Here is a 53,688-nt window from a genome sequence, read left to right on the forward strand (position 1 = left end):
AAATATGAATAATACTCCAATCCTTTTTAAAAATGAATAGTTTTTGGACTTACTTCTGAAAGTGCCTAATTAGAGTATCATTATAAATTGTAGTTTGTTTTTTTTAAATATAATTTACCTAATTACTAGAACCTATATGATTTAAACTACTTTCTATTATTAAAACAAACATACCTAGAGTAACTCCTGCAAGACTTACAATGGTTAAAATAGTCGACGTCGTTTTATCCTTAAGTTGAATTTTTTCTATATTATCTTTTTCAATTGTTGTTATAATCATTTCTCTATTAATTATCGAACTTCCATAAACTTTGTTATCAGCAACTTGAATCCTATCAAACTTTAGAGATTGATTATCAATAGTCTTAACTCGAACTTTAGAATTAGATTTGGACGCTTCATCAAGTGTTACAGATGGTGTTTTATAAACAGTGCAGCTTTGCAATAACATTAATGTTACAAAAAAAAATGTGACTAGTTTTAAATTCCTGTCTATAGCTTTCATGATAAATTTTCTATGTACAACTAAATGTATTTGTTTTACCAACAACTTGAAATGAGAATTATCAGTTTAAATAAATTATATCCTGATATTTATTCTATGTGAGCAATGAAATACAGCAAAATAATACAATGACTTTATTAAAGACTATTATGTTAAAACTGCTGATGAAAATCTTACAATTCAAGAATTATTTAATAAAAGACAAACTTAAGAAGAACTAAGCTAAAAAAAACAATACTAAATTAGGTCCTAATCAAGTAACTCATATTATACAAACACACGTTACCCCTTCACATCCAAAGCATCCCTCAAGGCATTCCCTATCATCATAAACGCCATAACCAAACTCATAATACAAAGTCCAGGAATCATAGCTAAATAGGGTTTCCCGAGAATAATATAATTATAGTGATCTTTAATCATAGCACCCCAACTTGCCATAGGCGGCTGCGCTCCAATACCTAAAAAGCTAAGTCCGCTTTCAATTAAAATGGCTGCTGCAAAATTAGCAGCAGAAATCACAATAACAGGCGCCATAATGTTTGGTAAAATATGTTTGGTTATAATTCTATAATCATTAAAACCTAAAGCTCTGGCAGCAGTTACATATTGCATTTCTTTGGCACTTATTATTTGACCACGCACTACCCTAGCCACTTCTACCCACATGGTTAACCCTACCGCAATAAACACTTGCCAAAACCCTTTACCTAAGGCTAAGGTTATTGCAATAACCAATAATAAGGTAGGTATGGACCACGTAACATTAATAACCCACATAATAACAGCATCTACTTTTCCACCAAAATAACCAGCAAGACTCCCCATGAAAACACCAATAATAAGCGAAATAAAAACTGCTACAAAACCAATAAAAAAGGAAATTCTTGCCCCCACCAAAACGCGGCTCAATAAATCACGACCGTATTTATCAGTTCCAAATAAAAAGGTTTTTTCCTTTATAAATTGAGCCACTGAATGGTTAGGGAACTTATTAATAAGGATTGTTTTCTCTGAGCCTTCTAACCCATCAGAAGCATATTCTTTATAAATTAAAACACCTTCCTTAATACTGTAATCTGAAATAGGAGTTTCGGTATCTGTATTTTTTCTTCCGAAGAAAATCTTATCAAAACCACTTTGATCTGCTTCTATTTGCGATGGAATAGTGAGCATCGTTACTTTAAACCCTGGTTTTTTAGAATGAATTGCCAAATGCATTTGATTGGCATACTGCGAATTATCTGGCGCAAACACATAAGCAAACACAGAAACCACCCCAACAAAAACAATAAAATAGAAACTAAAAACGCCCCAGAAGTTCTTTTTAAACTTTTGGAGCGCTAGTTGTTTAAGTGAGTTTGATTTATGACTCATTCTTTAAATGCGCTTAATTCTTAACCTTTACAGTAGAAGCCACTTTTTTAATAGGATACGATGTTTTTAAATCTTCTAACACATTCAGTGCTTCCTCAATATAAACATCTTTACTTAAGCTTTCATGCCAACGCTGACGTTTTTCTTTTAAGTCTGTAGTATCTTGTTCAAAAAGGTTCTTTTCATAACTATGCGAATCAAATGTTAAATTGGTTTTATACTTTGAAATCGCATCAAACTTTTTAGACTCTTGCTCGTTAGCCTCAATTTGAGCTCTATAGGCTTTATAGTTTAGAGAGTAAACCGTTTCGTCAATCTTACTCTTAACCCATTTTGCATTGTCTTCAATAAGTTTTAACTGCTCATTGTTAACCATACGATCTTCACTATTTTTTATAGTGGTATTATAATCAAAGTCATTTTCCCATGGCGTATAGGTTGCTGCAGAGATTTCATCCCAAGGCAACGGGTTGTCTTTATCCTTTTCACCAACATCAATAAAACTGAAACGACCTGGAACTTTCACATCACTTTTAACACCTTCTAACTGAACAGAGCCACCGTTAATTCTATAATACTTTTGAACCGTTAATGCCAAAGCACCTAAATCGCCACTGGTGTTATTTCTTAGCATATTATTCAAATTAATCACATTTTGAACGGTACCCTTTCCATAGGTTTGTTTGCTACCAATAATAATAGCACGTTTATAATCTTGCATGGCTGCTGCCATAATTTCGGAAGCAGATGCCGAAATTTCATTCACCAGAATTACCAAAGGGCCATCCCAAGAAATAGATTTATCTCTATCTTTTAAAACCTCTTTAGCTTCGCCCGTAGAACGCACTTGCACCACAGGGCCATCTTGTATAAATAAGCCCGCCATATCTACTACGGCCGGCAATGAGCCACCACCATTATTACGTAAATCTAGCACCAAACCTTCCATGCCTTCTGCCTTTAAATACTCAATTTCTTTCTTTACATCTTTTGCGGCGTTCACATTTTTATAATCTTTAAAATCTACATAAAACGCTGGCAAATTAATGACTCCAAACTTTTTATCGTCTTTTTCAACTATGGATGATTTTGCATAGGTTTCATTCAACTCTACAATATCTCTAGTAATAACAATATCTTTAAGCGTACCATCCACTTTTTTAACGGTAAGTGTCACTTTTGTGCCTTTTGGACCTTTAATATACTTTATAGCATCATTAATACGCATACCAACAATGTTTACAGGAAACTCTTCATCTTCCTGCTTCACCTTTAAAATAATATCCTCAACCTCAAGCTCTTTACTTCTCCAAGCTGGGCCACCAGAAATCAATTCAACTATTTTAATATAGTCCATACGCTTTTGCAATCTAGCACCAATACCTTCCAATTTGCCAGACATACGCTGATCGAAATCTTCTTTATTTCTAGGTGCCAAATAATAGGTATGCGGATCAAACTCTTCAACAATCGTATTCACATAAATAGCAAACCAATCTTCGCGTCGCTGATCATCAATATAATCCTCAAAAAATATATTTATAGATTTTAACGTAGCTTCTCTAGCTTCTTTTTCGATTTGTGCTTCGGTCTTCATGACATAAGACGCGTCATTCTCTTTAGCTAATTTCTCTTGTTTATATATATCATCATAATTAGAAAGTGTAGAAAACTTGAGCTGTTGTCTCCAGCGTTCTTTCATCTGTTTTCTATTTTTCACGAACGCACTATTCTCGTAATTTGTATCAAAAGCTTCATCTAAGCTATAATCGAAAGGTTGTGAGAGTACTTCTTTATAAATGGCTTTAGCTTCTTCAATACGCTTCAACATGCGCTCATTAACCACATTAAAAAATGTAATATCAGTAGCTTTAAGTTGATCGTCAATGGTTAGTTTGTACTTCTCAAAATCATTATAATCAGATTCGTAAAAATACCTTTTAACAGGATCTATAATTTCCAAATAATCTTTAAATAATTCCTCCGAAAAGGCATCATCCATAGCAATAGGATCAAAATGACCTTGTTCTAAAACAAAGGTTATAATTTGAATTAATAATTTATCTTTATCTGGATTACTGAATTTTTTTGAGGTAAAACTACAAGATGCAAAAGCAAGAAGTAGCAATAACGACAGTACTTTATAATTCCTTTTCATAATATTCTTCATCTATTTAAATTTAGCAGCTATTGAAAGCACAACATAATTTCTACTAAAATAAAGAAAAAACCATGCCAATAAAGGCAATCGTTACTAATTTTTTGTTAAACCGAAGAAATTAGGTGTTTCCTGACGAAATTATGTATTTTAGCGGTGTTATATAACGTTATAAATGACAAAAAAACCACTTATACTAGTTACAAATGATGATGGCATAAATGCGCCTGGCATTAGAACTTTAATTAGTGTTATGAATACACTTGGAGATGTGGTTGTGGTAGCGCCAGATAGCCCACAAAGCGGTATGGGGCATGCCATTACATTAAACTCTACTTTATATGCTGAACAGGTTTTTGTAGATAATGGCCCTCAAAAAGAATATAGTTGCTCTGGCACACCTGCCGATTGCGTAAAACTGGCTATTAGAGAAATTCTAGATAGAAAACCAGACCTTTGTGTGTCTGGGATTAATCACGGTTCAAATGCATCCATAAATGTTATTTATTCCGGAACTATGAGTGCTGCTATTGAAGCAGGCATTGAAGGTATTCCTGCTATTGGATTTTCATTATTAGACTATACTTGGAATGCTAATTTTGAAGCCTCGAAACCTTATGTTAAAGCGGTAACCGAAAATGTTTTAAAACATGGATTGCCTAATGGCATTGTTCTAAATGTAAATATTCCAAATATTTTAGAAGAGCACATAAAAGGCATCAAAATATGCAGACAAGCTAAAGCGAATTGGGTTGAGGAATTTGACAAACGCCAAACACCACAAGGAAAAGATTATTACTGGCTTACCGGAAAATTTATTAATCTAGATAATGGTGAAGACACTGATGAATGGGCACTTGAAAACAATTATGTTTCCGTAGTTCCTGCTCAGTTTGATTTAACCGCGCACCACTTTATAAAAGACTTAAATACCTGGAATTTAAATGATACTGAAACAAATTCAGCATAAATGAAAAAAGATATTTTTATAGGGATATTAGTAGGTTTAATTGCTAATGCCATCGGTTTATATTTTGCAGCTACCTTATTAGGACAAGGTGATGACTTCTTAACAGTAGTTAAAGCTGCCGCAGATGAAGGCTTTTTAGGAAAACTAATAAGTTTAGGGGCTATTTTAAATTTAGTCGCCTTTTTTGTTTTTATAAAAAAGAAACAAGATTACCGTGCCAGAGGAGTGCTATTAATAACGGTTTTTATTGCTGTTTTCACTTTTGTATTTAAGTTGTTTTGAGAACATGTCGCGCAAAGGGAAGAAAATACATTGACGGATGACTGATGACTGATGTTGGCTGTGAGTTTTGAATAATCAGTCATGAGTGGTGTCCCCTTGAGGGGACTTTAGGGGTGTTTTTAATAACTAAAAAAACGGTCAACTCTATATAGGAATATACAGACTAAACAAATTAAACCATTATAAATATTAAATAAGACATAAGTTATTTGTTATTCAGTCCAAACATACAAATATTAAATAACCTATTAACTTCTGTAACCAGAGATTAAGACCCATGAAATATTACATTATTGCTGGAGAAGCATCAGGCGATTTACATGGCTCAAACCTAATGAAAGCATTGCAAAATGAAGATGTAAATGTAGATATTAGATTTTGGGGTGGCGACCTCATGCAAGCTGTTGGCGGCAAACTAGTAAAGCACTATAAAGAGCGTTCTTTTATGGGTTTTATAGAAGTGATTATGAATCTTCCGAAAATTTTTAAAGACTTTTCTATTTGCAAAGAAGATATTAAAAATTTCAAGCCTGATGTTATTGTTTTTATTGATAATTCGGGATTTAATTTACGCATAGCCAAGTGGGCAAAACAAGAAGGTTTTAGAACTCATTATTATATTTCGCCACAAGTTTGGGCCTCTAGAGCCAGCAGAGTGAAAGCCATAAAACGCGATATTGATGCCATGTATGTCATTTTGCCTTTTGTAGAACCGTTTTACAAAAAACACGGTTATCATGTTACATTTGTTGGACACCCTTTAATTGACGCCATTGCAAATAGAGCACAAGTTGGAGAATTTGAATTTAGAAAAAACCACCAATTAGGAGACAAACCCATAATAGCATTATTACCGGGAAGCAGAAAACAGGAAATAACCAAAATGCTTTCTGTAATGCTAAGTTTGATTAATGATTATCCTAAATACCAATTTGTAATTGCAGGCGCCCCTAGTCAGGATTATAGTTTTTATGAAACTTTTATTAAAGCTCATGATGTCAAGTTTATTTCAAACAAAACTTATGATTTATTGAGTATTTCAACGGCTGCTCTAGTAACATCTGGAACAGCTACTTTAGAAACCGCATTATTTAAAGTCCCCCAAGTGGTTTGTTATAAAGGAAGCGCTATTTCATACCAAATTGCAAAACGCATCATCACTTTAAAATTTATTTCGTTAGTAAATTTAGTGATGGACAGAGAAGTAGTTACGGAGCTTATTCAAGAGGATTTCAATAAAAAGAGACTCAAACAAGAACTGGATCATATCCTAAACCCTGAAGCACGCAAAAACCTGTTTTTAGATTATTATGAATTGGAAAAAACTTTGGGTGGAAAAGGGGCTAGCAAAAAAACAGCAAGATTAATTTACGAATCTATTAAAACTTAATTTTAGATGAAGAAAATAGTCCTAATCGTTATTTTAATCCTAAGCTTTAGCAGTTGTAAATCTTCAAAACGGTCAAAAAGCAAAAAAACATCTTCTACTAAAATCATCACTAAAAAAATCGAAACTTCTGAAAGTGGCTCAAAAGTAGAAGCATTTCCTAAATCCAAAACAACACGTATTATAGATTATGCACAACAGTTTGAAGGGGTTCGCTACAAATGGGCAGGGACTTCAAAATCGGGAATGGATTGTTCTGGCTTGGTCTATGAATCTTTTAAAGTACATGATATCTTATTACCCAGAATTTCGAGAGACATGGCTAAAAAAGGTCATAAAATTTCATTAAAAAAAGTACTTAAAGGTGATTTACTATTTTTCAAAACTGGAAACCGAAGAAACTCAATTAATCACGTAGGTTTAGTAGTTGACATTAGAGGTAATGATATAAAATTTATACACGCCACAACAAGTAAAGGCGTTATTATATCTGGGCTAAACGAAACCTACTGGCTTAAAAATTTTCACGAAGCCCGAAGAATTTTATAAGATATTCTTATCTTACACTTTCATGCAATTACTCAATTTTACGATAATTAAATTAACCGTTTGCCTCATTTTAGGCATCCTCATTGGTTATTTAATGGATATATCGTTTAGGGCTTCTTTACTCTTATCCGCTTCTCTACTAACTATTCTTCTTATATTTTATTTAGTTGCAAAAAAACAGTTTATAAAAACTATTTGGTTTGGTGTTTTTGCTTGTGGTTTAATGATTTCGATTGGGATACTTACTACAAATGTTCATAATCAAAAAAACGTCTCTAACCATTATACACATCAGCTTTCAACAAAAAATGATGCTTTAAAAACCATCACTTTTCGAATTAGAGAAGTCTTAAAGCCCAGTAATTATTATGACAAATATGTGATTGACCTTCTACAAGTTGATGACAAAAAAGTAACAGGAAAATCGCTTTTGAATATCCCAAAAGATTCGCTTAAGTCTGTATTAAAAGTTGATGATATTCTTATTAGCAAGACTGAATTTAAAGATTTGGCGCATCCTTTGAATCCGCATCAATTTAATTACAAAAATTATTTAGATAAAAAATATATTTACCATCAACTCTATGCCACAAATAAATCGCTTTTTGATGTTGAATCTGACACTCAAACACTACTTGGCTTAGCTGATAACATCCGCCAACACATTAATAAAAAGTTAAAACCTTACCATTTTAATCCAAATGAACTCTCTATAATCAATGCCCTTTTATTGGGGCAACGGCAAGACATTAGCGAAGAAGTTTACAACAGTTATACCAATGCTGGTGTCATCCATATTTTAGCCGTTTCCGGATTGCATGTGGGGATTATTTTATTAATCTTAAGTTTTGTTTTAAAACCTTTAGAACGTTTTAAACATGGCAAACTCATTAAAACAATATTGCTAGTAAGCATTTTATGGAGCTTTGCATTAATAGCTGGATTATCGGCGTCGGTAACGCGTGCGGTAACTATGTTTAGTATTGTTGCCATTGCTGTAAATCTTAAAAGACCCACCAATATTTACAACACATTTGCAATAAGTATGTTTGTTATTTTGCTTTTTAAACCCTTGTTCTTGTTCGATGTTGGTTTTCAATTGAGTTATTTGGCGGTATTCTCGATTGTTACTATCGACCCATATTTGTATAAATTATGGAAACCTAAGAATAAAATTATTGATATTTATTGGCACACGTTTACAGTAACTGTTTCTGCTCAAATAGGCATTATTCCGTTGAGTTTATTTTATTTTCATCAATTTCCGAGTCTATTTTTTATCTCAAATTTGGTGATTATTCCTTTTTTAGGTATTATTTTGAGCTTCGGAATACTTGTTATTATTCTAGCGGTTTTAAATATGCTTCCTCAATTAGCGGCGAATATCTACGGAAGTATTATAAGCTTAATGAATGATTTTGTAAGCTGGATTTCTACTCAAGAATCATTTCTATTTAAAGATATTCCATTTAGTCTTTTATATGTTTTAGTTTCATACTTCCTTATCATTTCGTTTGTTAGGCTATTAATCAAAAAGAATTATTCAACGTTAAGAGCTTTCCTTGTTTTTATATTAGTTGCTCAAGCCAGTACGATTTACACGAAGTACAATACCCCACAAAATGAATTTATTGTATTTCATAAAAGCAGATATAGCCTTTTAGGAAACGTACAAAACAATAAAATTTTAGTATCGCATGATTTTGACAGCTTAACAAAATTAAAAAATAATACTATTAAGGATTATTCCGTTGGAAGTCTTATTGAAACCATTAAAGAAGATTCGATTTACCCTATTTACCAACTTAATAACAAAACGCTTTTGATAGTTGACAGTTTAGGCATTTATAATATTAAATCGCTTAAACCTGACTACGTATTACTCCGGCAATCACCAAAAATGAATTTGAATCGACTCATAGATTCTATTAACCCTCAGCAGATTATTGCCGACGGAAGTAATTATAAATCGTATGTAGCACGATGGGAAGCTATTTGTAAAAAAAGAAAGCTCCCTTTTCACCAAACAAGTAAAAAGGGAGCTTTTATTATAGATTATTAAATTCTACTTTCCTTTAATAATATTGTTTGCAACAGCAAGCCATTTTTGAGCGCCACCACGCACAAAACCAGTTTTACCAAGACTTTTTAAGTTCTTTCTACCTTCTGCGTTTTTTTCTGGATTAACAATGTATACCGTTGGATAGCCTCTTACTTGAAACATGCCTTGTAACTGTCTGTTTTGGGCTTTTATAGTTTCATCTTGTGGTGTTCTTCTTGGGAAATCTAGTTCTACTAAAACCACATTGTCGTTCGCCCATTTTTCAAAATCTGGAGTTTTAAAAACTTCATTTTGCAATTTAATACACCAACCACACCAATCTGATCCTGTAAAAAACAAGAAGAGTTTTTTGTTTTCATTAGTAGCAATATCAAATGCTTTTTCCATGTCCGTATGCCAAGTCAATTTTTCTTGGGCAACACCGCTGGCCGATATCAAAATGACCAAACACATTGTTAATAATATTTTTTTCATGACTATTTAAGTTGCAAAAGTTGTTCCGAACTTACAAAAAATGTCCTAAACCGAACACCATTTGAATATTTTTTAACCATTTTTTCGATTAACGGACACCATGCATGAGTTTTTTTAGTATTGGGTTTAATGCAAATATCAACAATCCAGCTACTAATGGTACTATTGTAAAAATCAAGAAAAAAGTAGATAAACTATATTCCTTTGTAATATTTTCAATTTGTCCACCTAAAACAGCTGCTAATTTGTTCCCAATAGCAATGGCTAAATACCACATCCCAAACATTAATGCTATCATTCTTGCAGGAACCAACTTGCTTACATAAGACAAACCTACAGGTGATAAACAAAGCTCTCCTAAAGTATGGAAAAGATAAGCTAAAATTAACCATGCCATACTTACTTTAACTCCTGCTTCTACTCCATAAGAACCAAATGCTAACAACCCAAAACCCATTGCCATGATAATTAAGCCCAAAGCATATTTATTAGCTGCAGTTGGATTATACTTACTTTCAAACCATTTAGAAAAAAAAGATGCAAAAACAATAATGAAAAAGGAATTTAAAATACTAAACCAAGAAACTGTAATTTCAGAAACATCAGCAGAAAACTCTCTATTTAACATCCACCCTACTAAACTCCACATTGCTAAAAAACAAATAACCAATACAAAATTAGAATATGGAATCTTAATAAAAGTTTTTTTCCATAGGATATATAAAACATAAGTAATAATTAATAAAGGAATTACTGTTAGTAAGGCATTAACGATATTAAACGTTATTGCTGCATTACCTATTAAAACCCTGTCTACACTATCTCTAGCAAAAAGAACTAATGAGGATGCGCCTTGCTCAAAAGACAACCAAAAGAAAACTGTAAAAAAGGCAAAAATAATAAAAGCAAACATTCGATCTCTAACAACTGCAGTATATCTGAGTATTCTTCCTATTACAAGAACTAAAAACAAAGCTAAGGCTAATAAAACAGCAATATATTGACCTTCTAAATGTTCTGTTTCAAACCATGAAAACATATCTATTCCAGCTATTTTAGACATAGGGTCGTTTATTGCATATCCTAAACCTATTATTGAACTTATAGCTATTAAAATTTTATCTAAAGTTGTAAAAGGGTTTGATTTTTCAATACCACTATCCTCTTCACTTTCAATTGCGCGCTCTTCATTTATATTTTGAGGCAATTCAACTTCATAAACTTTTGAAGGCTTCTTCCCTATTTTTCCGAATAAATTTCCAGATAGCGCAAATTGCAACGTACCTAACAGCATAAATATCCCTGCTAATCCAAACCCATAAGACCATCCTATTTTTTCAGCTAAATAGCCGCACAGCATCATCCCGAAAAAAGCCCCTGCATTTACACCCATATAGAAAATGGTATAAGCACCATCTTTTTTCTCTGGCTTTTCCTTATACATTTCTGATATAATTGATGTAATATTTGGCTTGAAAAACCCAGTACCTATTACCAACAATCCTAATCCCAAATACAAAGAAAGCTCTGTCTCTAAAGCCATTGAGGCATGCCCTAATGCCATTATCAAGGATCCAATAACGACAGCCCAACGATAACCTGTTATTTTATCTGCAATAACACCTCCTATTATCGGAGTTATATAAAGTAACATGGCATAGGTTCCAAATAATGCCCCTGCATTTTCGGCAGACCATCCCCACCCAGGGTTAGCACCAATAACAGCGAACGTTAAAAAATTAACTAATAATACGCGCATTCCATAAAATGAAAAACGCTCCCACATTTCTGTAAAAAACAACACAAATAATCCTGCTGGATGCCCTAGAACCTTATCTTTAAAAAGATTTTCAATATCGGTATTCATAAAAAGAACATTTAATGGTTAGTATAGAAAAACCCTCAAATTGAGGGTTTTGAATATTTTTAATTATCTGCTAATTCGAAGCCTTCTGCTTCATCATGAATTACATGCTCATCATCTTCAGCGCCATGTGTTAAATGTTCTAATTTTTTTCTTATGGCTAACACTAAAAACCCTAATACAACACAAAAAACTGCAATACCAGTAAAAATGGTATATTCTCCAAGGCTTTCAGACCATTCTCCTAAAAGTCCTGCTAGTTTACTACCAAACCCGGTCATTGCAAAATAAATACCCATCATTAAAGAGGCGTATTTAACTGGAGCTAATTTTGTAGTATACGATAATGCCACGGGCGACAGACAAAGTTCACCAACAGTGTGAAAAAGATAAGCTAATACCAACCAATACATAGCAGAAGAACCTGTAGATTCAAATTGTGCTGTAGCGGCTGTCATAAAAAAGAAACCTAGCCCCATAATTATTAGGCCTAAAGTCATTTTATATAGAGAGGTAGAAATTTTGTTGTGTAATTTTCTTTTGGCCCAATATCCTGCAACCGCAGTTCCTAATACAACAATAAAAAGGGCATTTAAAGATTGAAACCATGTTGCAGGCACCTCCCAACCCATTAGCATTCTATTCGTTTTTTCAGAAGTATAAATATTCATTAAGCCTCCCGCTTGCTCAAATGCGCCCCAAAAAACAATTACTAATAAAAATGAAAGGAGCAAGACGACCACTCTATCTTTTTCAATTTTTGTAAGCGGTTTTTTCATGGCTTCTTTTTCTTCAGCATTTTTAGATTCTCCAAGAAAATTTCCAACATGTTTCAAATGTTTTTGGCCAACAACATATTGTATTAAACCAGCTGCCATGCCAATACCTGCTAAACCAAAACCATAATGCCATCCATGAACTTCACCAACATATCCCACAATTAAACTTGACAAAAATGCGCCTATATTAATGCCAATGTAAAAAATAGTGAATCCTTTATCTCTTCTTATATCACCTTGTTTATATAATCCTCCAACCATGGTAGAAATATTTGGCTTAAGCATACCCACACCGCAAACTATTAAAACTAATCCTGTATAAAAAGCCCACATAGCTTCTATTGCCAATACACTATGTCCTAAAACTAATAAAACCCCACCAACTAGTACTGCCTTTTTTTGACCTAATAGCTTATCTGCAATAATCCCTCCTGGAATCGACATTACATAAACCATCATAGTATACCATCCATATAAAGCCAAAGCATCTCCATTAGACCATCCTAACCCAGAATTAGCATCGGTTGTTAGCCCAACTAAATATAAAACCAAAATAGCACGCATTCCATAATAGGAAAAACGTTCCCACATTTCGGTAAAAAAGAGGACAAACAATCCTATAGGGTGTCCAAATAATTCTTTTTGTTTAATTGAAGTTGAATTTGACATAAATATTATTATTAGTTAGTTATCGTTTAATCTTTACTTCTTTAAGTTTAGCTCCTTCTTCCTTTTCTGTTTTATCGCCAAGCGTTTCGTTAATAAAGTTTGTCATTTTTTTATACAAATGAAGTCTCGTATTTCCTCCATAAATACCATGATTTTTATCTGGATAAACCGCCCAATCAAACTGCTTATCAGCTTGGATTAAAGCTTCTGCTAAACGCATCGTATTTTGTAAATGTACGTTATCATCAGCAGAGCCATGCACTAAAAGAAAATCGCCTTTTAATTTATCCACATGATTTATTGGTGAATTTTCATCATAACCTCTTGCGTTTTCCTGTGGAACACCTAAGTAACGTTCGGTGTAAATGGTATCATAAAAACGCCAATTGGTAACGGGAGCCACTGCAATAGCCATTTTGAATACATCATTGCCTTTAAACAAACAATTACTACTCATAAAACCACCGTAACTCCAACCCCAAATCCCTATTCTACTGGCATCAATATAGGGTAATTGTCCTAACTTTTTTGCCGCTGAAATTTGGTCTTCCACTTCATATTTACCCAAGTTATTTTGAGTTATTTTTTTAAAGGCAGCACCTTTAAACCCTGTACCGCGACCATCAATACAAACCACGATATAACCTTGTTGCGCTAAATACTGATGCCAATAATCGTTAACATTATTCCATTGATTTGCTACTTTTTGATCTCCTGGCCCTGAATATTGATACATTAATAATGGATACTGTTTCGATGCATCAAAATCTGCTGGTTTAATCATCCACATGTTTAAATCATTACCATTTACATAAATGGCACTAAACTCTTTTTTCGATGTTTTATAATCTGAAAGGTTTTGAGATAAGACATCATTATCTTTAATGCTTTTTATCAAATTCCCTGAAGCGGCACTATTTAAAGAGTATTCTGGAGGGCTTGTTGCGCTTGAAAACGTGTTGATAAAATACGAAAAATCAGCACTAAACTCGGCATCATTTGTGCCCTCACTTTTAGTCAACCTCGTTTTATTTCGTCCGTTTAATTTAACAGCATAAACATCTCGATTTATAGAACCATTTTCCACAGATTGATAGAATATCGTATTGTTTTTTTCGTCATAACCGTAATAATTGGTGACTTCCCAATTGCCTTTAGTGACTTGATTAATTAGTTTACCCTTTTTATCATAATGGTATATGTGATTATAGCCATCTTTATCGCTAGTCCAGATAAAACTATTATCCTTTAAAAAAGTCAAATTATCTGTTACATCAACATAAGCTTCGTCTTTTTCGGCAACAACTAAATTAGAGGTATTGGTTTTTGTATTTATCATCCACAAATCCAATTCATTTTGGTATCTGTTAATATATTGAGCGCTCAAAACATCGCGATTTTTTGTCCATTCGATACGCGGAATATAAAAATCCTTATACCCTTTATCGACTTTAACCTCATTGGATTTTTTGGTTTCTAAATTATAAAGATGAAGAGACACAACGGAATTTGCCTCCCCAGCTTTAGGGTATTTAAAAACCTGCTGTGTTTGATAAAGTCCCGAGCCATAAATATCCATAGAGAATTCTGGAACATTGGTTTCATCAAATCTTATAAATGCTATTTTATTACTGTCTGCGTTCCAATCGAAAGCTCTAACAAATGCAAATTCTTCCTCATAAACCCAATCGGCAATCCCATTAATAATTTCATTTTTTTTGCCATCAAATGTTATTTGAATGATTTTACCAGAATTCAAATATTTAACATACAGGTTATTATCTCGAGCAAAAGCAACTTTTTTTCCATCTGGAGAAAATGTTGGTTCTTGAATTTTTTCTTTGGAAATTAAAGTTAAAGATTCGTTGTCAACATTATAAATATAATAATTCCCTAATATAGAATGACGATAAATAGATGCTTCGTTAATTGCCAAAATAACTTGACGCTCATCATCGCTAAAAGTGTAGTTTGTAAAATAAGGTAATGCATCGAGCTGAGCAGAACTCACTAAGGTTTTTACTTTTTCACGTGTTTTGTAGTCATAAATATCAATAGATGTGCTTCTAGCAACTCTATCAAAATTAAAAACAGAATACTGTTGACCATTAGCCATAGAATGCAAAACATCCATACCTTCTGTTCTAAAAGTGCCGTTTTTCCAAATATCTTCGAGGGTGATTTCTTTAGTTTGAGCCGATAAAATTGTAGTAACAAAAAGGCAAATGTATAGGGCGGATTTTAGGTGTTTCATGTATTATATTTATATCTATTCAAAGGTCAAATGCAACATCCTTTTAATCATTTTTATTATTGATTAAATTATTTAAAAAAGGACGTTTCGTCAAAAAAAATATTTATTTCACAAAATGTTGTCAAGTTTACTAAAAATTACGCAAAAAACAATCATTATTAACACTTAAATAACCCTTGTGTAACTAGGCTATTCAATATTCATACCAAGAGTAGTATCTTTGCAATGCAAATTATCATATTATGAGTAAATCTGTTGCTGGTTTTTCCAAACTCTCCAAATCAAAAAAAATTGATTGGATTGTGGATACCTATTTTTCAAATACTGAGGACGCCAAAGGCGTTTTAAAACAATATTGGAATGATAACGAAACCTTGCAACAACTTCATGACGAGTTTATTGAAAATACCATAACTAATTATTATTTACCGCTTGGAGTGGCGCCTAATTTTTTAATTAACGATAGGTTATATGCCATACCCATGGCAATTGAAGAAAGTTCGGTAGTAGCAGCTGCGAGTAAAGCCGCTAAGTTTTGGTTAGAACGGGGCGGATTTAAAACTACCGTTATTTCAACTACAAAAATAGGTCAGGTCCATTTTATTTACAAAGGCGATTTTGAAAAGTTAAAACACTTTTTTAGTATCGTAAAAACAAAGCTTGTTGAACAAACTGACCATATCACCAATAATATGAAAAAACGTGGTGGTGGAATTATTGATATTGAGTTGCGCGATAAAACATCGGATATCCCAAATTATTATCAACTGCATGCTTCGTTTGAAACGCTAGATGCTATGGGTGCTAATTTTATAAATTCATGTTTAGAACAATTTGCAAAAACTTTTAAAAATGAAGCTTTATTATTTGATTTGTTTTCTGAGGACGACAAGCAGATTGAAATTGTGATGAGTATTTTATCCAACTATGTACCAGATTGTTTGGTACGTGCTGAAGTTAGCTGTAAAGTTGAAAACTTAAGTGAAAATGAATCCATATCAGGTGAAGCCTTTGCCAAAAAATTCATCCAAGCGGTTAATATTGCAGAAATCGAACCTTACCGTGCCGTAACCCACAATAAAGGTATTATGAACGGTATTGATGCCGTAGTTTTAGCCACAGGAAACGATTTTAGAGCAGTTGAAGCTGGCGTACATGCTTATGCTTCTAGAAATGGGAGGTACAGTAGCCTAACACATGCTAAAGTTGAAAATGGAATCTTTACATTTTGGATGGAGATCCCTCTGGCTTTAGGTACGGTTGGCGGACTTACAGGTTTACATCCCTTAGTAAAACTAGGCTTAGAACTGCTACACAAACCAACAGCCAAAGAACTCATGCAAATTGTAGCTGTGGCCGGATTAGCTCAAAACTTTGCTGCACTTCGTTCTTTAACGACAACAGGTATTCAGCAGGGACATATGAAAATGCATTTAATGAATATTCTAAACCAGTTTGAAGCTAGTAACATTGAAAAACAAACGCTAACCGAACACTTTAAAAATAATCCCGTTACCCATAGCTCAGTTACTGAAGCTATCAATACGTTAAGAATTAAGAGTGAAAAGTAAAACCTTATACAGCAACGGCAAACTGCTATTAACAGGAGAATATGTTGTACTTGATGGCGCGCTATCACTTGCCATCCCAACTAAATTTGGGCAATCTTTAACTTTTGAACCTATTAGAAAGCCAAAACTCATCTGGGAAAGTTTTGATGACAAGGGTAAGATTTGGTTTGAAAACGCATTCGATTTAAGAAATAATGAGATGCTAGAAACCCCAAAAGTTTCGGAACAACATGACAAAACATCGGAAAGATTATTACAAATTCTAAATGCTTCAAAAAAACTCAATCCAAATTTTTTAAATACTAATAATGGATTTAGAGTTACTACAAAATTAGATTTTCCAAAAAATTGGGGGCTAGGCACTTCTTCAACATTAATAAACAATATGGCTCAATGGGCCGAGATAGATGCCCATAAACTATTAGAAAACACGTTTGGAGGAAGCGGTTATGATATTGCTTGTGCACAATACAATTCCCCTATTACTTTTCAGCTAAAAAACGGCAAACCCATAGTAAAACAAATAGTTTTCAACCCTGTTTTTATTGAAAACTTATATTTTGTTCATTTAAACAAAAAACAAAATAGTCGTAAGGGCATTAAGCATTATCATGAAAATAAGGAAAATTCAAAATTGGCTATTAATAACATTAACGAGATTACTTCTCAAATGATTGCTTGCAATACTTTAGACCATTTTGAAACTTTAATAACACAACACGAAACCATCATATCTAAAATAACAAAACAAACGCCCGTTAAAGCCCTTTTATTTAATGATTTTAAAGGTGCTATAAAAAGTCTTGGTGCTTGGGGCGGCGATTTTGTTTTAGTAGCTTCAAAAGAAAAGCCATCAAAATACTTCAAGAAAAAAGGATTTGGAACTATTATCCCTTATAAAGAAATGGTTTTGTAAAGAACATTGACTAAATAGTACCAGAATATTACATAAGATTTACATATGTTTATACTTCAATTTCAATAAGTTTTAATATGAAAAAAATAGTCCTTTTAGTAGTTCCAATTTTATTATTAATTGGATTTAATGATACTAAGCAAACTTCAATGAAAGAGAACAAAAATCAGACAATAAAACAAAAAATTGATTCCCTTATAAAATTAATGACCATTGAGGAGAAAGTAGGACAAATGAACCAATACAATGGGTTTTGGGATGTTACTGGCCCAGCTCCTAAAGAAGGTAATGCAGAAAAAAAATATGAGCATTTACGAAAAGGATGGGTTGGATCTATGCTTAACGTAAGAGGTGTTAAGAACGTTCTTGCCGTTCAAAAAATTGCAGTTGAGGAAACTCGATTAGGTATTCCTCTTATCTTCGGGTTTGATGTTATCCATGGCTATAAAACACTAAGTCCTATACCCTTGGCAGAAGCGGCTAGTTGGGATTTAGAGGCGATTAAAAAATCGGCAAGTATTGCTGCTGCAGAGGCATCTGCATCTGGTATTAACTGGACATTCGGACCTATGGTAGATATTTCCAGAGATGCTCGCTGGGGTCGTGTTATGGAAGGTGCTGGCGAAGACCCTTTTTTAGGAAGTAAAATTGCAGAAGCCCGTATTACAGGCTTTCAAGGGAACGATTTATCTCAAGTAAACACGATAGCGGCATGTGCAAAACATTTTGCCGGATATGGTTTTTCAGAATCTGGAAGAGAATATAATACTGTTGATATAGGAATGTCTACTTTACATAATATTGTGCTTCCGCCGTTTAAAGCAGCAGTAGACTCAGGGGTTAGAACCTTAATGAATTCATTCAACGAAATTAATGGTGTACCAGTAACCGGAAGTTCTTACTTACAGCGCGATATTTTAAAGGGAAAATGGAATTTTGACGGTTTTGTAATTTCAGACTGGGCATCTATTGGTGAAATGATTTCATGGGGACATGCCAAAGACAAAAGAGAAGCCGCAAAAATTGCAGTCACTGCCGGTTCAGATATGGACATGGAATCTAATACTTATATAGAAGAATTGGCACAATTAGTTAAAGATGGTTTCATAGATGAAAAACTTCTAGATGATGCTGTAAGCCGAATTTTAAGGGTGAAGTTTGAATTGGGATTATTTGAAGACCCCTATAAATATTGTGTTGAAACTCGTGAAAAGGAAACAATAGGCAATCCAAAACACCATGAAGCAGTTTTGGATATGGCAAAAAAATCAATTGTGCTTCTAAAAAATGAAAACAATTTACTTCCATTAAAAAAAGAAGGTCAAAATATAGCACTTATTGGTGCTTTGGCTGCGGATAAAAATAGCCCTTTAGGAAGTTGGTGTATTGCCTCAGATGATAATACAGCAGTTTCTGTTTTAGAAGGTATGCAAGCTTATGAAAACAATTCTTTGGTGTATAATAAAGGTACTGATGTTTCTTTAGGAAAAACTACTTTTGTTAAAGAAGTTAAGATAAATACTTCTGATAAAAGTGAATTTAACGATGCTATCCAAGCTGCTAAAAAAGCTGATGTTGTGGTGATGGTTTTAGGTGAGCATGGTTTTCAATCAGGTGAAGGCAGAAGTAGAACAAATTTACAACTCCCAGGCGTGCAACAAGAATTATTGGAAGCTATTCACGAAGTGAATCCTAATATTGTATTAGTGTTGAATAATGGGCGTCCGCTTGCAATTACATGGGCTGACGAACATATACCCGCTATTGTTGAAGCGTGGCAATTAGGAACGCAAACTGGGCATGCCGTAGCTCAAGTTTTATACGGCGATTATAACCCAAGTGGAAAATTACCAATGACTTTCCCCAGAAATGTTGGACAGGTTCCCATATATTACAATTACAAAAATACAGGAAGACCAGTTGATAAAGATAATAACGTGTTTTGGTCACATTACATTGATGTTAATAACACACCATTGTATCCGTTTGGCTATGGCTTAAGTTATACAAGATTTGAATATAGCAGTCTTAAATTGAATGGTAGCTCTTTTAGTTTAGGCGAAGAAATAAGTGTATCTGTCGATATAAAAAATATTGGAAAAAGAGATGGCAAAGAGGTTGTTCAACTTTACATAAGGGATTTGTTTGGCAGTATAACTAGACCTGTTAAAGAACTTAAAGGATTTGAGTTGGTTAACATTAAAGCTGGAGAGACTAAAACAATCCAATTTACATTAAATAAAGAAACGCTAGGTTTTTATAATAATGAAAGTGAATATGTTATTGAACCTGGAGATTTTAAAGTTTTTGTTGGAGGAAGTTCTGCAGAAACCGTTGAAGCCGATTTTGAATTGAAATAATTCTGTTTGATGTTTTTCTTTTAAAGTTATTTTAATAAATCTCGGGCGTTTTATTGCGGTCATTTCAATGCAGAATTGGTATATCAATAAAAGACCACATTTGAATCTTAATATGAAAACATCTGATTTTATAAACAACAAAAAACCAGAGAAGTTAACTTCTCTGGTTTAATTTAATTTTATTAATAACTGTCAACCTATTTTAGGACGACTCACTATTATAAACATGTTCGCTCTTAGAACCAAAATTACATGTCTTTACTCTACACCCGACGCAAGCGTCGGAGAATTCTATTGATAAAATCCTAGTAGTTTTAAAACAACTATTTAAATAAATAAATTATTATAAATCTAATAATCCATTAGTTTTCCTAACACCTTCTGCACTAGCTAGCATGTGTGCTTTTTCAGCATCACTTAAAGGGATATCAACTATTTTTTCAATACCGTTTTTACCTAAAATTACTGGCACACCAATACAAATATCATTTAAACCATATTCACCATCTAAGAATGTAGAACATGGAAACATTTTCTTTTGGTCACAGGCAATAGCTTGAACTAAACCGCTAACTGCAGCACCTGGAGCATACCAAGCAGATGTTCCTAATAATTTAGTAAGTGTTGCTCCACCAACTTTGGTATCCTCAGTAACTTGTTCCAAGCGGTCTTCGCTTAAAAACTCAGACACTTTAATACTATTTCTTGTGGCCTGACTTGTTAATGGCACCATACCAGTATCACTATGACCTCCTATTACCATACCGTCAATATCACTTATTGGAGCTTCCATAGCTTCAGCTAATCTGTATTTAAAACGAGCAGAATCTAAAGCACCTCCCATACCAATAATTCTATTTTTTGGCATATCAAGAGTTTTATGTGCTAAATATGTCATAGTATCCATTGGGTTACTTACAACAATAAGTACCATATTTGGAGAATGTTCAAGTAAACTTGAAGATACCGTTTTTACTATCCCTGCATTAATGCCTATTAATTCTTCACGAGTCATTCCTGGTTTACGAGGAATACCTGAAGTAATCACACAAATATCACTATTGGCAGTTTTGCTATAATCGTTTGTAATTCCAGTGATTTTAGTATCAAATCCATTTAATGATGCACATTGCATTAAATCCATGGCTTTACCTTCTGCATACCCCTCTTTGATATCTAACAATACAACTTCTGAAGCGAAATTTTTAATGGCAATATACTCTGCACAACTGGCACCTACTGCTCCTGCTCCTACTACGGTTACTTTCATTTTTTAATTGTTTTATTTATTAGTATTAAATATGTTCTAATCTACTATGCAAAAATCATTATAAATTCAAATTATATATATGATTAAAGTCATGAACTTTAATTAATTTTAGTGAAAAAGACCACAAAAATCAACTCCTGCAAAATTACAAATTAAAACACTGTAATACCAATTCTGCATTGAAATTACTGTAAAAGAAAATGATGATTTTTTTCTTTATACGAAATAGAAAAATAAAGCATAGCCATAGTTACGGTTTCTTTTTATATTGATGTAGAAAGAAAGAAAGGGCGTTTTATTGCAGTAATTTCAATGCAGAATTGGTATAAATAAAAAAAGCACAGGACAAAATCCTGTGCTTTTTATAACAAAAATTAAATATAACTAACTAAAACTAAACAATTAATTCTTTTAAAACATTAGGTTACCTAAAACCGAAATGAATACCTATTGAAAATGCATCAAATTCAGATAGATGATATTCTGCGTTAAGTCTGAAAAAACCCAACTTTAATTTTGTTCCTACGGTTGCTCTTACTGAAGATACCTCACTTGATACTGAGAATGGGTCAACAATGGCTTGAGATGTTAACACACCATCTGTTACTCTATATGTTCCTAATAAATCAGATTCCGACTTTCCTTTAATAAACCCTAAACCACCATAAAAATTGATTACTGGTAATTTAGTTGAAGCAATTAGTTGAAGCAACCACGTATTTGTAGCATTTTCAATGCGCTGGTTTTCACCTTGTATTCCTGAAGATTCTGTTAAATTATATTCACCGTCTAAATGTGTGTAGGCCACTAAACCAGAAATAGCTACTGGCAGTAATTTATCTGCTGGCAACCATTTTGTAACTTCAAATTGTACACCTGCACCATACATGCTTAAACTTACATCATCTGTATCAATTTTTGGCACAAACCGTGCTTTTAATTCTATCCCTTTTACAAGTCCTAATGCGCCTTGTATAAATGCAGTAGGCAATAAATTGGCACTACTAGACCCTATGCCATTTGGCAACTCAATAGTTTCAGTTTGGTTTCCAAAAATCGGATCTTCGTATTCAACTTCTATAAAAACAGCTGGGTCATTTTCTCCCAGAACAGTTGCAACCATTTTTGAAGGTGAATTATCGGGAAATGAAATATTCTTATAACCAGCAGTCGTTAAATTAAACATTTTGTGTTCATCTTTTACTGATGCAGCGTTTAGTATAACTGAGATTTCAAAACCCCCTAAAGGTTTAGCATCTGCTGTATTAAACCAGTTAGCATTCATACTATGCATTAAACCGTTTGTACCCGGCGCTAAATAATCATTTGCAAAACGCTCTGCATCGTCAACACCTGCAGCAAGAAGCACATCAATATCACTTTGTGCTTTTGAAGTTATGGTTGCCAAACACAACAATATAAATAAGATTAACTTTTTCATTAATTATAGATTTGGTTTAACAAACATAAGAAAAAAAAACATTAAAACAAGCATTTAAACGTGATAAAATGCATTTAAACGAATTTTAATTAAATTTGAGGTAAAAAAATAGCCTTTATATCTAAGACATAAAGGCTATTTCAATTTCTGAACATATTTATTTACGCATCAATATTCGCATAAATAGCATTCTTTTCAATAAAATCTCTACGAGGCGGCACCTCATCGCCCATTAACATAGAAAATACTCTATCTGCTTCTGCACCACTGTCTACGTATATTTGGCGTAATGTTCTAAATTCAGGATTCATGGTTGTATCCCAAAGTTGTTCTGCATTCATTTCTCCAAGACCTTTATAACGTTGAATTTTTGCGCCATCTCCATATTGTTCCATTAAAGCTAAACGTTCATCATCATTCCAGGCATACTCCTTTTTAGCTCCTTTTTTAACTAAAAATAAAGGTGGTGTTGCTATGTAAATATGACCGTTTTCTATTAATTCTTTCATATATCTAAAAAAGAATGTTAGAATTAAAGTTTCAATATGCGAACCATCAATATCGGCATCACACATGATTACGATTTTGTGGTATCTTAATTTTGAAAGGTTAAGCGCCTTACTATCCTCTTCTGTCCCAATAGTTACACCAAGTGCTGTAAAAATGTTTTTAATCTCTTCATTTTCAAAAACCTTATGAGTCATCGCTTTTTCAACATTCAAAATCTTACCACGTAATGGCAAAATAGCTTGAAATGCTCTATCACGACCTTGTTTTGCGGTTCCACCTGCCGAATCTCCCTCGACTAAATATATTTCGCATTTTGCTGGGTCTTGCTCAGAACAATCAGATAATTTCCCTGGCAATCCACCAATACTCATTACGGTTTTACGTTGCACCATTTCACGGGCTTTTTGAGCTGCATGACGGGCTTGAGCTGCAAGTATCACTTTCTGAACAATGATTTTAGCATCGTCTGGATTTTCTTCTAAATAATCGGTTAGCATTTCTGAAACAGATTGACTTACCGCCGCAGAAACTTCTCTGTTACCTAATTTTGTTTTTGTTTGACCTTCAAATTGTGGTTCTTGAACTTTTACAGAAATAATAGCTGTTAATCCTTCACGGAAATCATCGCCTGCAATATCAAACTTCAATTTGTCTAACATGCCTGATTCATCTGCATACTTTTTTAAGGTATGTGTCAATCCACGACGGAAACCAGATAAGTGTGTTCCACCTTCATGTGTATTAATGTTATTTACATACGAATGTAAATTCTCAGCATATGATGTATTATAAATCATCGCTACCTCAACAGGAACACCATTTTTTTCACCTTCAAAAGCAATAACGTCTTTCATTAAAGGGTCTCTAGTCGCATCTAAATACTTGATAAATTCTTTTAGTCCTTCAGTAGAATGGAATGTTTCACCTTCAAATTCGCCATCTTCTTTTATATGTCTTTTATCAACTAAATGAACGGTAATCCCTTTATTTAAGTAAGCCAACTCACGTAAACGACTCGCCAAAGTATCATAACTATACTCTAAAGTTTGTGTAAATATGGTGGAGTCTGGTCTAAATGTTACTGTTGTACCACGTTTATCAGTTATTCCAATCTCTTTTACAGGATACATGGATTTACCACGCTCATATTCTTGTTCATAAACTTTACCATCTCTATAAACGGTTGCTCTTAAATGTTCTGATAATGCATTCACACAACTTACACCAACACCGTGAAGTCCACCAGATACTTTATAAGAATCTTTATCAAACTTACCTCCTGCTCCAATTTTAGTCATTACAACCTCAAGTGCAGAAACGCCTTCTTTCTTGTGTAAATCTACAGGAATACCACGACCATCATCTTCTGTAGTAATCGAATTATCTTCATTTATAATAACAGTAATATTGTTACAATGTCCTGCTAAAGCTTCATCAATCGAGTTATCGACAACCTCATAAACTAAATGGTGTAAACCACGCGTACCAACATCACCAATATACATGGATGGACGCATACGAACGTGCTCCATACCTTCTAAAGCCTGAATACTATCTGCCGAATAATTATGCTTATTAAATTCTTCTTTACCTTCGCTCATATTATATGTTTTATCTTAATTTGAATATCATTTTGTATCACAAAAAAAGATGCTTAAAAAGCATCCTTCTGAATACAAACAAATATACGAATATTTAAGGCTATTTAAAAGCTTTTTATCGAGTCATTCGTATAATTATCAACATTTGTTAATTACTTTAAAGTGGCTTAAATCGACTAAAAAGGGGCTTAAAAAGGAATTTCATAAATTTTAATCAAAATTAAAAACCCTAAAACAGAAAAACACTTCTAAGGCTTTATTTCAGACTTTAAACTTGTAAAAAAATATTTATATTTACTCAAACGTTGTAGCCAATACAAGTAAAAAATAAATACTCAATCATGACATTTGTCACGTTCTGACATAAGAGATAATAATATTTTTGTCAAAAATTTTTAGAAGATTATTTCACATGAAAAAAATAAAAGCCCAACTAGCTAAACTAATTTTTTTAGGATTATTCTTGTTTCCTATAGCGTTAATTAGCCAAGAAGAAAAAGAATTTAAACCTAAAATAAATTGGAATATCACCTCTCAAATTTGGTTAAGATATTCTGATTTAAACGACGGTTCTCTTATATACGACGAACCTGCTTCAGAATTTTTAGATATCTCTATAAGACGGCTACGTATTCCTGTGTCATCTCAAATAACTCCTAAAATTTTTGCTTATGCTATTTTTGGAGGCAATAATTACAATTTTAAAAACAAAACCTTTTCGCTCGATGTTTTAGATTTATACGTAGAATATAAATTTGCCAAATTTTTAGAGGTAGGTGTTGGGAAATCGGGTTGGCAAGGACTAAATAGATGGAATATTCGTTCGGCAAAAACCATGATGGGATTAGACTCGCCACTTTTCACCTTAAACTCTGTTGAAAAAAATGATGATTTAGGACGTTTATTTGGTGTTTGGCTTAAAGGACAAACCGGGCAGTTTGATTATAGAATCGCCTTTAACAGACCATTCGCCGTAATCAATATACCCGATGGAGAGGTCAATTTCGCGAATAGCAAACCTAGGGTAAAAACCTCATCTTATGTAAAATATCAATTTTTCGAGCATGAATCAAACAAGTCTGCTTACCAAACAGGGACTTACATGCAAACTAAAAAAGTGTTTAATATTGGCGCAGGTTTTCAGCATCAAGAAAAAGCCATGAGCAATGGCGACGCAAAACTTGAAAGCACTACGCTTTACGATATCAAACATTTTGCAGCAGATTCATTTTTAAATCTACCACTTGCTAACGGCAATGCTATAACGGCTTATTTAGGATTTTTTGATTACGATTTTGGAGAAAACTATATTAGAAATGTTGGCGCCAACAACCCTACAACAGGAGGCGGAACAGATTTTAACGGAGCTGGTGTGGCTTTCCCTATGATCGGTACAGGTACCACTTGGTATACGCAATTTGGGTATGCATTTAAGCAAACCGAAATTTTAAGCCAACCCATGATTATCCAACCAAACATAGCCATACAACACTCCAATTGGGATGCCCTAGAAGATAATATGACGGTTTTCGATTTCACCATTAATTTCCTGTTGGACGGCTCGCACAATAATAAATTCAGTTTAGGCTATCAGCACCGTCCTATTTTTGATGCCACAACTTTAAAACAAAAAGCTTACAAAGGCATGGCTGTATTACAATATCAAATTTCAGTAAAATAGAAAACAGGCTATAATCGTACAAAAGAGTTTAACATTCTAAAATACAGGCGAAACGTTAATTTTCATTATTAAACCAACAAACAAGTATTCATTTTTTTAATAATTTGATAATTACAGTAGGAACTTCTGAAAAAAGACACCAATTAGGTTTTTAATCTATATATTTGGCGTGATAAACGAATTATGTTAAATAATATCGACAATAATAATTTCAATAATCCTAATTTTTAGGATCAGGAAGGTTATTGTTTAAAAATATATAAAGCCTTCCAAATTTGGAAGGCTTTTTTTTGAATAAAAAATTTCTTGAAAGCAGCTATTCTAAATGTTAAATCATTTAGATGTTATAATAGTTTCATTTTGGGCATAGAGCAAAAAAAAGAAATTTTTTATTCTGCCCCACCCGAAATTGCAAAATGGCAATTTCGACCTCCCCAAAAGGGAGTTGAGTACGGAAACCCCGAGACAGAGTCATCGGGGAATTATTTTAATTTAAAAATTAAGACATGAGTAAAATTATGACCGTCGACGTCTTGTCGAGTATTAAAGGAGCGCAGCCATCAGAGGCTGTAAACAAATTATTTGAAGTGATTAAAAACGCGAATACAACAAATAATAATGCTTTTAATAAAAATCATGATAATGCGGTGTCCCTAGATACTTTGAGAGACGATGTGGTTATGGATAGCTCTCAGATAGAAAAACAAATCATTATTGAAAACTTCCCGAAAGAAAAAAACGGCTATTTAGTAGTTTCTAAAGTCATAGAAGAATAATTATGGACTCTCAAATACATAAGATTCATCAGCAATTGGTGAATAAAAACATCACTTGCACAGCATTAGTACAAGAACGATTAGACGCTTTAAAGCAGAACACGAACAACACCGTAAATTCATTATTAGATACTTCGGCTCTAGATTTAGCAGCTAAAGTGGATGCTAAAATCGCCAATGGTGAAACTATTGGTTTATTAGAAGGGATTCCTTTTGGAATTAAAGATGTGTATATGGTGCAAGGCACGCTTACTACTGCGAGTTCTGATTTACTTAAAAATTACAAAGCCGCATACACAGCAACAGCCATTCAAAAATTATTGGATGCTGGGGCTATACCTTTAGTAAAAGAAAACTGCGATAGTTTTGGTCACGGCTCATCTAGTGAAAACACCATTTTTGGCGCCGTTAAAAACGCGATAAACCCCGATTTAGTTGGTGGTGGTTCTAGTGGCGGTTCTGCGGTTAACGTTGCAAAAGATTACACCGTATTTTCTATTGGAGGCGACACGGGAGGCTCTGTTCGTCAACCTGCAGGTTATAATAATGTGTATGGCTTAAAACCCACTTACGGACGTATTTCACGTTACGGGTTAATGGCTTATGCATCGTCCACAGACTGTGTTGGGCCTATTGCAAAATCTATTGAAGACATCCGTATTGTTTTAAATGTGATGAGTGGCAAAGATGGTAAAGATCAAACCACTTACGCTTCCGCGGAAATATCTCAGGATGCTATTTCAACTTCGGAAAGCATTAAAACCGTCGGTTACTTTAAAAACTTCATAGAAACCGATGCGATTGATGGACAAGTAAAATCTGATTTCTTGGCAGCTATAGAAAAAATAAAAGCCAAAGGCATTCAAGTGAAAGCTTTAGATTTCTTTGAGTCTGAAACTTTAGTATCTACATACTATACCTTAGCCATGGCAGAAACAGCCTCTAACTTATCTAGATTAGATGGCACCAATTACGGCAATCGTATTGAAGGCCATAACTTAATAGACAGCTATGCGGTAACACGTTCTGAGAATTTTTCAGAAGAAACAAAACGCAGAATTGTTGGTGGAAACCAAGTATTATCACAAGGATTTTCAGACGAAATTTATTTAAAAGGATTAAACCTTAGAGATCAAATTTCTGAAAACTTCGAAAAAGATTTCAAAGAAGTCGATATCATCATATCGCCGGTTACACCGAGCACACCACCTAAAATTGGCGATAGTTTAAAAGACCCATTGGCTATGTATTTATCCGATGCGTATACGGTTGGCTTTAGCTTAGGACAATTACCAACGCTAACCGTACCACAAGGCACAGCAACAGGTTTACAAATTACGGCTGCAAAAAATAATGACGAACTCGTTTTGAAGTTTGCTAACTTCTTAAAAGACACGATATAATGGAATTAGAACAATTAAACGAGCTGCTTAAAAAGCATGAATTAGAGTTAGTTATCGGTGTGGAAACCCACGTGCGATTAAATACCAAAACGAAGTTATTTTGCTCTTGTGCCAATCAAGAAATAGAAACCCCTAACCAAAATATCTGTTCGGTGTGTACGGGACAAATGGGCGTTTTACCCGCTATTAATAAAGAAGCTATTAAAAAGGCTATTTATTTCGGGAAAGCGGTAAAATCAACTTTCGAAAACGAAGTGATTTCTTGGGATAGAAAACATTATGAATATCCTGACAACCCGAAAAACATACAAATTACACAGTTTCATAACCCTGTAATTCCAGACGGACAAGTGTCTTGTTTCCGAAATGACGGCTCTCAGTTTACGGTTAATTTAACGCAGGTTCATATAGAGGAAGATGCCGCTAAATTAATGCACGAGAAAAAAATATCGTTAGTCGATTTTAACAAAGCTGGTGTACCTTTAATAGAAATTGTTACCCAACCTTGCATTCGTCATATAGAAGACGTGTCCACCTATGCGCAATACATTCATCGTATTGTTCAGAACATCGGAATTTCCGAAGCCAACCTTGAAAAAGGGGAATTCAAATCGGATGTGTCTGTATCACTTCGTAAAAAACGCGATTATAATTTAAATCCACGTACCGAAATAAAAAACTTGAACTCGTTTAAGTTTATGGTCGACGCCTTAAAGGAAGAAGTTGAAAAACAACTCAACTATTTCTTAGAACATGGCGCGTTTAGACCAGACCAAACCACGGTTTTATGGGATGCTGAATTAAAGCAAACCAAAACCATGCGTAAAAAGGAATTTGAAGCAGATTACCGTTTTATATCCGAACCAGATTTACCTTTTGTAAGCATTAAAGAGGTGGTAGAGTCTATTGATGTCGATTTAAGCACCTTGCCTTTTGCTGTAGAATCCATTTTAATAAAAGGTGGTGTGTTACCGCAAGACGCGAAGTTCTTTACAGCAGACTCCTTACGTTCGGAAACGTTTATTGCCATTAACAATGTGATTAAAGACCCATCGTTTGTCGCCAAAACATTAGTCAATAATCTTGCTGCCGATGAGTATGCAGATATTCACAGCATAGCACATTTAATAGAGATTTTTCAGCTTTTTAAAGATGAAAAAATCACATCGGTTTTAGTACAAAACGCCATAACGTCTTATTTAAAAGACCGAAGTTTTGATTACAATCAGTATTTTGAAGATAACACCATTTCAGAATCTCAAATAAAGGACGCTATTGTAAAAGTGATTTCAGAAAATGAAGCCATTGCTATCGACATTCAATCTGGAAACCAAGGAAAAGCTGGTATTCTAGTTGGAAAAGTGATTGGGATAATTGGAAAAGGCGCTTCAGGAAAAGTGATTCGTGAGGGGATTTTGGAAGCGCTTGCTGGAAAAATTGACGGAAGACGGAAGACGGAAGACGGAAGCTCAGCTAAACAACAAACACCTCAACAACAAACTACAAAAAAGGAAGAAGAAGTTTTACCAGAAATCCCTTTAGTAATAAAAGAGGAATACCGAACCCATGTAATCTCTGATATTTCAGATGAAAGCATTAACGAAAACGTCACCTTTTCTGGATGGGTGTCTAGTGTGCGTGACCATGGCGAATTAATTTTTATCGATTTACGCGATTCTAGTACACAAGTGTTCCAAGTACGATTAAGTAGAGAATCGTTTGCTAATTTAGATGAGTTGGTAAAATTGAAACCAGAATCGGTTATTACCGTATCTGGAACCATTGTACAACGTAAAGAAGACGATTATAACGCTGCTTTAAGAACGGGTAAAATAGAATTAGAAGCCAAAGATTTAGAAATCCTAAACCTTTCTAAAACCTTACCTTTTGAAATAAAACGAGCAACAAAAACCAATGAAAATGTTCGTTTTCAATATAAATATTTAGACCACAGAAATGATGATGTCCGTCGTGTGATTGTAAATCGCCACAAAGTCATCAAAATGATGCGTGATATTTTAGACGCCGAAGATTTCCTTGAAATAGAAACCCCTATTTTAAGCGCAGGAACCGACGAAGGCGCGCGCGAATTTATTGTACCAACACGTAAGCAAGCCGGCTCGTTCTATACACTGCCACAAGCACCTCAGCAATTCAAACAAATGTTGATGGTTTCTGGTTACGAAAAGTATTTCCAGTTGGCACGTTGTTTTAGAGATGAAGATTCTCGTGGCGACCGTCAACCAGAATTCACGCAATTGGATATTGAAATGGCCTATGCCAGTATGCAACAAATTATCGATTTGAACACGAAAATGTTCAATGGTATTGTTGAAAACATATATGGTAAAAAATGGATTCTACATCCGTTTGAAGTCATTACCTATAAAGACGCTATGGATTATTATGGCTGCGACCGTCCAGATTTACGCTTCGGCTTAAAACTACAAGACATTACAGCTATTGTAAAAGACACCACCTTCCAAGTATTTAGTAAACCTATTGACGAAGGCGGTATTGTAAAATGTATTAAAGTATCTGCTGAAGAGCAAGGCAACAAACGTTTATCTAAAGGTCAGATTGAAAAACTAACCGCCATAGCGCAACAACACGGTTTAGGTGGTTTAGCGTATATTATTGTGAACGAAAATGATTTGCAATCGCCAATTATTAAGTTTTTAGGTGAAGATATTGCTGCAGGAATCATCAAAACGACAAATGCGCAAGTTGGCGATGTTGTATTCTTCTCTGCTGCAGATTATACTACAGCAAATAAAGCTTTAGATGCTGTTCGTCAAGCATTAGGCAAAATGCTCCGTTTAATCAACCCGAAGGAATTAAGACCTGCTTGGGTTGTAGATTTCCCGATGTTTGAAAAAACAGATGAAGGCCGTTGGACGTTTACACACAACCCATTCTCCATGCCTGCTATTTATGATATTGACAAACACATGAATGGTAAAGAGGAGGAGATTGGAAGCATCATCGCGCAACAATACGATTTAATCTTAAACGGTTACGAAATTGGTGGTGGCTCTGTGCGTGCGCATAAACCTGAAATTTTAGAAGCCACGTACAAAAACATGGGCTATAACAAAGAAGAGATGATGAAGAGCGTTGGCACCATGTATAAAGCGTTCCATTATGGCGCACCGCCACACGGCGGTATTGCTTGGGGTGTAGATAGATTGATGATGATTTTAGAGAAAAAAGCCTCTATTAGAGAAGTGATGGCATTCCCAAAAACAGGAACTAGCGAAGATTTACTGTTTGGTGCGCCTTCTCAATTATCTGATAAAAAGGTAGAGGAGATGAATGTTAGGGTTATTAGGAAGTGATTTAGTTTTATAAAAAAGACATAAGTACATTACAAAAATATTGTATGTTGAATGCTAATCTGAACGCTCCTAAGACATTGGAAACCTTCTTTTTAATAGCTTTTCGACTTTAGTTTATACTGAGTTTAGTCGAAGTACTCAGTATAAACTAAATCGATGGGCTCAATGTGACACTTTTATTTTTGTCATGTACTAATATTTTTTGTCATGTACTAAAAGAAAAGACATGTATTTAACCCAACTATCTTAAATACAAAACCATAGAGACGTTTTATGGATTTCATTTTGCCAAAAACCAAAAACCCGATTTTTGTTATTTAGGATTTCCGTTTAATTCATGGCTTTAGTTTTCAATAAATCATATTCTTGAATTTTTAATTTCACTGAAAAACTATTTCAAAAAAAACAACCTACCAGTAAGAATTTATTTCGTATTTTAATGCTCAAAACAAATAAATTGGCAGATATACCAACTATAACATTACTCCCACTTTGGCATAACCAGACTAAACAAATTGCCATAAATTTCAAATATGATGAATCCGTTAAAGAATACATCGAAAATTTCCCTGAAACCAAATGGAGCGATACACATAAAACCTTTTACACATCATACCACAAAACACGCCTAAATGAGCTGTTCCTTTATTTTAGGCAAAAAAAATGGTACGTAAATTATGAAGCCTTTAAAAACAATAGCCTTCCTGCCAAAATTGCTCCTGCCAAGCAAATTACGCTTCCTTTGCTAAAAGACGAACAAGCCAATGAACTTAACAGGTTTAAAAAATGGTTGGAACAAAAACGCTTTAGTCAAAATACAGTAAACACTTATGCAGAAGTAACTGCTTTCTTTTTACGTTACATGAATTTAAAAAACCTTACCCAAATAACGGCAAGAACCATTGAACAGTTTAATTACGATTTTATTTTTGTGGCCAAAAAATCGATCTCTTACCAGAATCAATGCATTAGCGGCATTAAACACCTCATAGATTTTAAAGGTTTAGCTATTGACACTTTAAACATCCAACGTCCAAATAAGGATAAAAAATTACCAAATATTTTAAGCAAACAAGAAGTAAAAGCCTTATTTGAAGCCACAAAAAACTTAAAACACAAAGTGTTGTTGAGCCTGACCTATTCCGCCGGTTTACGTATAGGCGAAACTTTAAGTATAAAACCAAAAGATATAGATTTTGAACGCGGATTAATACATATTAAATCTGCCAAAGGGAAAAAGGATAGATATACTTTATTATCACAAGGCTTAATTCCACTGCTACAAACCTATATAGACCACTACAACCCTAAGGTTTTTTTATTTGAAGGCAGATATGATGCACCTTATACCCAAGTAAGTGCAAGACAAGTACTCAAAAAATCGTTGAAAAAGGCGAACATAAAAAAATACGCAACGCTACATACCTTACGCCATAGTTTTGCTACCCACTTGTTAGAAAGTGGCACCGATATCAGATATATACAAGAACTTCTGGGGCATAACAGTCCAAAAACTACCATGATTTACACGCATGTATCAACAACTAACTTAAAAGATATTAAAAATCCTTTCGACAATCTGTAAGAAAGTAACTATATTAGCATATGAAAAAATTACCCCTGTTTAATAAGGGAGGAATATATGATGAAAAAGCATCGTTATCCCTCCAAATTGACACATTATAGAGGGTTTAATAATCCATATAAACAAGTTCTACGCAATTTGAAAAAACATCGTGCTTAAAAGAAAATGAAATTAACAAACGACCAATTTGAGGCTTCAGCTTATATTTTTGAAAAAGCTAACGGAAATAAAAAATCGGAATACGAAGAAAAAGTAATTGCCGAATCTGGATTAAACAATCTAAAACCAATTGAATTGGAAAATCAAATTATCAAAGGAATAGACAGCGGACTTTACTCGGACTCAAAAGAACGAATAAGTGCCTATTGGTCATTAAGTAAAATTCACAAAAACGAATTAATTCCGAACTTTAGAAAGTGGCTTAAAACTGAACTCGAAAACGAAAATTCAGATACAGTTTATCAATTGATGATTGCATTAGGAAATTTAGAAGAACCTATTTTTAATCTCGACAGAAATGGAAGTTCTGCTTTTAATGAAACGGAATTGAATTTGAGAGATGCAAGAGAATATTTAAATAAAAAGCAGAAATAATATGGAACCAAGTCTTTTGACTTCAATTATTGGAATCGTCATATTTACAACAATTATGTATTTCGGATTTAAATATGCTAATGGAAAATGGAAAGTATCAGAATCTAAAAAAGCTGACTATCTGAATTGGACAGAAAAGCACGGGAAAAATATAAAAAAGGGAATAATTATAATATCAATAATTTACGGAGTTTCGATGTTAATTCAAATTTCGAGTTTGATTTAGCGGAATAAAAACTGCGTAGAACACCGTGTATAATTCATTGCTAGTTATAGCCTACTTACGAAAGTCCTCGCGGACTTTCTATCTGTGATTTATTTGCTAACTTTAGTGCTTAAAACGCAACGAAATCATACACAAACACGTTACCTGCAAGTTGAAAAAACCGAACCGAATCCAAATCAAATATGAGTAAAAGACTTTATCTGAATTTATTTTTGAGTTTACTCATATTACTAATAGGTTATTATTTTTCTTCTGGACTTAACGACTTTTGGACAAGTAGAATTATTAATATTTTGTCAATTATTTTAGCTGGATTTTTCCTTATTAAATTTAATCCAAGCTTGCTTCCGAAAAAAGAAAACTCAACTTTCCGAATTATATACCTTTTCCCAATTATTATCGGAATTATTGGACTCTTTTTAGCAACTTATTTTATTCCATTATTAGTTTATAATTTAATGGAATGGCAATGGACTGACCAAATTAGACCAACGCAGTCTGAATTACCAAGATATTTGATTTTACTAACTCTTTGGGCTTTTTTCGAGGAGATATACTTTCGTAGAATTATATCACAGAAATTATTTAACGAAAAAGGATTTTCTAAAGCAATCTGGGTTTCTGCTTTAATTTTTAGTATTGCTCACATTTTTTCAGAAAATGGTTTGTTTGGACCTTTTATTGGCGGAATAGTTTTGGGTTATATTTATTTAAAGACAAGAAATATTTGGTTGAGTATTTTAACACATTTAGCTTTTAATCTGACAAGTTTTTTTGTGTCACCAAAGCTAACTGAAAATCTTGCTGATTTTAATTCTTATCAAAAAATATCGCTTCTAATAATATTAGGTTTTGGACTGATTTTGACAATGATTTTGATTATAAAAAAACAGACGAATAATAAACAAACGGAATTAAAAACCAGCAGGTAACACCGTGTATAAAAAATTGCTATTTTTAGCTTAAACAATGTTAGTTGCTTTGCTTGCATGCATCTGATTTTCCTTCGGAAAATCCTCGCACACAAGCACGCAACTTTCCATACACATAAACGTTGCAAAACATTTACCGAGTATGAATGAGAGAGAACGCGATAAACCGAAATTAATGTCTAAAAAGATGAATAAATTATTAATCATTCCTATTTTACTTTTTTGTTGCAATTTATTTTCTCAACAAGTTCAATCTAACACATCAAAAACCAATGTGAATATTTCTGAACAAAGAGAATTAAATTTAAAGCCAGAATCCACAATAATTAATGTGCCTCTTGAATCTGATTTATCTAAATATAAAAAAATTGTTTTGAGTATTATGGGAGCTAATTACAGTATAAATAAAAATCGTGTTCCTCAAGCTATAAGACAATCCAAATTTATTTTGGAAAAAAAGAATTTCAAAAAAGGTAAAACTAAAATGAAAGAAGATACATTATATTTATTTTGGACTTGTTCCAAAGAATATGATGACATAACAACCACTTTAGTGATTAGAGACTATAATTTCAAAGTTTTGTATAGTGCCACTTATACAAATATTGGAACTTCCAAAATACTATCATTTATTATGAGCATTTAAAAATATGAATGAGAAAAAAAATATTAAAACAATTTGCGAAGCAATTTCTAAACATAAATTAATTCAGTTTAAATACAAGGGGCTTCCAAAAGTTGTTGAGCCTTATTTGATAGGAGAACATGAGGACAACGGAAATATTGTGTTAAGGGCATTTTCAGTTGGAGGCAAAAGTAAAAGCACAAATGTGTTAGGGTGGAAGTTTTACGACTTAACCCATATAGTCGAGTTAACAATACGTATTGAAGATATTAAAATAAAGAAAGATTATAACCCAAATGACAGGGATATATCAAGAATCATTTGCAGAATTTAACCTATTCCAAGTTTTTAAGTATTCTAATATTTCGTCATCGTTATGTGTATCGCCAATAGAGCCAATAATAGAAAGAATATCGGACTTTCCTCCCAAATTCTCTATAACCTTATATATTTGACTAATAATTTCGGATTTTAAAACTGACATAATATAACTTTCGACTGACCTTAGCAGTGCGCAACTGTTGCGTGCGACTGACAAATTAAACGCTTAATAAATAATAAAATATTAATGGATTCAAACATAATAGGAATAGTAAGTATTATAGCGATATTGGTTTCTCCTTTAATAGCTGTTCAAGTAACACGTTATCTCGACGAGAAAAAGGCGGAAAAAACACGTCAAATGGAAATTTATCGGGTTTTAATGGGGCAACGCGGACTTCTTCCTCGCACGGATGAATATCTAATCGCTTTAAATCAAATTGTAGTTGTTTTTCATAAAGCGCAATCTGTTCTGACAGCGTATAAGGAACTCTACAAGTCAACCGCACCAAATTCTCCTGAGCTTTCAGACAGTGGGAGGTATTTAATAATCCTATTACGGAAGATGGCTGAACATTTGAATATTGACAATCTTCAAGACTTGGACATTGACAATTATTATTCTCCTCAAACGAGGGCTGATAGTCAATTGTTGGTCGGAACTTATTACCAAGAATTTTTAAGAGTTTTACAAAATTCCGAACACTTAGGAAAGAAAAGAAACGATGAAACAAAATAAAAAACGATTTTGCAACAACGTGTATAAATAATTTTCGCTTCGTGCCTTAATCTATTTACTGCATCCTTGCATTGTGTATTTTTAGCCGAAAGTTAGAGAAAACCAACCCAAAAACTATTCATACACAAACCCGTTGTATGTAATTAAAAAAAAATGAACAAAGAAATATTCATAACACAGTTGAACAAAATTATAGAGGAATTTAATAAGACAGTTCCTCAATCTAAATATACAGATTTAAGAGACTTACCTTTAGAAAAGAAAACAGTTCTAATCGGAAAATGCAAAGCTGCAGTTGTTCGAATTAGCGGATTGAATTCTGAATACAACAAGGAAGTTTTAAGAATATTAGAGAAAGATGGAGTGATGGTTGGTTCTAGGTTAAGACAAATCATTGGAATTATTATCGCATTAAAAGATGACCTTGAAAATGATTATTTAAAATCAGTAGCTGAACTAATTCATTCTGAAGTATTTGCTGACTATTTGGAAATGGCTTCATACTTGCTATCAGAAGGATATAAAGACGCTTCTGCTGTTATTGTAGGAAGTACGCTTGAATCACATCTTAAGAAACTTTGTGATAAAGTTTCAATCGATACTACTTTCACGAATGGAAAAGGAAAAGAAGTCTCAAAAAAGGCTGATACTATAAATTCAGAATTAGCCAAAGCTGGAGTATATAATAAAATGTATCAAAAGCAAATTACTGCATGGATGGATTTAAAAAATAATGCTGCACACGGAAATTATGGAGAATATGAAGTCGCTGAAGTGAAACTTATGATTTCTGGAATTAATCATTTTATCATTCAATACCCTGCTTAAAATAACTACATACAACAAAGTACTGTGGTAAAAAATAGCGGTATAAACGCTTAAATAAAAGAAAATGAATAAATTAAAGGTCTGTTATAATCCGAATGGTAAGTGCGTAAAATCCGCTACTTTTCATATACAAGACCGTTGGCTGCAAATGGAGGGCATCAGATACAATGTTAGTAAACTTTAAAAAATATTTAATATGAGAACAGTATTACTTTTAATGATTATTCTTGTAGGAAAAACTGCATTTACGCAGGAGGTAAAAATGTGTGAGGTAAAAGAAATTCCTCAACCTCTTGAGTGGATAATAAAACCTGATAGCTTTAATATTCAGAATGGAACAATTGAAATAAGTGCAGGCCCCAACACGAATATGTTTTATGCACCTCATGGACATTTCAATCAAAGTAATATGCCAAAGTTAGTATTTAGGCCAGATAGTAATTTTGTATTTAGCGCAAATGCATTGGCAGAGCATAAATCTAAATGGGAAGCAGCGATGCTTATTGTGTATATTGATGAAAATTACTGGGCTAAATTTTGTTTTGAAAACGAGGCTCCTTCTAAAAATCGGATGGTTACAGTTGTTACCAACGAGGTGTCAGACGATGCCTATTCCGATTACGTTGAGGGCAATTCGGTTTATATGCAAATATCAAAAAAAGGAAGGCAAATTGTATTCTCCTATTCGCTTGATAGTAAAAAATGGATAGGAATTAGATATTTCAGGTTAGATTCTGAAAAGCCAATAAAAATTGGTTTTGCATCTCAATCACCTATTGGTAATGGATTAACTTCAGTCTTTTCCGAAATAAAGTATAATGCAATTTCAAAATGATTTACCATTGTAAATAGAAAGAATATTATTTGACACGGAACACCAGCAGCCAACACGCGGTAAAAAACATTGCGCGAAAAGTGCTAAATTTGAACGACATAACATTTAATAAACGGTGTAGCGATTTGATAGGTTTGAGCTCCGAAATGCGCAACGATTTCTTACCGCCAACCGTTAGCCTTCATTAAAAATACTTACCCTATATTTTATAACTTAAGATTTTAACTTCATAGTTGATATAGAAGTACACGTGAACATCCCAGATTTTATGATTTATATCATTTATTTCTAATCAAAAATTGGCTAAATTAATTATTATTTAAAGCCATGAAAAATTCCATTTTATTTATTCTAATAAGTCTACTAACTTTTAATTTGTTAAATTCTCAAAATGAAATCCATTTATCAAAAGTTGAGGTAGAAGACGTTAACGGCCAATTTATATATCTTTTGAATGGAGAAAAATTGAACGGTATTATTTATCATAATCATCCAAATAACAAGCTAAAAGTAAAATTTCATGTAAAAAATGGATTAAAAGAAGGTCCATCACAAGAGTATTATAGTAATGGTCAATTAAAAGTTAAAACATCATTTAAGGACGGTCAACAAAGTGGACTTTACGAGAGCTACTTTGAAAATGGACAACTTCATGCAAGATATATATGGAAAGACATTTCACCAGATGGTATTTCTGAAGAATATTACGATAATGGTAATTTACATTTCAAATTTATCTGGAAGGATGGTTCACCCCAAGACACGATAAAATCATTTTTCAAGAATGGCCAATTAAAAGATCTTGTCATATACAAGGACGGTAAACGCGAAGGTTTATATGAAGAATATTATGAAAACGGACAATTACTCGAAACGTTTGTGTATAAAGCGGGTGAAATTAATGGACCCTATACTGCATATTTTGAAAATGGTCAATTAAAAGAGGAATCAAATTATAAGGAAGGGAAAATAGATGGCTCTGCTAAGGGGTATTATGAGAATGGACAATTGGAGGAAGTATCGACGTATAAAGCCGGAGTTAGGAATGGTTCATTGCTTAAGTATTATAACGATGGACAATTGTTCGCTAAAACTACTTATAAAAATGGCAAGCTAAATGGACACTTTGAAACCTATTTTGAAAACGGTAAATTAAACATAAGAGCAAATTTTATCAACGATATAAAAGACGGGATCTATGAAACTTATCATGAAAATGGCAACTCAAAATTGAAAGGAAATTACATTAATGGAGAAAAGAATGGTGTCTTTGAAATATATTTTGAAAACGGTGAATTGTCATGGATTCAAACCTATAAAAATGACAAATTGAATGGACGTTGTGATAGTTACTATGAAAACGGTAAAATTATGAAGAAAGGAAACTTTAAAGATGGCTTAAAAGATGGACTTTTCGAGAATTATAATAAAAAAGGAAAATTGACAAAAAAAGTAATCTACAAAGATGATAAAGAAATCAAAGGATAAACTCAAACTAACGAAAGGCTAACAAAGTACTGTGGTAAAAAACAAGTAAAAATTCATTAATTTTTCACTAAAGTACTTTTATATTCACCATCATATATTAATCCTGATTTAGCGATAGCAAAGGCCTGTTTTAGCAACTTATTACAGACAGCTATTAATGCTAATTTTTTACTCTTTCCTTTGGCTACTATTCGCTCATAAAGATCACGGCAAGATTTGTTGTATTTACAAGCATTAAAACTGCACATAAATAATAAATTTCTCAGTTTCTGATTCCCTATTTTACTAATTCTTGGTCGTCCGTTTACACTACTTCCACTTTGTCTAATTACTGGAGTTAAACCAGCATAACTACATAATTCGCTTGCGCTTGTAAAACGATAAAAGCCACCTGTTAAAACCACTAACATAATTGCTGTTTTAGGACCAATACCTGGAATAGTTTTCAAACGCGTTAACAAATCTTGATGTACTTGTTTTACCAAAACCAATAACTTATCTTCTAAGGTTTTTATCTCTTTCTCAAGATGCTTTAAACTACGTTTTAAGGATCTCAAAACATCTTTACTTGGATGTCCTAAAACTGCTTCACCATGTAATTTGTTTTTTGCACATAGTGCTTTTTTTTGTATATACAGAAAGGGTTCTAACGATTTGAAGACATTCTATTTCGTTTTTAGAATTACCTTGCCATAACTTTAATTCAACCTGCTCTGCATAATCACATATAAGTTTAGAATCGCTCTTATCTGTCTTAATTTTTGACAACCTCATCTGTATAAAACGTTTTACAGCTAATGGATTTTCTACAGATACTTTTATACCTGATTCTAGCAAATGATAAGCCAACTGATAATGATAATAACCTGTAGCTTCCATTACACAATGGCTATCACAATTTAAGAGTTTTGTAAACTTCTTAAAGCCAAATTCATTGTTTTTAAACTGATAATAATTACCATCAGAATCGGTAACATCGAAAACTAAATGACTGATGTCAAGTCCAAAATATTTAATATCTTTATTCATAAGAAACTATTTTTTGAAAGGACAACCTACGCGAGTTTCAACGACTTAAAATCGAGGTCTAAAAAGCCTCATAGAACTGTACGAAATCTGTGTAGAAAAGAGAGGGGATTTTCAATGTTGACGAAGTCTTAAGCTTCTGCGTGTATAATAACCTTATTCCTCTCTTTTGTCTTTTCTGTTTATTTGTTAAATGTAATAAAAGACAAACTTAAGACGTGTATAATTAATGGCTTGGTCACTGCCGACTTACGAACATTCCTGCGGAATATTCTATCTGTGATTTATTTGCTAAATTAGGTGCTTAATCACGCAACTAACCATACACAACAGCGTTGGCAACAAGCCAAAATAATATTTTACCGAACGTTTGGTAATTTTATTTTTATTCGTATATTTGCCCTATGAGACCACAAAAAGTTTTAGATAACGATATGTATTCTGCTTTGACCAAAGTGTTCAGAGAAAAAGGATATGAAGGCGCAAGCCTTAATGAAATATCTGATGCTACAGGGTTAAAAAAAGCTAGTTTGTATCACAGATTTCCAGAGGGTAAAAAACAAATGGCAGAAGCTGTATTTAACTATATAGATAAATGGGTTGAAATAAAAATATTCGGTGCCTTAATAAATAACACACTCACACCAGATCAAAGATTAAACGAAAGTATAAATAATATTAAAGAGTTATATAATGGCGGTGAAGATTCCTGTATTTTTAGAACATTATCTATGAAAGTAGGTCTTGAATTATTTGGAAGTCGTATTAAAAATGGCATGGAACAATGGATTCATCATTTCAAGGAACTTGGATTAGCTTTTGGACAATCTAAAGAAGTAGCGAAAAGCAATGCTGTACAAAATTTGATTGATATTCAAGGAAGTCTAATCGTCTCTGAAGGACTTAAAGATTTAACTATTTTTGAAAACACATTAAAAACAATTAAAAATCGCTATAATAAAGAGTAGTTTTTTTTAACTAAAATATTTACCGAACGGTCGGTAAATTACTAATAATTATAAATTTTACAAAAATGAAACGATTACAAGCATTAAATCCAGAAACAACAACTGGCAAATCAAAAGAATTATTTAACGGAGTTCAATCAAAGTTGGGTATGGTGCCAAATATGATGAGAACCATGGGTAACTCATCTGCTGTACTAGAAGGTTACTTAAACTTAAGCGGTGCATTAGCTAAAGCAAGTATTGGTGCAAAGATGGGCGAATTAATAGCCTTAACAGTATCGCAAGAGAATAATTGTGATTATTGCCTATCTGCACACACTTTTATTGGAGAAAATTTAGTGAAAATAGATTCAACGTCTTTACAATCAGCAAGAATAGCCCAAAATTCCGATAAAAAAACTCAAGCAGGTTTGGTGTTTGCTAAAAAACTAGTAACCACTCAAGGAAGGGTGTCTGATGAAGACGTACGGCTTGTAAAAGATGCTGGTTATACCGAGGGAGAGATTGGAGAAATCATAGCGCACGTAGCATTAAACGTATTTACAAACTATTTCAATAACACAGCCAAAACAGCAATAGATTTTCCTTTAGTATCTAAAATATAAAACTCATCTAAAGGACAATGCAAGAATACACATTGTACTAATAAATTTTTAAAATCATGGAAAAAAAACATCCTCTACCACCATTCAATGCTGAAACAGCAAAACAGAAAGTACAACTGGCAGAAGACGCTTGGAATAGTAAAGACCCTGTAAAAATTTCGTTGGCCTACTCTCAAGATACAGAGTGGCGCAACAGAAATCAATTTATTAATGGGCGCCAAGAAGTACAAGAATTTCTAAAAGACAAATGGCAAAAAGAATTAGAATATAAACTCAAAAAGGAATTATGGGCTTTTCTTGATAATAGAATTGCTGTACGATTTGAGTATGAATACAGAAACAAAGACGGTCAATGGTTTAGAGCTTATGGCAATGAAAACTGGGAGTTTGACGCAGACGGATTGATGCAAAAGAGATATGCCAGCATTAATGACTTAAAAATAAAAGAAACACAAAGAAAATTATAACCTTAAAACAAACACAATGAAAAAATTTATCACACTTAAATTACTGCTGCTCCTACTCATCGTAGCGTGTCAACAGAAAGTAGAAGAAAAAAGCGTTACTCCTACCGTAACGGCGACACAGACTGCATCAAAAGAGCAGGCTACTAAATTTAAAAGCATCGATATTAATGGAGTGAATATCGCCTATCGAGAAGCTGGAAATCCAGATAACCCAACTATCGTATTACTACACGGTTTTCCTTCATCTTCACAACAATATCGCAAGGTTTTAAACGAGTTATCTGATGAGTTTTATCTCATAGCACCAGATTACCCTGGATTTGGGAATAGTGATTTCCCTTCTCCAGATGAGTATCAATTCACCTTTGACAATTTAGCAAAGACCATAGACGCTTTTCTTGAAAAGAAAGCACTTAACTCTTACGCCTTAATGATTCAAGACTTTGGCGCTCCCGTAGGTTTTAGGATTGCAACCGCCCACCCTGAGCGCATTACAGCAATCATTAATCAAAATGGAAATGCGTATGAAGAAGGGCTTGGAAAAGCTTGGAAAGATATAAGAGTACTATGGGCAAATAGAACTCTCGAGACTGAAAAAGCAATACTACCTGCATTTTCATTAGAGGGATTGAAGTGGCAATATACACACGGGACTAGAAATATTGAAAATGTTAATCCTGATAACTGGCAACTAGACTATTTAAGACTATCACGACCTAATGCTCATAATGCGGCTTTTGATTTATTGTATGATTACCAGAATAATTTAACACTATACCCGACGTGGCAACAATATTTAAGAGATAATCAACCGCCTCTTTTAGTTGTTTGGGGTAAAAATGATGAGTTTTTTCCTGAGAGTGGCGCTGCAGCCTTTAAAAAGGATGTAAATAATATTGATTACAACATTTTTAACACAGGACACTTTGCACTAGAGGAAGATGGCGCCGAAATCATTTCAAAAATGAGGGCATTTATGAAAACAATTAACCAATAAAATAGAACAAAAATGAAAAAAATAGCAATAAACGGAATGGGGCGCATAGGAAGAGCCTCTTTGAAAATAATTTTAGATAATCCAGAATTAGACTTGGTAGCAGTTAATGATATTGCTTTCATAGATAACATTGCCTACCTCTTAAAATATGATAGTGTTCACGGAATTTTTGAAAAAGACGTAACTGTAGAGAATGATAGTTTACTAGTAAACGGGAAAACAATTCCTTTCTATTCTCAAAGAAATCCGGAAGACCTTCCTTGGAAAGAACTTGATGTAGATGTCGTAATAGAAAGTACAGGCTTTTTTACTAAAGAAGAAGACGCTCAAAAACACGTCGATGCAGGAGCTAAAGTCGTTGTAATTTCGGGACCTACCGCAAGTGGTGGAGTTCCAACGGTTGTGCACGGTGTAAATACTAAAGATGGAAAGAACACTATATTTTCTTGTGCAAGCTGTACCACAAACAATATAAGTCCTGTTATTGAGATTTTAGGCAGAAGAATAGGTATAGCAAAAGCGATAATGACCACAGTACACGCAAACACATCTTCCAATAGCACAGTAGATGCACCCTCTAAAAAAACAAGAATGGGAAGGTCTGGAATGAATAATTTAATTCCCACCTCGACAGGTGCAGCCACAGCAACCACTAAGGCGTTGCCAGAATACGCAGGTAAATTTGATGGTATGGCAATTAGAGTTCCAGTAGCAATTGGGTCGGTTTCAGATATTACACTAGTAACAGCTAGAAAAACCTCTAAAGAAGAACTCAATCAAATATTTACAGAAGAGGCTTCAACTGCTCGTTATAAAAATGTAATAAGAGTGACTAATGACCCTATTGTTTCAAGTGACATAGTTAAAGACCCACACGCCGCAGTTATTGATTTAGAAATGACAAAAGTGGTTGATGGTGACTTAGTAAAAGTATTAGCCTGGTATGATAATGAGTGGGGCTTTGCAAATCAAATGATTCGTCAGATTTTAGAAAATGTATAACTAATATTAAAAATAAAATAATGAAAAATGTCACTGCAAAAATCGACCGTTCGAAGTATAGAACTATTTTTTCTGATGGAACACATCAAGTAATTGGAGATGAGCCAGATCCTTTTGGCACAGATGAAGGCACAGACCCTTATAGTTTATTGCTAATGGCTTTAGGTGGTTGTGTCGCTATGACCATAAGAATGTATGCTGACAGAAAAAAATGGGACTTAGAAGGTGTAGAAGTTACCCTATCACAAAAGCGAGTGCATCACAAAGATTGTGAAGAATGTGACTCAACAGATGGGTATGCCCACTTAATTGAAAAAAAAGTCGAACTATTAGGTAACCTGAATGATGCGCAAAGAGCGCGACTTATGGAAATTGCAGATAGATGTCCCGTAAATAAGACACTACTAAATGAAATAAAGATTAGAACTGTAGAAGTTTACTCCACCATTAACCATATAACAAACCAAAAAGATGAAAAAACAATTAAATAAGATTGGGTTAGACCGCATTGAGTCAAAATCCTTATCAGAAAAATTAAACACATTACTAGCAAACTATCAAATTTTCTATATGAATACCCGAGGTTTTCATTGGAACATTAAAGGAACTAATTTTTTTGAACTACATCTTAAATTTGAAGAATTGTACAACGATTCATTAATTAAAATAGATGAAATTGCAGAACGAATTTTAACTTTAGGCTACACACCATTACATACCTATTCTGATTATTTAAAGGAAGCATCCATAAAAGAGGCAAAAGACATAAGCAATGGAGAACAAGCCATTAAAGTAATTTTGAAGGGATATGAAACACTATTACCGCTCGAAAGGGAATTATTAGACCTTGCATCAGATTCAAATGATGAAGGAACAAATGCTCTAATGAGCGATTACATTAGAGAGCAGGAAAAATCAGTTTGGATGTATTCTGCCTACATAAATTAAAAAACACACACGTATGGATTCAAGATATATAAGTGATATTGCATTCACTCCGTCAGTAAAAAATAGACAAGAAGAAATGGGCTCAAGAGTAGCCTATCAAAATATGGCAGAAAAAAGGGATTGGCAAACTAAAATCACAGAACAACTCCGTTTTTTTATTAGTAAAAGAGATTCTTTTTATATGGCTTCGGCTAATGCAGATGGGCAACCTTACATTCAACATAGAGGTGGTCCTAAAGGCTTTTTAAAAGTGCTGGATGACCAACATCTGGCCTTTGCAGACTTTTCAGGAAATAGGCAATATATTTCAGTAGGTAATTTTGATGAAAATAATAAAGTACACCTCTTTTTAATAGATTACCCAAATAGGAAACGAATAAAAATTTGGGGAGAAGCTTCCATCATCACAAATGAATCAAATCTTATGGAACAGTTTATAGATAAAGACTATGACGTCCCTATAGAACGAATCATTAAAATAAAAATAACGGCTTGGGATATAAACTGCCCACAGCACATCCAGCAACGATATACCATTGAAGAAATAAAACCATATATAGATAAATTAAAAAATGAATAGTTTGCTATTTTGAATTATTATGGAGAAAACAGCAAGTTGCTAACAATGTATAAAAGCAATAGCGGTTTGGGCGCAATCTCAAACCTTTTTTTGTTTTAATTAAGTATCTTGTTATAAAAAATGTGAATGCATTTATTCCGCTACTGCTCTTAAACGAGACGTTGTATGTAAGTGACTCAGAACGGGCTTAACCCTTTGAAAACCAAACTACTTAATTAAGCCGAAAGGAAAATATTTTTAAGCTCTTTGAAGATAGTTCAGTGGTAACTTATTAGGAATTTATTTGTTTTTTCTTCCTTCCGCAAAAAAAATACTAGGAAGCCCATGCACATTGCACAAACTTGCACACAAACCAAAATTTAGAAACAAGTACAATTCTTGCAGCCTAAAGTAGCTAAATTACTCTATACCAATAACAACCACTAAATAAACTAGATTTTCTAAACAAATTTCATGGTTGTAATAAAGCTTATCGTTGGTAAGAATTATTTTATCTTATTCAAAAAATTACTCAAATTATCTTCTCTTTTTAAATTCATTTTTTTTCGGATACGTGAACGAGCCATATGCACACTATTTACAGAAATTCCTAATAAGTGAGACATTTCTTTACTATCAAAATTTAGTTTCACAAGAGCACAATGTTTTAAATCTGTCGGAGTTAATTCAGGATATTGTTTCAATAATTGGTCGTAAAAACTTTTATTGATCTGAGTAAAGCGGAGATGAAAATCTTCCCATATTTTCTTGTTACTCTGTTTGTATTTGTTGTGTAAAGTTTTATGTGAGTCAGGTAACTTATCTTTAAGTTCTTCTAACAGTTCTTTAACAAATTGCTCCTTCTCTATTATTTGCAAAGCATTAGCGGTAAGTTCTTTGTTTTTAATATTAAGTATCGTTTTGTTCTTGTCATCATTAAGTTTCTTTTTAAAAGCTAATTTTTTCATTTTTACTTTCAACCTATATGTGATGAAGGCTATCGATGTCAATAATATTATAACAATAATTAATAACCTCAATCTAAATTTGGCTTTATTGTTTAATTTTAACAGTTTCGTTTGGGTTTCTATTTGTTCTTCCTTTTTTTTCAGATCGTCTTTATACCTATTTTTTATCTCAAAAAGACTTTTATTTTGTTGACTTTGGGTATTAAATAAGCTGTCTGACCACTTCTTAGACTTTTGCATATAGTCAAAAGCAAACCTATGTTTATTCTCTTTTCCATACAGCATTGCAATTTTCTCTAAAACTAAAGGTTTTAATTTCGTTTGGGTTTGCAGAGAATCTATAGCATTTAGAGATTTATTATAGAAAACAAAAGCACTATCTGTTTCATTAATTGCACTTTTCAATTCACCCATATAATATGACACCGAAACTTGAAAACCATTTCCTTGTTTTTCAAGGTATGCAAGTACACCTTCTAAATATTTTTTAGCCTTATCATATTCTTTTAGCTCAACATATACTTGCCCATATACTGCATCAACAAAATACAACCTGCTTCCAGACTTATCAGATTTATAACAAGTATCAAGATATTGGAGAGCTGAATCATAATCTTGCATAGCTACATTTTGTATAGCAACATCAAAATAACAGGCAGTAAGTCGTTCCCTATATTTTTCATCCAACTTTACGTATTTTTTGGCAATTTTCAGTCCTTCTTTCAAATGGTATAAAGCCTCCTTTTCTATATCATAAACACCATATAGAATGCCTAACATTTGATGAATTTCTAGTAATGGTTTTTTATTAGAAATCTTATTAGCCATAGGCATTACATCCCAAAGTAAATCGAATGCATTATTAAATCTACCTTTTCGGTACTCAACATCCGACATATGAACAACACAATTTAAATGATTAATGGTATCACCTTTTGATAAAAAGTATTCTGATCCTTTAGCGAAATAGGAATAAGCTTCCTCAGCAGGAGCTTGTGACATATGATATCTATCTTTATTAAATTTCTCAATTTTAAAAAATGAGGTATCTATTGAGTTTTGAGATAAGACTGAATTTGAGCAAATAATTATTAATACATATAAAAAAGTTAACAAAAATCGCATGTTGTTTTTTTGACATGCAAGATACTTAAATATGTTTCAAATATAGTCTACGTTAGGGGTATGCGCACTGAAATATAGTTTAAATATAGTTGAAAACAAGTTGAATTAAATGCAATAATATAATTTTGAAATGTTGATATACAGAAGTATATGGTTTAAGATAAAACCATTTAAATAAAGCGCTCACAACAATAAAATAATATTAAAACTAAAGTGTTTATGAACCTAATTAAATCAATTTTACTACTAGCCATTCTGTTTTTTAGCAATAGTACATATTGCCAAAAAAAATCTCAGAAAAATTTAAGTGAAACTATTCAAGAAAAAGAGAAACATGAAGTGAAAAAAATTTACAAAGAAGAATGGCCTTCCATAGCTCGTCATTCCACACCTGAATGGTTTAGAGATGCTAAATTTGGTATTTACACGCATTTTGGTCCAGCCGTTTTGGCAACACAACACAAAACTACCGAATGGTGGGGTTGGGCCATGTATAATAAAAAACAGAAGTATTGGACAAATGCTGTTCGACCTGATTCTCCCGATACTACACGAGAATTTAAGCTACATCAAGAATTATTTGGCGACCAAAATGTATATGGTTACAAGGATTTGATTATGGATTTTCAGCCCGATAAATTTGATGCAGAAGAGTGGGCAAATTTATTTTTTAAAGCTGGAGCTAAATTTTCGGGTCCTATGGGATGTCATCACGATAATTTTATGTTGTGGGATTCCGAAGTTACACGTTGGAATATGAAACGTACTGCTGGTATTGATGTTGTAGGCGAATTGGAAAAGGCAATTCGTGCAAAAAACATGAAATACCTGATAACTTTTCATCATGCTTTTTCTTGGTGGTTTTTTACTGAATCGCATAAATACGATGGAGCAAATCCAGAATATCAGGATCTATATTGCAAACCACATACATTTTCTGACGATCCAGATAGTTTTGGAGAATACCCCGATGCCGAATACGAAGATTTATGGTTTAAAAAGCTAGAAGAAGCTGCTATAAAATATAAGCCAGATTTATTTTGGTTTGACATGGGGTTAGAGTTATTAAGCGATGATATTCGTAAAAAAGCTTATGCAATGATACTTAATAATGGGGAACAAAATCAGCAAGAAATTGGCATCTCTTACAAAACAAAATTTGATATTTGTATTCCTCCATCAGCAGGAATTCTTGATTTTGAAAAAGGTCGCTCACAAAGTGCACGTGAAGATGCTTGGTTAACCGACACACCTCTTGGTGGTTGGTTTTATAATGGACGTAAATCTCGGTCATCCGAAGCCATTATTGAAATCCTTATTGATATTGTAAGCAAAAACGGATGCTTGCTGTTAGATGTAAGTCCAAAACCGGATGGAACCATTCCCAACGATCAAAAAGAAACCTTATTAGGTATAGGTGAATGGTTAAAAGTAAACGGTGAAGCAATTTACAATACACGTCCGTGGGTTATTGCTGAAGAAGGCCCAACGAAACTCGAAAAAGACGGACATTTTAATGAAAATTGGGAAGCAATCTACACCGAAAGAGATATTCGATACACACAAAGCAAAGATCATAATACACTTTACGTAATTGTGATGGACGAACCTACAACAAATACCGTGGTGTCTAAAAAACTGGGTAAAGGTTTCGAATATTTAAGTCGCGAAATTGAAAGTGTAAGCCTAATTGGTTCTCATGAAAACATTGTATGGAAGCAAAACGAAACTAATATGACTTTCTCATTCCCTAAAAATATAAACGGGAAACATGCATTTTGTTATAAACTGAAATTAAAAAAAGTATCAAACAACTAAAATATTATGAAAAATAAAATTCAACCTTTAGGAATATGCATAGCATTGCTTCTATTAAGCATGCACCAAGTAGTTTACGCACAAAACAAACTAGCTGAAAAAGAAAATGCCAGTGAAGTCGATCAAATTGAACAGGCAAAAAAGTCAGGTAAAACTTTCAAAGAAGAATGGCCTTCCATTGCCAAACATTCTGTTCCTGAATGGTTCCGAGATGCCAAGTTTGGTATTTTTACTTGTATTGGCCCAGCTACTTTAGCCACTCAAAATAAAACCACAGAATGGTATGGATGGGCTATGTACGATACCATAGGTGTATATTGGAATAATGCCCCTAGAGGAGAAGCTAAACCATCTGGAGAATTTCTTAGACATAAGGAATTATTTGGTGGCGATCAAAACGAGGTAGGATATAAAGATATCATCAAGCAATTTAATCCAACTAAATTCAATGCTGAAGAGTGGGCTGACCTCTTTGACAAAGCTGGTGCAAAATTCATGGGACCAATTGGTGTATTTCACGATAATTATCTAAACTGGGATTCTGATATTAGCCGTTGGAATAGCAAAGACATGGCTGGAATTGACATTACTGGAGAACTTGAAAAAGCCATACGCAAGCGTAACATGAAATACCTCATTACTTACCATCACGCTTTTACTTGGTATTGGTATTATCATTCTTTTGCTTTTGACGGGGGAATAACAGGTAATGAAGACCTTTACGGAAAAGTCCATGGATTTTCGCCGGATAGTGATAGCTTTGAACCTTATCCCGATGCTGATTTTGAACAACGTTGGTTCGATATTCTAAAAGAGTCAGCTGACAAATATTCTCCAGATTTATTTTGGTTTGATATGGGCTTGGAATTGCTAAGCGACAATATCCGTAAAAAAGCATTTGCTTATTTACTAAACGAAGCAGAGCAAAAAAAGAAGGAAATTGGTTTGTGTTACAAAATAAAGTTCGACGTTTGCATTCCTCCTAAGGCAGGTATCCTAGATTATGAAAAGGGACGTTCAACGGGACTACGTGCAGACCCTTGGTTGAGTGACACACCTTTGGGAGGCTGGTTTTATAATGGCCGTAAATCGCGTTCGCCCGAGGCTATTGTAGAGATTCTTTGCGATGTAGTTAGCAAAAATGGATGTTTGCTTCTCGATGTTAGTCCCAAGTCTGATGGAACTATTCCTGAAGATCAGAAAGAAACTTTATTGGGGATTGGTAAGTGGTTAGATATGAACGGTGAGGCTATTTACAATACGCGTCCCTGGAAAATTGATGGTGAAGGTCCTACTACTTTAAAGAAGGATGACCATTTTAATGAAAATTGGGAAGCTATTTATACAGATGATGACATTCGATATACAACAAGTAAAGATGAAAATACACTTTATGTTATTGTTCTAGATCGCCCAACTAAAGGTAAAATAACAGCAAAAATGTTGTCGACTATTTTACCATACTTCGATAAGGAAATAGTAAATATTAGCTTAATTGGCTCTGATGAAAAAGTAGAGTGGAATAGAGATGTTTATGGTTTAGAACTTTCGTTTCCTGATAACCACCCAGGCAAACATGCTTTTTGCTATAAAGTTAAATTGGTAACAAAATAAAGTTATAAGGAAAGTACTCATAGTAATCTAATTTGTGTACCTACTCATACGTATTTTACAGTGGAATTAGTTCTCCTTTGTAATTGGATGATAAGGCAATTTAAAATATAGACAGAACATAGTCCTACCTATTTGTAAGCACATTGGCAAATCTGCACAAGAAATATGCACTAAAACCACTCGCCAAAGAGCTTACAAATCCATTCCAGTTTACCCACGGGACATTACGGTTTAACCCCTCACAAAAAAACAAAATAAATTCGTTATTCGTAGTCAACTTCAGTGCATTAAGATAAAATAACAAGAGTAGTGCTAAACATTAAACTGATAAGCCTTGAATAAACACCTACATACAACAATGGGTATAAAAAATTGCTTAATTCAATAAAATAGAATGTTTCTAAAACATAAATAACTTAAATTTAAACATCGGAAAATTGCGGTTTCAAATCCGCAACTTTCCATACCCTAAACCGTCAGTGGCAATTAAACAAACTTCTGCAAAAAATTAATGATGATGAATAAAAAATTGAATTCTAATAACCAAACATCATTTTGGAATGTGATTTTAATAATGGTCTTTCTTATTGCACTATTCTATATTTCTAGAGATTTAGAACATTATGGCATGAAAGAAGAAACATTAGGAAGGTTTTGGAATGTAAAGTGGTGGCTTATTTGTCACCTTACAACAGCAATAGTTGCAGTGATTTTAGGACCACTACAATTTTGGAAATGGTTTAGAAATAGAAATATTAAACTTCATCGACAGCTCGGAAAAATTTACATTCTCTCGATAATTATTACTTCATTGTGTTCATCTTATTTGGCTTGGAATACTGCAATCAAAATACATTTTACATGGGCACTAACATTACAAGTAGCTGCAGTCATTTGGATTATAACAGTTCTTATGGCATATCGAACTGCCAAATTGAAAAGAATTCAACAGCATAAAGAGTGGATGATTCGAAGTTATATTGTAACGATGGTTTTTATATCTTTTCGGTTTTTTAATGATTATTTTGAGGCAGCTCAAATAGGGACATTTATTGAGAGAGCAGCTACCATTGGATACTTGGCTACCTTCTTACCACTATTCTTGTCAGAATTAGTTTTTCAATGGAATAGAAAGAAATAAAAGCCACTAATCGAGTAGACGGCTGACTACCAAAAGATAGCCAGTGCGCCTCTCACACCACCGTACGTACGGGTCTCGTA

44 protein-coding genes and 1 pseudogene are annotated in these 53,688 nt (G+C 33.4%); 32 read left to right on the forward strand and 13 right to left on the reverse strand.

Features of this window, described 5'->3' with window-relative positions; translation table 11 throughout:
- Nucleotides 1-118: 118 nt before the first annotated feature.
- The 3 genes from ABD935_RS08000 to ABD935_RS08010 form a co-directional block, all read right to left on the reverse strand.
- Complete coding sequence (locus ABD935_RS08000) at nt 119-505, reverse strand: hypothetical protein (RefSeq protein ID WP_345191300.1); 387 nt, start codon at nt 503-505, stop codon at nt 119-121.
- 282 nt (nt 506-787) lie between these two features.
- On the reverse strand, nt 788-1,882 hold the full coding sequence (locus ABD935_RS08005; protein WP_345191302.1) for an ABC transporter permease: 1,095 nt from the start codon (nt 1,880-1,882) through the stop codon (nt 788-790).
- Nucleotides 1,883-1,895: 13 nt separating this feature from the next.
- A complete protein-coding gene (locus ABD935_RS08010) occupies nt 1,896-4,040 on the reverse strand; it encodes a carboxy terminal-processing peptidase (RefSeq protein WP_425550211.1) in 2,145 nt (714 codons plus the stop codon).
- Between the two features lie 175 nt (nt 4,041-4,215).
- Here ABD935_RS08010 and surE point away from each other — a divergent pair, with 175 nt between their 5' ends.
- The 5 genes from surE (at nt 4,216) to ABD935_RS08035 (ending at nt 9,290) form a co-directional block, all read left to right on the forward strand.
- A complete protein-coding gene (gene surE / locus ABD935_RS08015; protein WP_345191305.1) occupies nt 4,216-5,010 on the forward strand; it encodes a 5'/3'-nucleotidase SurE in 795 nt (264 codons plus the stop codon).
- Complete coding sequence (locus ABD935_RS08020) at nt 5,011-5,292, forward strand: hypothetical protein (protein ID WP_345191306.1); 282 nt, start codon at nt 5,011-5,013, stop codon at nt 5,290-5,292. It begins immediately after the preceding gene.
- Nucleotides 5,293-5,569: 277 nt separating this feature from the next.
- Nucleotides 5,570-6,682, forward strand: a complete 1,113-nt coding sequence (gene lpxB / locus ABD935_RS08025; RefSeq protein ID WP_345191308.1) for a lipid-A-disaccharide synthase — start codon at nt 5,570-5,572, stop codon at nt 6,680-6,682.
- A 6-nt stretch (nt 6,683-6,688) separates the two neighbouring features.
- Nucleotides 6,689-7,228 (forward strand): C40 family peptidase, encoded by a 540-nt coding sequence (locus tag ABD935_RS08030; RefSeq protein ID WP_345191309.1) that lies wholly within the window; start codon nt 6,689-6,691, stop codon nt 7,226-7,228.
- 22 nt (nt 7,229-7,250) lie between these two features.
- Nucleotides 7,251-9,290, forward strand: a complete 2,040-nt coding sequence (locus ABD935_RS08035) for a ComEC/Rec2 family competence protein (RefSeq protein WP_345191310.1) — start codon at nt 7,251-7,253, stop codon at nt 9,288-9,290.
- A gap of 3 nt (nt 9,291-9,293) precedes the next feature.
- On the opposite strand, the gene ABD935_RS08040 is transcribed toward ABD935_RS08035, so the two are convergent.
- The 4 genes from ABD935_RS08040 to ABD935_RS08055 form a co-directional block, all read right to left on the reverse strand.
- Nucleotides 9,294-9,764: a thioredoxin family protein gene (locus tag ABD935_RS08040; RefSeq protein WP_345191311.1), complete on the reverse strand. Its 471-nt coding sequence runs from the start codon at nt 9,762-9,764 to the stop codon at nt 9,294-9,296.
- 88 nt (nt 9,765-9,852) lie between these two features.
- Nucleotides 9,853-11,631 carry a peptide MFS transporter gene (locus ABD935_RS08045; RefSeq protein ID WP_345191313.1) on the reverse strand — a complete coding sequence of 593 codons (1,779 nt, stop codon included), beginning with the start codon at nt 11,629-11,631 and terminating at the stop codon, nt 9,853-9,855.
- Nucleotides 11,632-11,690: 59 nt separating this feature from the next.
- On the reverse strand, nt 11,691-13,076 hold the full coding sequence (locus ABD935_RS08050) for a peptide MFS transporter (protein ID WP_345191314.1): 1,386 nt from the start codon (nt 13,074-13,076) through the stop codon (nt 11,691-11,693).
- Nucleotides 13,077-13,095: 19 nt separating this feature from the next.
- Nucleotides 13,096-15,330, reverse strand: a complete 2,235-nt coding sequence (locus ABD935_RS08055) for a S9 family peptidase (RefSeq protein WP_345191315.1) — start codon at nt 15,328-15,330, stop codon at nt 13,096-13,098.
- A 242-nt stretch (nt 15,331-15,572) separates the two neighbouring features.
- Here ABD935_RS08055 and ABD935_RS08060 point away from each other — a divergent pair, with 242 nt between their 5' ends.
- The 3 genes from ABD935_RS08060 (at nt 15,573) to bglX (ending at nt 20,177) form a co-directional block, all read left to right on the forward strand.
- On the forward strand, nt 15,573-16,901 hold the full coding sequence (locus ABD935_RS08060; RefSeq protein ID WP_345191317.1) for a hydroxymethylglutaryl-CoA reductase, degradative: 1,329 nt from the start codon (nt 15,573-15,575) through the stop codon (nt 16,899-16,901).
- The gene (locus tag ABD935_RS08065; RefSeq protein ID WP_345191318.1) at nt 16,891-17,817 is read left to right on the forward strand and encodes a GYDIA family GHMP kinase; all 927 of its coding nucleotides are present in this window, start codon (nt 16,891-16,893) and stop codon (nt 17,815-17,817) included. The genes ABD935_RS08060 and ABD935_RS08065 overlap by 11 nt, the downstream gene beginning before the upstream one ends.
- 77 nt (nt 17,818-17,894) lie before the next feature.
- Nucleotides 17,895-20,177, forward strand: a complete 2,283-nt coding sequence (gene bglX / locus ABD935_RS08070; protein WP_345191320.1) for a beta-glucosidase BglX — start codon at nt 17,895-17,897, stop codon at nt 20,175-20,177.
- A gap of 343 nt (nt 20,178-20,520) precedes the next feature.
- Here the strand turns inward: bglX and ABD935_RS08075 are convergent, their stop codons facing one another.
- The 3 genes from ABD935_RS08075 to gyrB all read right to left on the reverse strand — a co-directional run bounded on the left by ABD935_RS08075 (nt 20,521) and on the right by gyrB (nt 24,999).
- Nucleotides 20,521-21,447, reverse strand: coding sequence for a malate dehydrogenase (locus tag ABD935_RS08075; RefSeq protein WP_345191321.1), 927 nt, complete (start codon nt 21,445-21,447; stop codon nt 20,521-20,523).
- A 424-nt stretch (nt 21,448-21,871) separates the two neighbouring features.
- Nucleotides 21,872-22,888, reverse strand: coding sequence for a DUF6588 family protein (locus ABD935_RS08080; protein WP_345191322.1), 1,017 nt, complete (start codon nt 22,886-22,888; stop codon nt 21,872-21,874).
- 161 nt (nt 22,889-23,049) lie between these two features.
- The gene (gyrB, locus tag ABD935_RS08085) at nt 23,050-24,999 is read right to left on the reverse strand and encodes a DNA topoisomerase (ATP-hydrolyzing) subunit B (protein ID WP_345191324.1); all 1,950 of its coding nucleotides are present in this window, start codon (nt 24,997-24,999) and stop codon (nt 23,050-23,052) included.
- 412 nt (nt 25,000-25,411) lie between these two features.
- On the opposite strand from gyrB, the gene ABD935_RS08090 reads away from it, so the two are divergent.
- The 9 genes from ABD935_RS08090 (at nt 25,412) to ABD935_RS08130 (ending at nt 36,493) form a co-directional block, all read left to right on the forward strand.
- Nucleotides 25,412-26,680, forward strand: coding sequence for a porin (locus ABD935_RS08090; protein WP_345191325.1), 1,269 nt, complete (start codon nt 25,412-25,414; stop codon nt 26,678-26,680).
- A gap of 506 nt (nt 26,681-27,186) precedes the next feature.
- A complete protein-coding gene (locus ABD935_RS08095; protein ID WP_345191327.1) occupies nt 27,187-27,456 on the forward strand; it encodes an Asp-tRNA(Asn)/Glu-tRNA(Gln) amidotransferase subunit GatC in 270 nt (89 codons plus the stop codon).
- 2 nt (nt 27,457-27,458) lie between these two features.
- On the forward strand, nt 27,459-28,859 hold the full coding sequence (locus tag ABD935_RS08100; protein WP_345191328.1) for an amidase family protein: 1,401 nt from the start codon (nt 27,459-27,461) through the stop codon (nt 28,857-28,859).
- Complete coding sequence (gene gatB/aspS, locus ABD935_RS08105) at nt 28,859-32,197, forward strand: bifunctional amidotransferase subunit GatB/aspartate--tRNA ligase AspS (protein ID WP_345191330.1); 3,339 nt, start codon at nt 28,859-28,861, stop codon at nt 32,195-32,197. The genes ABD935_RS08100 and gatB/aspS overlap by 1 nt, the downstream gene beginning before the upstream one ends.
- A gap of 457 nt (nt 32,198-32,654) precedes the next feature.
- On the forward strand, nt 32,655-33,782 hold the full coding sequence (locus ABD935_RS08110) for a tyrosine-type recombinase/integrase (protein WP_345191331.1): 1,128 nt from the start codon (nt 32,655-32,657) through the stop codon (nt 33,780-33,782).
- A 165-nt stretch (nt 33,783-33,947) separates the two neighbouring features.
- Nucleotides 33,948-34,376, forward strand: coding sequence for a hypothetical protein (locus ABD935_RS08115; protein WP_345191333.1), 429 nt, complete (start codon nt 33,948-33,950; stop codon nt 34,374-34,376).
- Nucleotides 34,377-34,784: 408 nt separating this feature from the next.
- Nucleotides 34,785-35,534 (forward strand): CPBP family intramembrane glutamic endopeptidase, encoded by a 750-nt coding sequence (locus ABD935_RS08120; protein ID WP_345191335.1) that lies wholly within the window; start codon nt 34,785-34,787, stop codon nt 35,532-35,534.
- 142 nt (nt 35,535-35,676) lie between these two features.
- Nucleotides 35,677-36,180, forward strand: a complete 504-nt coding sequence (locus tag ABD935_RS08125) for a hypothetical protein (RefSeq protein WP_345191336.1) — start codon at nt 35,677-35,679, stop codon at nt 36,178-36,180.
- A 4-nt stretch (nt 36,181-36,184) separates the two neighbouring features.
- A complete protein-coding gene (locus tag ABD935_RS08130) occupies nt 36,185-36,493 on the forward strand; it encodes a hypothetical protein (RefSeq protein ID WP_345191337.1) in 309 nt (102 codons plus the stop codon).
- Here the strand turns inward: ABD935_RS08130 and ABD935_RS08135 are convergent.
- Nucleotides 36,470-36,643 (reverse strand): hypothetical protein, encoded by a 174-nt coding sequence (locus ABD935_RS08135; RefSeq protein WP_345191339.1) that lies wholly within the window; start codon nt 36,641-36,643, stop codon nt 36,470-36,472. The two genes, ABD935_RS08130 and ABD935_RS08135, sit on opposite strands and share 24 nt — an antisense overlap.
- Before the next feature lie 84 nt (nt 36,644-36,727).
- On the opposite strand from ABD935_RS08135, the gene ABD935_RS08140 reads away from it, so the two are divergent.
- The 4 genes from ABD935_RS08140 to ABD935_RS08155 all read left to right on the forward strand — a co-directional run bounded on the left by ABD935_RS08140 (nt 36,728) and on the right by ABD935_RS08155 (nt 40,370).
- Nucleotides 36,728-37,219 carry a DUF6680 family protein gene (locus tag ABD935_RS08140; protein ID WP_345191340.1) on the forward strand — a complete coding sequence of 164 codons (492 nt, stop codon included), beginning with the start codon at nt 36,728-36,730 and terminating at the stop codon, nt 37,217-37,219.
- 153 nt (nt 37,220-37,372) lie between these two features.
- A complete protein-coding gene (locus ABD935_RS08145; RefSeq protein ID WP_345191342.1) occupies nt 37,373-38,047 on the forward strand; it encodes a hypothetical protein in 675 nt (224 codons plus the stop codon).
- Between the two features lie 196 nt (nt 38,048-38,243).
- A complete protein-coding gene (locus ABD935_RS08150) occupies nt 38,244-38,882 on the forward strand; it encodes a DUF1349 domain-containing protein (protein WP_345191344.1) in 639 nt (212 codons plus the stop codon).
- Between the two features lie 327 nt (nt 38,883-39,209).
- Entirely contained in the window at nt 39,210-40,370 is a 1,161-nt protein-coding gene (locus ABD935_RS08155) for a toxin-antitoxin system YwqK family antitoxin (protein WP_345191345.1), read from the forward strand.
- 56 nt (nt 40,371-40,426) lie between these two features.
- On the opposite strand, the pseudogene ABD935_RS08160 reads toward ABD935_RS08155, so the two are convergent.
- Nucleotides 40,427-41,399 (reverse strand): annotated as a pseudogene (locus ABD935_RS08160) (IS110 family RNA-guided transposase).
- Nucleotides 41,400-41,800: 401 nt separating this feature from the next.
- On the opposite strand from ABD935_RS08160, the gene ABD935_RS08165 reads away from it, so the two are divergent.
- The 8 genes from ABD935_RS08165 (at nt 41,801) to ABD935_RS08200 (ending at nt 46,963) form a co-directional block, all read left to right on the forward strand.
- The gene (locus ABD935_RS08165) at nt 41,801-42,364 is read left to right on the forward strand and encodes a TetR/AcrR family transcriptional regulator (protein WP_345191346.1); all 564 of its coding nucleotides are present in this window, start codon (nt 41,801-41,803) and stop codon (nt 42,362-42,364) included.
- A 65-nt stretch (nt 42,365-42,429) separates the two neighbouring features.
- The gene (locus ABD935_RS08170) at nt 42,430-42,969 is read left to right on the forward strand and encodes a carboxymuconolactone decarboxylase family protein (RefSeq protein ID WP_345191348.1); all 540 of its coding nucleotides are present in this window, start codon (nt 42,430-42,432) and stop codon (nt 42,967-42,969) included.
- A gap of 56 nt (nt 42,970-43,025) precedes the next feature.
- Entirely contained in the window at nt 43,026-43,436 is a 411-nt protein-coding gene (locus ABD935_RS08175; protein ID WP_345191349.1) for a DUF1348 family protein, read from the forward strand.
- Between the two features lie 16 nt (nt 43,437-43,452).
- Nucleotides 43,453-44,433 carry an alpha/beta fold hydrolase gene (locus ABD935_RS08180; protein WP_345191350.1) on the forward strand — a complete coding sequence of 327 codons (981 nt, stop codon included), beginning with the start codon at nt 43,453-43,455 and terminating at the stop codon, nt 44,431-44,433.
- Nucleotides 44,434-44,445: 12 nt separating this feature from the next.
- Nucleotides 44,446-45,435, forward strand: a complete 990-nt coding sequence (gene gap, locus ABD935_RS08185; protein ID WP_345191352.1) for a type I glyceraldehyde-3-phosphate dehydrogenase — start codon at nt 44,446-44,448, stop codon at nt 45,433-45,435.
- A 20-nt stretch (nt 45,436-45,455) separates the two neighbouring features.
- A complete protein-coding gene (locus tag ABD935_RS08190; RefSeq protein WP_345191353.1) occupies nt 45,456-45,926 on the forward strand; it encodes an OsmC family protein in 471 nt (156 codons plus the stop codon).
- A complete protein-coding gene (locus ABD935_RS08195) occupies nt 45,907-46,383 on the forward strand; it encodes a Dps family protein (RefSeq protein WP_345191354.1) in 477 nt (158 codons plus the stop codon). The genes ABD935_RS08190 and ABD935_RS08195 overlap by 20 nt, the downstream gene beginning before the upstream one ends.
- A 13-nt stretch (nt 46,384-46,396) precedes the next feature.
- Nucleotides 46,397-46,963 (forward strand): pyridoxamine 5'-phosphate oxidase family protein, encoded by a 567-nt coding sequence (locus ABD935_RS08200; protein ID WP_345191356.1) that lies wholly within the window; start codon nt 46,397-46,399, stop codon nt 46,961-46,963.
- A gap of 485 nt (nt 46,964-47,448) precedes the next feature.
- Here the strand turns inward: ABD935_RS08200 and ABD935_RS08205 are convergent, their stop codons facing one another.
- Complete coding sequence (locus ABD935_RS08205; RefSeq protein ID WP_345191357.1) at nt 47,449-49,035, reverse strand: tetratricopeptide repeat protein; 1,587 nt, start codon at nt 49,033-49,035, stop codon at nt 47,449-47,451.
- Nucleotides 49,036-49,254: 219 nt separating this feature from the next.
- On the opposite strand from ABD935_RS08205, the gene ABD935_RS08210 reads away from it, so the two are divergent.
- The 3 genes from ABD935_RS08210 (at nt 49,255) to ABD935_RS08220 (ending at nt 53,608) form a co-directional block, all read left to right on the forward strand.
- Nucleotides 49,255-50,853, forward strand: a complete 1,599-nt coding sequence (locus tag ABD935_RS08210) for an alpha-L-fucosidase (RefSeq protein ID WP_345191359.1) — start codon at nt 49,255-49,257, stop codon at nt 50,851-50,853.
- Between the two features lie 6 nt (nt 50,854-50,859).
- The gene (locus ABD935_RS08215; protein ID WP_345191360.1) at nt 50,860-52,467 is read left to right on the forward strand and encodes an alpha-L-fucosidase; all 1,608 of its coding nucleotides are present in this window, start codon (nt 50,860-50,862) and stop codon (nt 52,465-52,467) included.
- Between the two features lie 574 nt (nt 52,468-53,041).
- Complete coding sequence (locus tag ABD935_RS08220) at nt 53,042-53,608, forward strand: DUF2306 domain-containing protein (RefSeq protein WP_345191362.1); 567 nt, start codon at nt 53,042-53,044, stop codon at nt 53,606-53,608.
- Nucleotides 53,609-53,688: the final 80 nt, after the last annotated feature.

It is taken from the genome of Algibacter agarivorans, from assembly GCF_039543245.1.
Lineage (GTDB): Bacteria > Bacteroidota > Bacteroidia > Flavobacteriales > Flavobacteriaceae > Algibacter_G > Algibacter_G agarivorans.

What these genes read in the sequence shown, in the direction of transcription:
- ABD935_RS08000 (WP_345191300.1), bottom strand. Translation starts at nt 505, where the DNA reads ATGAAAGCTATAGACAGGAATTTAAAACTAGTCACATTTTTTTTTGTA.
- ABD935_RS08005 (WP_345191302.1), bottom strand. Translation starts at nt 1,882, where the DNA reads ATGAGTCATAAATCAAACTCACTTAAACAACTAGCGCTCCAAAAGTTT.
- ABD935_RS08010 (WP_425550211.1), bottom strand. Translation starts at nt 4,040, where the DNA reads ATGAAAAGGAATTATAAAGTACTGTCGTTATTGCTACTTCTTGCTTTT.
- surE (WP_345191305.1), top strand. Translation starts at nt 4,216, where the DNA reads ATGACAAAAAAACCACTTATACTAGTTACAAATGATGATGGCATAAAT.
- ABD935_RS08020 (WP_345191306.1), top strand. Translation starts at nt 5,011, where the DNA reads ATGAAAAAAGATATTTTTATAGGGATATTAGTAGGTTTAATTGCTAAT.
- lpxB (WP_345191308.1), top strand. Translation starts at nt 5,570, where the DNA reads ATGAAATATTACATTATTGCTGGAGAAGCATCAGGCGATTTACATGGC.
- ABD935_RS08030 (WP_345191309.1), top strand. Translation starts at nt 6,689, where the DNA reads ATGAAGAAAATAGTCCTAATCGTTATTTTAATCCTAAGCTTTAGCAGT.
- ABD935_RS08035 (WP_345191310.1), top strand. Translation starts at nt 7,251, where the DNA reads ATGCAATTACTCAATTTTACGATAATTAAATTAACCGTTTGCCTCATT.
- ABD935_RS08040 (WP_345191311.1), bottom strand. Translation starts at nt 9,764, where the DNA reads ATGAAAAAAATATTATTAACAATGTGTTTGGTCATTTTGATATCGGCC.
- ABD935_RS08045 (WP_345191313.1), bottom strand. Translation starts at nt 11,631, where the DNA reads ATGAATACCGATATTGAAAATCTTTTTAAAGATAAGGTTCTAGGGCAT.
- ABD935_RS08050 (WP_345191314.1), bottom strand. Translation starts at nt 13,076, where the DNA reads ATGTCAAATTCAACTTCAATTAAACAAAAAGAATTATTTGGACACCCT.
- ABD935_RS08055 (WP_345191315.1), bottom strand. Translation starts at nt 15,330, where the DNA reads ATGAAACACCTAAAATCCGCCCTATACATTTGCCTTTTTGTTACTACA.
- ABD935_RS08060 (WP_345191317.1), top strand. Translation starts at nt 15,573, where the DNA reads ATGAGTAAATCTGTTGCTGGTTTTTCCAAACTCTCCAAATCAAAAAAA.
- bglX (WP_345191320.1), top strand. Translation starts at nt 17,895, where the DNA reads ATGAAAAAAATAGTCCTTTTAGTAGTTCCAATTTTATTATTAATTGGA.
- ABD935_RS08075 (WP_345191321.1), bottom strand. Translation starts at nt 21,447, where the DNA reads ATGAAAGTAACCGTAGTAGGAGCAGGAGCAGTAGGTGCCAGTTGTGCA.
- ABD935_RS08080 (WP_345191322.1), bottom strand. Translation starts at nt 22,888, where the DNA reads ATGAAAAAGTTAATCTTATTTATATTGTTGTGTTTGGCAACCATAACT.
- gyrB (WP_345191324.1), bottom strand. Translation starts at nt 24,999, where the DNA reads ATGAGCGAAGGTAAAGAAGAATTTAATAAGCATAATTATTCGGCAGAT.
- ABD935_RS08090 (WP_345191325.1), top strand. Translation starts at nt 25,412, where the DNA reads ATGAAAAAAATAAAAGCCCAACTAGCTAAACTAATTTTTTTAGGATTA.
- ABD935_RS08095 (WP_345191327.1), top strand. Translation starts at nt 27,187, where the DNA reads ATGAGTAAAATTATGACCGTCGACGTCTTGTCGAGTATTAAAGGAGCG.
- ABD935_RS08100 (WP_345191328.1), top strand. Translation starts at nt 27,459, where the DNA reads ATGGACTCTCAAATACATAAGATTCATCAGCAATTGGTGAATAAAAAC.
- gatB/aspS (WP_345191330.1), top strand. Translation starts at nt 28,859, where the DNA reads ATGGAATTAGAACAATTAAACGAGCTGCTTAAAAAGCATGAATTAGAG.
- ABD935_RS08115 (WP_345191333.1), top strand. Translation starts at nt 33,948, where the DNA reads ATGAAATTAACAAACGACCAATTTGAGGCTTCAGCTTATATTTTTGAA.
- ABD935_RS08120 (WP_345191335.1), top strand. Translation starts at nt 34,785, where the DNA reads ATGAGTAAAAGACTTTATCTGAATTTATTTTTGAGTTTACTCATATTA.
- ABD935_RS08125 (WP_345191336.1), top strand. Translation starts at nt 35,677, where the DNA reads ATGAATGAGAGAGAACGCGATAAACCGAAATTAATGTCTAAAAAGATG.
- ABD935_RS08130 (WP_345191337.1), top strand. Translation starts at nt 36,185, where the DNA reads ATGAATGAGAAAAAAAATATTAAAACAATTTGCGAAGCAATTTCTAAA.
- ABD935_RS08135 (WP_345191339.1), bottom strand. Translation starts at nt 36,643, where the DNA reads ATGTCAGTTTTAAAATCCGAAATTATTAGTCAAATATATAAGGTTATA.
- ABD935_RS08140 (WP_345191340.1), top strand. Translation starts at nt 36,728, where the DNA reads ATGGATTCAAACATAATAGGAATAGTAAGTATTATAGCGATATTGGTT.
- ABD935_RS08145 (WP_345191342.1), top strand. Translation starts at nt 37,373, where the DNA reads ATGAACAAAGAAATATTCATAACACAGTTGAACAAAATTATAGAGGAA.
- ABD935_RS08150 (WP_345191344.1), top strand. Translation starts at nt 38,244, where the DNA reads ATGAGAACAGTATTACTTTTAATGATTATTCTTGTAGGAAAAACTGCA.
- ABD935_RS08155 (WP_345191345.1), top strand. Translation starts at nt 39,210, where the DNA reads ATGAAAAATTCCATTTTATTTATTCTAATAAGTCTACTAACTTTTAAT.
- ABD935_RS08165 (WP_345191346.1), top strand. Translation starts at nt 41,801, where the DNA reads ATGAGACCACAAAAAGTTTTAGATAACGATATGTATTCTGCTTTGACC.
- ABD935_RS08170 (WP_345191348.1), top strand. Translation starts at nt 42,430, where the DNA reads ATGAAACGATTACAAGCATTAAATCCAGAAACAACAACTGGCAAATCA.
- ABD935_RS08175 (WP_345191349.1), top strand. Translation starts at nt 43,026, where the DNA reads ATGGAAAAAAAACATCCTCTACCACCATTCAATGCTGAAACAGCAAAA.
- ABD935_RS08180 (WP_345191350.1), top strand. Translation starts at nt 43,453, where the DNA reads ATGAAAAAATTTATCACACTTAAATTACTGCTGCTCCTACTCATCGTA.
- gap (WP_345191352.1), top strand. Translation starts at nt 44,446, where the DNA reads ATGAAAAAAATAGCAATAAACGGAATGGGGCGCATAGGAAGAGCCTCT.
- ABD935_RS08190 (WP_345191353.1), top strand. Translation starts at nt 45,456, where the DNA reads ATGAAAAATGTCACTGCAAAAATCGACCGTTCGAAGTATAGAACTATT.
- ABD935_RS08195 (WP_345191354.1), top strand. Translation starts at nt 45,907, where the DNA reads ATGAAAAAACAATTAAATAAGATTGGGTTAGACCGCATTGAGTCAAAA.
- ABD935_RS08200 (WP_345191356.1), top strand. Translation starts at nt 46,397, where the DNA reads ATGGATTCAAGATATATAAGTGATATTGCATTCACTCCGTCAGTAAAA.
- ABD935_RS08205 (WP_345191357.1), bottom strand. Translation starts at nt 49,035, where the DNA reads ATGCGATTTTTGTTAACTTTTTTATATGTATTAATAATTATTTGCTCA.
- ABD935_RS08210 (WP_345191359.1), top strand. Translation starts at nt 49,255, where the DNA reads ATGAACCTAATTAAATCAATTTTACTACTAGCCATTCTGTTTTTTAGC.
- ABD935_RS08215 (WP_345191360.1), top strand. Translation starts at nt 50,860, where the DNA reads ATGAAAAATAAAATTCAACCTTTAGGAATATGCATAGCATTGCTTCTA.
- ABD935_RS08220 (WP_345191362.1), top strand. Translation starts at nt 53,042, where the DNA reads ATGGTCTTTCTTATTGCACTATTCTATATTTCTAGAGATTTAGAACAT.